Source organism: Enterobacter sp. E14S, assembly GCF_055666685.1.
The window spans coordinates 113,713-170,815 of the sequence record NZ_JBVODQ010000007.1; the positions used below are offsets into that span (position 1 = coordinate 113,713).

The 57,103-nt window shown below is 58.2% G+C and carries 47 protein-coding genes and 4 pseudogenes (2 of these 51 running past the window's edge); 21 read left to right on the forward strand and 30 right to left on the reverse strand.

Going from position 1 to position 57,103, the window contains the following annotated elements:
- Together luxS and ACZ6J2_RS15370 are read left to right on the forward strand one after the other, a co-directional pair.
- Positions 1-241, forward strand: the 3' end of a protein-coding gene (gene luxS / locus ACZ6J2_RS15365; RefSeq protein WP_008499539.1) for an S-ribosylhomocysteine lyase. Its footprint begins 275 nt before the window's first position; only the last 241 of its 516 coding nucleotides appear in the window; its start codon lies off the left edge, out of view; the stop codon is at positions 239-241.
- 54 nt (positions 242-295) lie between these two features.
- Complete coding sequence (locus tag ACZ6J2_RS15370; RefSeq protein ID WP_471726103.1) at positions 296-1,060, forward strand: AraC family transcriptional regulator; 765 nt, start codon at positions 296-298, stop codon at positions 1,058-1,060.
- On the opposite strand, the gene leuA is transcribed toward ACZ6J2_RS15370, so the two are convergent.
- From leuA to ACZ6J2_RS15435, 13 genes are all read right to left on the reverse strand, one after another.
- Positions 1,047-2,702 (reverse strand): 2-isopropylmalate synthase, encoded by a 1,656-nt coding sequence (gene leuA, locus ACZ6J2_RS15375; RefSeq protein WP_471726104.1) that lies wholly within the window; start codon positions 2,700-2,702, stop codon positions 1,047-1,049. The two genes, ACZ6J2_RS15370 and leuA, sit on opposite strands and share 14 nt — an antisense overlap.
- A 182-nt stretch (positions 2,703-2,884) precedes the next feature.
- Complete coding sequence (emrB, locus tag ACZ6J2_RS15380; protein ID WP_023308935.1) at positions 2,885-4,432, reverse strand: multidrug efflux MFS transporter permease subunit EmrB; 1,548 nt, start codon at positions 4,430-4,432, stop codon at positions 2,885-2,887.
- 16 nt (positions 4,433-4,448) lie between these two features.
- Entirely contained in the window at positions 4,449-5,621 is a 1,173-nt protein-coding gene (gene emrA / locus ACZ6J2_RS15385; RefSeq protein ID WP_045909303.1) for a multidrug efflux MFS transporter periplasmic adaptor subunit EmrA, read from the reverse strand.
- 126 nt (positions 5,622-5,747) lie between these two features.
- Entirely contained in the window at positions 5,748-6,278 is a 531-nt protein-coding gene (gene mprA / locus ACZ6J2_RS15390) for a transcriptional repressor MprA (RefSeq protein ID WP_023333174.1), read from the reverse strand.
- 313 nt (positions 6,279-6,591) lie between these two features.
- Positions 6,592-7,776 carry an MFS transporter gene (locus ACZ6J2_RS15395; RefSeq protein ID WP_471726106.1) on the reverse strand — a complete coding sequence of 395 codons (1,185 nt, stop codon included), beginning with the start codon at positions 7,774-7,776 and terminating at the stop codon, positions 6,592-6,594.
- Positions 7,777-7,985: 209 nt separating this feature from the next.
- Positions 7,986-8,981: a glycine betaine/L-proline ABC transporter substrate-binding protein ProX gene (gene proX, locus ACZ6J2_RS15400; RefSeq protein ID WP_193805760.1), complete on the reverse strand. Its 996-nt coding sequence runs from the start codon at positions 8,979-8,981 to the stop codon at positions 7,986-7,988.
- Positions 8,982-8,990: 9 nt separating this feature from the next.
- Positions 8,991-10,061, reverse strand: a complete 1,071-nt coding sequence (proW, locus tag ACZ6J2_RS15405; RefSeq protein WP_471726107.1) for a glycine betaine/L-proline ABC transporter permease ProW — start codon at positions 10,059-10,061, stop codon at positions 8,991-8,993.
- Positions 10,045-11,256, reverse strand: coding sequence for a glycine betaine/L-proline ABC transporter ATP-binding protein ProV (gene proV, locus ACZ6J2_RS15410; protein ID WP_047743962.1), 1,212 nt, complete (start codon positions 11,254-11,256; stop codon positions 10,045-10,047). Before proV ends, proW begins: the two co-directional genes overlap by 17 nt.
- A gap of 331 nt (positions 11,257-11,587) precedes the next feature.
- A complete protein-coding gene (nrdF, locus tag ACZ6J2_RS15415; protein ID WP_109844704.1) occupies positions 11,588-12,547 on the reverse strand; it encodes a class 1b ribonucleoside-diphosphate reductase subunit beta in 960 nt (319 codons plus the stop codon).
- A 9-nt stretch (positions 12,548-12,556) separates the two neighbouring features.
- The gene (nrdE, locus tag ACZ6J2_RS15420) at positions 12,557-14,701 is read right to left on the reverse strand and encodes a class 1b ribonucleoside-diphosphate reductase subunit alpha (RefSeq protein WP_471726108.1); all 2,145 of its coding nucleotides are present in this window, start codon (positions 14,699-14,701) and stop codon (positions 12,557-12,559) included.
- Positions 14,674-15,084 (reverse strand): class Ib ribonucleoside-diphosphate reductase assembly flavoprotein NrdI, encoded by a 411-nt coding sequence (gene nrdI, locus ACZ6J2_RS15425; protein WP_023308926.1) that lies wholly within the window; start codon positions 15,082-15,084, stop codon positions 14,674-14,676. The genes nrdE and nrdI overlap by 28 nt, the downstream gene beginning before the upstream one ends.
- The gene (gene nrdH / locus ACZ6J2_RS15430) at positions 15,081-15,320 is read right to left on the reverse strand and encodes a glutaredoxin-like protein NrdH (RefSeq protein ID WP_023308925.1); all 240 of its coding nucleotides are present in this window, start codon (positions 15,318-15,320) and stop codon (positions 15,081-15,083) included. The genes nrdI and nrdH overlap by 4 nt, the downstream gene beginning before the upstream one ends.
- 243 nt (positions 15,321-15,563) lie before the next feature.
- Positions 15,564-15,890, reverse strand: a complete 327-nt coding sequence (locus tag ACZ6J2_RS15435) for an ElaB/YgaM/YqjD family protein (protein ID WP_023308924.1) — start codon at positions 15,888-15,890, stop codon at positions 15,564-15,566.
- A gap of 160 nt (positions 15,891-16,050) precedes the next feature.
- Here ACZ6J2_RS15435 and ACZ6J2_RS15440 point away from each other — a divergent pair.
- Positions 16,051-16,394 (forward strand): annotated as a pseudogene (locus ACZ6J2_RS15440) (DUF2002 family protein).
- Positions 16,395-16,426: 32 nt separating this feature from the next.
- Here the strand turns inward: ACZ6J2_RS15440 and alaE are convergent.
- Positions 16,427-16,876, reverse strand: a complete 450-nt coding sequence (alaE, locus tag ACZ6J2_RS15445; RefSeq protein WP_008502567.1) for an L-alanine exporter AlaE — start codon at positions 16,874-16,876, stop codon at positions 16,427-16,429.
- A gap of 496 nt (positions 16,877-17,372) precedes the next feature.
- On the opposite strand from alaE, the gene stpA reads away from it, so the two are divergent.
- On the forward strand, positions 17,373-17,777 hold the full coding sequence (stpA, locus tag ACZ6J2_RS15450) for a DNA-binding protein StpA (RefSeq protein WP_048979794.1): 405 nt from the start codon (positions 17,373-17,375) through the stop codon (positions 17,775-17,777).
- A 38-nt stretch (positions 17,778-17,815) separates the two neighbouring features.
- On the opposite strand, the gene ACZ6J2_RS15455 is transcribed toward stpA, so the two are convergent.
- The 4 genes from ACZ6J2_RS15455 to ACZ6J2_RS15470 all read right to left on the reverse strand — a co-directional run bounded on the left by ACZ6J2_RS15455 (position 17,816) and on the right by ACZ6J2_RS15470 (position 19,881).
- On the reverse strand, positions 17,816-17,995 hold the full coding sequence (locus ACZ6J2_RS15455; RefSeq protein WP_023308920.1) for a YodC family protein: 180 nt from the start codon (positions 17,993-17,995) through the stop codon (positions 17,816-17,818).
- A gap of 79 nt (positions 17,996-18,074) precedes the next feature.
- Complete coding sequence (locus ACZ6J2_RS15460) at positions 18,075-18,596, reverse strand: rhodanese family protein (protein WP_471726109.1); 522 nt, start codon at positions 18,594-18,596, stop codon at positions 18,075-18,077.
- 9 nt (positions 18,597-18,605) lie between these two features.
- Complete coding sequence (locus ACZ6J2_RS15465; protein WP_471726110.1) at positions 18,606-18,905, reverse strand: ArsR/SmtB family transcription factor; 300 nt, start codon at positions 18,903-18,905, stop codon at positions 18,606-18,608.
- Positions 18,906-18,942: 37 nt separating this feature from the next.
- The gene (locus ACZ6J2_RS15470) at positions 18,943-19,881 is read right to left on the reverse strand and encodes a LysR substrate-binding domain-containing protein (RefSeq protein WP_471726111.1); all 939 of its coding nucleotides are present in this window, start codon (positions 19,879-19,881) and stop codon (positions 18,943-18,945) included.
- A gap of 320 nt (positions 19,882-20,201) precedes the next feature.
- On the opposite strand from ACZ6J2_RS15470, the gene ACZ6J2_RS15475 reads away from it, so the two are divergent.
- From ACZ6J2_RS15475 to ACZ6J2_RS15505, 7 genes and pseudogenes are all read left to right on the forward strand, one after another.
- Positions 20,202-20,807: an ankyrin repeat domain-containing protein gene (locus ACZ6J2_RS15475; RefSeq protein ID WP_039263421.1), complete on the forward strand. Its 606-nt coding sequence runs from the start codon at positions 20,202-20,204 to the stop codon at positions 20,805-20,807.
- A gap of 107 nt (positions 20,808-20,914) precedes the next feature.
- Positions 20,915-22,456, forward strand: coding sequence for an acyl-CoA synthetase FdrA (gene fdrA, locus ACZ6J2_RS15480; RefSeq protein ID WP_471726112.1), 1,542 nt, complete (start codon positions 20,915-20,917; stop codon positions 22,454-22,456).
- Complete coding sequence (locus ACZ6J2_RS15485; RefSeq protein ID WP_471726113.1) at positions 22,456-23,871, forward strand: YlbE family protein; 1,416 nt, start codon at positions 22,456-22,458, stop codon at positions 23,869-23,871. The genes fdrA and ACZ6J2_RS15485 overlap by 1 nt, the downstream gene beginning before the upstream one ends.
- Before the next feature lie 11 nt (positions 23,872-23,882).
- On the forward strand, positions 23,883-25,463 hold the full coding sequence (locus ACZ6J2_RS15490) for a xanthine permease (RefSeq protein ID WP_471726114.1): 1,581 nt from the start codon (positions 23,883-23,885) through the stop codon (positions 25,461-25,463).
- Positions 25,460-26,416, forward strand: a complete 957-nt coding sequence (locus ACZ6J2_RS15495; protein ID WP_471726116.1) for a carbamate kinase family protein — start codon at positions 25,460-25,462, stop codon at positions 26,414-26,416. The genes ACZ6J2_RS15490 and ACZ6J2_RS15495 overlap by 4 nt, the downstream gene beginning before the upstream one ends.
- A gap of 1 nt (position 26,417) precedes the next feature.
- A pseudogene (locus ACZ6J2_RS15500) lies at positions 26,418-27,796 on the forward strand (amidohydrolase family protein).
- A 98-nt stretch (positions 27,797-27,894) separates the two neighbouring features.
- Positions 27,895-28,629 (forward strand): class I SAM-dependent methyltransferase, encoded by a 735-nt coding sequence (locus ACZ6J2_RS15505; RefSeq protein WP_471726118.1) that lies wholly within the window; start codon positions 27,895-27,897, stop codon positions 28,627-28,629.
- On the opposite strand, the gene ACZ6J2_RS15510 is transcribed toward ACZ6J2_RS15505, so the two are convergent.
- Positions 28,623-29,225 (reverse strand): short chain dehydrogenase, encoded by a 603-nt coding sequence (locus ACZ6J2_RS15510; RefSeq protein WP_023308908.1) that lies wholly within the window; start codon positions 29,223-29,225, stop codon positions 28,623-28,625. The two genes, ACZ6J2_RS15505 and ACZ6J2_RS15510, sit on opposite strands and share 7 nt — an antisense overlap.
- 97 nt (positions 29,226-29,322) lie before the next feature.
- Between ACZ6J2_RS15510 and ACZ6J2_RS15515 the strand changes: the two genes are divergently transcribed.
- The 3 genes from ACZ6J2_RS15515 to ACZ6J2_RS15525 all read left to right on the forward strand — a co-directional run bounded on the left by ACZ6J2_RS15515 (position 29,323) and on the right by ACZ6J2_RS15525 (position 32,016).
- The gene (locus ACZ6J2_RS15515) at positions 29,323-30,210 is read left to right on the forward strand and encodes a LysR substrate-binding domain-containing protein (protein ID WP_471726121.1); all 888 of its coding nucleotides are present in this window, start codon (positions 29,323-29,325) and stop codon (positions 30,208-30,210) included.
- Between the two features lie 20 nt (positions 30,211-30,230).
- Complete coding sequence (locus tag ACZ6J2_RS15520; protein ID WP_471726122.1) at positions 30,231-31,412, forward strand: aminotransferase-like domain-containing protein; 1,182 nt, start codon at positions 30,231-30,233, stop codon at positions 31,410-31,412.
- An 85-nt stretch (positions 31,413-31,497) separates the two neighbouring features.
- On the forward strand, positions 31,498-32,016 hold the full coding sequence (locus ACZ6J2_RS15525; RefSeq protein WP_471726123.1) for a DUF6622 family protein: 519 nt from the start codon (positions 31,498-31,500) through the stop codon (positions 32,014-32,016).
- Between the two features lie 2 nt (positions 32,017-32,018).
- On the opposite strand, the gene ACZ6J2_RS15530 is transcribed toward ACZ6J2_RS15525, so the two are convergent.
- Positions 32,019-32,438, reverse strand: a complete 420-nt coding sequence (locus tag ACZ6J2_RS15530) for a nuclear transport factor 2 family protein (protein ID WP_471726124.1) — start codon at positions 32,436-32,438, stop codon at positions 32,019-32,021.
- A gap of 96 nt (positions 32,439-32,534) precedes the next feature.
- Between ACZ6J2_RS15530 and ACZ6J2_RS15535 the strand changes: the two genes are divergently transcribed.
- Entirely contained in the window at positions 32,535-33,266 is a 732-nt protein-coding gene (locus ACZ6J2_RS15535; RefSeq protein ID WP_471726126.1) for a helix-turn-helix domain-containing protein, read from the forward strand.
- Here ACZ6J2_RS15535 and nudI read toward each other — a convergent pair.
- The 7 genes from nudI to ACZ6J2_RS15570 all read right to left on the reverse strand — a co-directional run bounded on the left by nudI (position 33,238) and on the right by ACZ6J2_RS15570 (position 49,523).
- The gene (gene nudI / locus ACZ6J2_RS15540; RefSeq protein WP_471726128.1) at positions 33,238-33,663 is read right to left on the reverse strand and encodes a nucleoside triphosphatase NudI; all 426 of its coding nucleotides are present in this window, start codon (positions 33,661-33,663) and stop codon (positions 33,238-33,240) included. The genes ACZ6J2_RS15535 and nudI overlap by 29 nt on opposite strands.
- A 44-nt stretch (positions 33,664-33,707) precedes the next feature.
- A complete protein-coding gene (locus ACZ6J2_RS15545) occupies positions 33,708-34,055 on the reverse strand; it encodes a HigA family addiction module antitoxin (RefSeq protein WP_033146339.1) in 348 nt (115 codons plus the stop codon).
- 10 nt (positions 34,056-34,065) lie between these two features.
- A complete protein-coding gene (locus ACZ6J2_RS15550; RefSeq protein WP_033146338.1) occupies positions 34,066-34,365 on the reverse strand; it encodes a type II toxin-antitoxin system RelE/ParE family toxin in 300 nt (99 codons plus the stop codon).
- A 251-nt stretch (positions 34,366-34,616) separates the two neighbouring features.
- Positions 34,617-35,786 (reverse strand): beta-barrel domain-containing protein, encoded by a 1,170-nt coding sequence (locus ACZ6J2_RS15555; protein WP_086374946.1) that lies wholly within the window; start codon positions 35,784-35,786, stop codon positions 34,617-34,619.
- Between the two features lie 10 nt (positions 35,787-35,796).
- Complete coding sequence (locus tag ACZ6J2_RS15560) at positions 35,797-37,995, reverse strand: type I secretion system permease/ATPase (protein WP_471726129.1); 2,199 nt, start codon at positions 37,993-37,995, stop codon at positions 35,797-35,799.
- Positions 37,992-39,395 (reverse strand): TolC family outer membrane protein, encoded by a 1,404-nt coding sequence (locus ACZ6J2_RS15565; protein ID WP_471726130.1) that lies wholly within the window; start codon positions 39,393-39,395, stop codon positions 37,992-37,994. The genes ACZ6J2_RS15560 and ACZ6J2_RS15565 overlap by 4 nt, the downstream gene beginning before the upstream one ends.
- 81 nt (positions 39,396-39,476) lie before the next feature.
- Complete coding sequence (locus ACZ6J2_RS15570) at positions 39,477-49,523, reverse strand: BapA/Bap/LapF family large adhesin (RefSeq protein ID WP_471726132.1); 10,047 nt, start codon at positions 49,521-49,523, stop codon at positions 39,477-39,479.
- Between the two features lie 761 nt (positions 49,524-50,284).
- Between ACZ6J2_RS15570 and ACZ6J2_RS15575 the strand changes: the two genes are divergently transcribed.
- The 3 genes from ACZ6J2_RS15575 to ACZ6J2_RS15585 are packed head-to-tail and all read left to right on the forward strand — an operon-like array spanning position 50,285 to position 52,138.
- Positions 50,285-50,812: a tetratricopeptide repeat protein gene (locus ACZ6J2_RS15575; protein WP_471726134.1), complete on the forward strand. Its 528-nt coding sequence runs from the start codon at positions 50,285-50,287 to the stop codon at positions 50,810-50,812.
- 7 nt (positions 50,813-50,819) lie between these two features.
- The gene (locus tag ACZ6J2_RS15580) at positions 50,820-51,350 is read left to right on the forward strand and encodes a sigma-70 family RNA polymerase sigma factor (RefSeq protein WP_471726135.1); all 531 of its coding nucleotides are present in this window, start codon (positions 50,820-50,822) and stop codon (positions 51,348-51,350) included.
- Entirely contained in the window at positions 51,347-52,138 is a 792-nt protein-coding gene (locus ACZ6J2_RS15585) for an anti-sigma factor family protein (protein WP_471726136.1), read from the forward strand. Before ACZ6J2_RS15580 ends, ACZ6J2_RS15585 begins: the two co-directional genes overlap by 4 nt.
- Here ACZ6J2_RS15585 and ACZ6J2_RS15590 read toward each other — a convergent pair.
- Positions 52,130-52,687: a YceI family protein gene (locus ACZ6J2_RS15590; protein ID WP_409245464.1), complete on the reverse strand. Its 558-nt coding sequence runs from the start codon at positions 52,685-52,687 to the stop codon at positions 52,130-52,132. The two genes, ACZ6J2_RS15585 and ACZ6J2_RS15590, sit on opposite strands and share 9 nt — an antisense overlap.
- Positions 52,688-52,861: 174 nt before the next feature.
- Positions 52,862-53,217: pseudogene (locus ACZ6J2_RS15595) on the reverse strand (hypothetical protein).
- A 466-nt stretch (positions 53,218-53,683) separates the two neighbouring features.
- On the opposite strand from ACZ6J2_RS15595, the gene ACZ6J2_RS15600 reads away from it, so the two are divergent.
- The 3 genes and pseudogenes from ACZ6J2_RS15600 (at position 53,684) to ACZ6J2_RS15610 (ending at position 56,414) form a co-directional block, all read left to right on the forward strand.
- Positions 53,684-54,481 (forward strand): nucleotidyltransferase domain-containing protein, encoded by a 798-nt coding sequence (locus ACZ6J2_RS15600; RefSeq protein WP_471726139.1) that lies wholly within the window; start codon positions 53,684-53,686, stop codon positions 54,479-54,481.
- 126 nt (positions 54,482-54,607) lie between these two features.
- Positions 54,608-55,384: pseudogene (locus ACZ6J2_RS15605) on the forward strand (isocitrate lyase/PEP mutase family protein).
- Complete coding sequence (locus tag ACZ6J2_RS15610; RefSeq protein WP_471726140.1) at positions 55,368-56,414, forward strand: bifunctional transcriptional activator/DNA repair enzyme AdaA; 1,047 nt, start codon at positions 55,368-55,370, stop codon at positions 56,412-56,414. Before ACZ6J2_RS15605 ends, ACZ6J2_RS15610 begins: the two are co-directional and overlap by 17 nt.
- A gap of 267 nt (positions 56,415-56,681) precedes the next feature.
- On the opposite strand, the gene ACZ6J2_RS15615 is transcribed toward ACZ6J2_RS15610, so the two are convergent.
- On the reverse strand, positions 56,682-57,103 hold the 3' end of the coding sequence (locus ACZ6J2_RS15615) for a hypothetical protein (protein WP_471726141.1). The gene runs 652 nt beyond the window's last position; the window shows 422 of its 1,074 coding nt (coding positions 653-1,074); the start codon falls outside the window, past its right edge — the gene reads right to left on this strand; the stop codon is at positions 56,682-56,684.

A 57,103-nucleotide genomic window follows, 5' to 3' on the forward strand; every position in this document is an offset into this window, starting at 1 on the left:
TGGCCAGCCGGAAGAGAAACGCGTCGCTGATGCGTGGAAAGCGGCGATGGAAGATGTGCTGAAGGTGAAAGAGCAGAACCAGATCCCTGAGCTGAACGTTTACCAGTGCGGTACTTACCAGATGCACTCTCTGGAAGAAGCGCAGGAAATCGCGCGTCACATCATTGAGCGTGATGTTCGCGTGAACAGCAACGAAGAGCTGGCCCTGCCAAAAGAAAAACTGCAGGAACTGCACATCTAGTGCACCTTTTCCCTCTCCCTCCGGGAGAGGGTAGGGTGAGGGTGGTTCAACCCCATGACCACAACCGCAACCTTCTCCTTTACCCATCGTCCCCTCGTTCCGTTCGCCCATGATTACGTTCATGGTGACAGCGAGCCGTGGCATGAGCACGACTGCGCACAGCTGTTGCACACCCTGAGCGGCGTGGTACGGGTCGATACCGCATCGGGCTGCTGGGTTGTTCCTCCCGGTCGCGGCGTCTGGCTACCGGCGGGGACTCGCCACTCGCTTCGCATCACCGGCAACGTGGCGGCGCGAACGCTTTTCATCGATCCGCTGGCGCGGGCCGATCTCCCGGCCACCTGCCAGATCGTGCAGATCGCGCCGCTGCTGCGCGAGCTGATCCTCGTCTCTCTTGCTTTACCTGAATCGTACTCGCCCGGCAGCCGGGATGAGCGCGTCTATGAACTCATTCTCGATGAAATCCGCACTATGCCGGTGCTGCCGTTTCATCTGCCGGAGCCGGAAAGTGAGGCATTACGTCACCTGTGTCTGCAAATCCGGCAAAACGCGGGGGAAAGCTGGAGCGGCGCGCAGGCCGCGAGCCTGATGAACATGAGCGAGCGCACCCTGAACCGCCATTTTCAGCAGCAGACGGGATTAAGCTACGGCGAGTGGTTGAGAAGGGCGCGCCTGCTGGAAGCCTTAGTGCGGCTGGCGCAGGGCCAGCCGGTACTGCGCGTGGCGCTGGATCTGGGTTACGGCAGCCACAGCGCCTTTACGGCAATGTTTCGCCGGGTGATGGGCGTCTCTCCCAGCGATTACTTTAAGAACGACTGACGGCGTTTAAAAGCGCCTGAAGCGACGCGCGCGCCACGTCGCTGTCGATGCCCACGCCCCAGCGGCTGCTCCCGTCCTGGAACAGACAGCGGATGTAGGCCACCGAGCGGCTGTCGCTGCGTTCGCCTAACGTATGTTCGTGATAATCCTTAATCACGAACGGAGCGTTAACCCAGCGGCTTAAGCCGTGAGCGGCGGCGGAGAGCAGACCGTTACCCTGACCTTCCAGCTGACGCGTTCCCCCCTGCGTAGCGATGCTTGCCGTCAAACGCAGCTGGCCATCCTGCTGGCTGTCGCTGCGGTAGGATTGCAGCGCAAACTGCGGCGTGGCTACCAGTCCGTAGCGGGTGCGGAACAGCTGCCACAGCGCGTTTTGCGTCATCTCTTTTCCGTGGCGATCGGTTTCCTGCTGCACGTGCTGGCTGAAATCCTGCTGCAGGGCGCGAGGTAATTTCAGACCATGATTCTGTTCGATGAGCCACGCGCTGCCGCTTTTCCCTGACTGGCTATTGACGCGGATCACCGCTTCGTAGGTGCAGCCGATGTCCTGCGGATCGACGGGCAGATACGGCATCTCCCAGCGATCGCCAGGCCAGCGGGCATCAAAGCCTTTTTTGATCGCATCCTGGTGCGAGCCGGAGAAGGCGGTATAGGCCAGCCGGCCTGCCCACGGGTGGCGCGGATGCACCGGCAGCTGGTTGCAGGCTTCCACCACTTCCACGACCCGGTTCATATCGCTAAAGTCGAGATTCGGGCTGACGCCCTGGCTGTAGAGGTTCATCGCCAGCGTCACCAGGCAGACGTTGCCCGTGCGCTCGCCGTTACCAAACAGACAGCCCTCCACGCGATCAGCCCCCGCCATCACGGCCAGCTCGGCGCTGGCGACGCCGGTACCGCGGTCGTTATGCGGATGCACGCTGATGCAGACGTCGCGGCGGCGGCTGAAGTGGCGACAGAAATACTCGATCTGGTCGGCATAGACGTTCGGCGTGCTCACTTCGACGGTTGCGGGTAAGTTGATCACCATGGGCCGTTCGTCGCTCGGCTGCCAGATCTCCGCCACGGCTTCACAAATCTCCAGCGCAAACTCCGGCTCGGTAAAGCAGAAGGTCTCCGGGGAATACTCATACTGCCAGCGGGAGTCCGGGTTCTCTTCACACAGCTGACGAATAAGCCGCGTGGATCGCGTCGCCAGCTCGACGATTTGCGCTTTTTCCATGCCGAATACCAGGCGGCGGAACAGCGGGGCGGTGGCGTTATACAGATGGACGGTGGCCTGTTTCGCGCCGCGCAGGGATTCGAAAGTGCGATGGATGAGATCTTCCCGCGCCTGGGTTAATACCTGAATCGTGACGTCATTCGGGATGCGGTTCTCTTCAATCAGCTGGCGAACAAAGTTGAAGTCGGTCTGCGAGGCGGATGGGAAAGCCACCTCAATTTCTTTAAATCCGCAGCCCAGCAGCAGATCCCAGAACTGCAGCTTGCGGGTGCTGTCCATCGGCTCGGCAAGGGCCTGGTTGCCGTCGCGCAGGTCGGTTGAGAGCCAGCGCGGCGCGCGGGTAATGCGTTGCTCCGGCCAGCGGCGGTCGGGCAGGGAAAGGGGCGGATAGGGTTGGTACTTGTCGGCGGGTGTGTTCAGCATGATGCGCTCCTGTTGTCTTTTCACTATCGTGAGTTGATTTCAGGAGCGCTGCTTTATCGGAACTGACAATCGCTGTCGCGTTCTGGACAGGGTGCGGTTTTTTGCCGGATGGCGGCTACGCCTTATCCGGCCTACGTTCGTAGGCCCGGTAAGCGAAGCGCCACCGGGCAACTGTCACAGGACTAGTGCGCCCCGCCGCCGCCGCTACCGGCGCCAAACGGTGGTTTAGCAAACCACACCAGTCCCAGCAGGACGATAAAGATCCCCGCCGATATCCAGAAAATCTCGTTGGCCGAGATAATCAGACCCTGGTTGGTGATCTGCTGGGCGATCCAGCCGGACGCCTGCTGTTCCGTCATACCCATTCCCTGAAGCTGGTTGTACATCTCCCGGGAGTTCGGGTTGAACGGGTTCACCGCTTCGGTCAGCTGGGCATGGTGCATCGATTCACGGTTCGTCCACAGGGTGGTGGTGATCGACGTACCAATCGAGCCCGCCAGCGTTCGCGTAAAGTTCGACAGGCTCGATGCCGCCGCCATGCGCTCAGGCGGTAAACCGGAAAGCGTGATGGTGGTCAATGGCATAAAGAAGCACGCCACGGCAAAGCCCTGAATAAACTGCGGCCACGCGGACGCGCCAAAGTCCATTCCCGGTTCGAACGTATACGCGCGCCAGTAGAAGCACACGGCGTACATGATAAAGCTGAACGTCACCAGCCGGCGCATGTCGAGCTTGTGGGCGAAGCGGCCAATAATCGGCGACAGCAGAACCGGAATCAATCCAACCGGCGCCGAGGCTAAACCTGCCCAGGTTGCGGTGTATCCGTATACCTCCTGCAACAGCTGCGGCAGCAGTACAATCGCGCCGAAGTAGAGCATGTAGGCGAGGCTGATACACAGACAGCCTATGGTGAAGTTTCGCGACTTAAACAGCGACAGGTCAACTATCGGGTTATCGTCCGTCAGCTCCCAGACAATCAGGAAGCTCAGCGACACCACCGCGACAATCGTCAGGATGATGATCTCCCTGGAGTTGAACCAGTCCAGCTCTTTGCCCTGGTCGAGCATGACCTGCAGGCTACCGATGCCGACAACCAGCAGTGCCAGACCAATGGCGTCGATACGCCGCTGTTCCGTCCGGGTTTCTCTGCCGCGCAGCGACTGGAGCGTCAGCATTACCACGAGGGCGCCAATCGGTACGTTGATGAAGAAGATCCAGCCCCAGTGATAGTTGTCGCTGATATAGCCGCCTAAGATAGGCCCGCAAATCGGCGCGACAATCACGGTCATTGACCACAGCGCCAGCGCGATTGAGCGTTTGGCTGGCGGGTAGTTGTTCAGCAGTAAGCTCTGCGACAGCGGGATCAGCGGCCCGGCAACAATCCCCTGAATGACGCGGAAGAAAATCAGCATCGTCAGGCTGCTGGACATGCCGCACGCCCAGGAGGCAAGAACGAACAATACCGTCGACCAGAGGAACAGCTTCACTTCACCGACGCGCTTTGCCAGCCAGCCGGTAATCGGAATGGAGATGGCGTTTGCCACCCCAAACGAGGTAATGACCCAGGTCCCCTGGCTCAGCGACGAGCCAAGGTTACCGGCGATGGTCGGGATCGCCACGTTTGCGATGGTGGAGTCCAGCACCTGCATGAATGTCGCCAGCGACAGCGCGATGGTCATAATGACCAGCTGCGCGCCTTCCAGCGGTTTTTGCGGCTTTTGCTGTTGCATAACGCTCACCTTCGGATTAACCGGCGTTTGCCTTCACGATGTCATCGATCAGTTTGTTGACCGGATCGAGGCTAATTTCACGGGCGTTACTTTCATAAGCCGGGCTGCTGCGCACCTGGCTTGCCAGGATCTGACCGTCGCGGTTGGCGGTGTCGACCGTCACCAGCGTTGAGAGGCCGATACGCAGCGGGTGATCCGCCAGCTGTTTGGCATCCAGCTCAATACGCACGGGCAGACGCTGAACCACTTTGATCCAGTTACCGGTGGCGTTTTGCGCAGGCAACAGGGAGAAAGCGCTGCCGGTCCCCATGTCCAGACCAACCACTTTACCGGTGTACTTCACGTCATCGCCGTAGATGTCGCTGACAACCGTCGCGGTCTGGCCGATACGCATATGGGCAAGCTGCGTCTCTTTAAAGTTGGCGTCTACCCACAGGTTGTCTGCCGGCACGACCGCCATCAGCGGCGTGGTTGGGCTAATCTGCGCCCCTGGCTGGACGGAACGACGGGAGACATAGCCGGTCATCGGGCTGACGATTTTGGTACGCTGCAGGGCAAGCCACGCGTTGCGCACTTCGGTCGCCGCCTGCTGTACGGCAGGCTGGTTTTCCAGACTGGTCCCCAGCACCATCGCCTGATTGGCGTTGTACTGTTGAATGGCTACATCCAGCTGTGCCTGAGCGCTGGCAACGGCATCGCGGGCGTGCTGCAGCTCTTCACGGCCAATCAGGTTGGCGGTGCCGAGCGGAACGCGGCGGTTCAGATCGCTCTGCGCCTGCGCCAGCGCCGTTTTCTGCACGTCGATGTTGGCCTGCAGCTGTTTGCTGTTGATCATCAGCTGGCGGGTCTGACGGACGCTGGAGGCCAGCGCGGTCTGTGCTTTTTCAAACGCCTGCTGGGCGTCGGTTGGATCGAGGGTCACCAACACATCGCCTTTTTGCACAAAGTCGGTATTGTCAGCCCAGACTTTCGTCACGCTGCCCGACACCTGCGCCATAATTTGTACCTGGTTCCCTGCCACGTACGCGTCGTCAGTCTCTTCAGCATGACGCAGTACTAAAAACCAATAGATCCCATATGCCACGGCAATAATGATAAAGAGCAAGGTCAACAGAAGAAGGGCGCTCTTACGTTTGCCTTTCTTGTTGGCCGGTTGCTGCGGGGTAGTGCTCTCCGCATTTGCGCTCATTGTTGTTCTCCACGATCTTCTTATTTTCACATCGGCTGAGCCGACCTGTTGTCAGAAAGGCCAGCACTGTGACGTGCTGGCCTGTCGGTTTTCTTATGAATCTGGAATGGTGAGCGTGTCGTCGCGTTAGCGCAGCGCCTCAAGAACGGCGCCGTCTTCATCCATCTGGTCCAGACGGGTGAGCAGCTTGCGAGTGATGTGCTCAAGCTGGTCGCGCTCGGCGGTGCTGAGGACAGACCAGAGTTTGTGCAGGCAATTGTGCTGAGGTGGCAGCACCTCGCGCAGGAACTGGTGACCTTTATCGGTCAGTTGCAGATGCAGGCAGCGGCGATCGTTGTCGCTTTCACGGCGCTCAATCCAGCCGCGCTTTTCGAGTTCATCGGCAATTCGGGTCGCATTGGTACGGGAGGAGCCCAGCGCGCAGCTCAGCTCGGAAGGCTGAATGCTGTGATTTTCCTGAGACTCCAGCGTAATCAACGCCATAAACAACGTCTCGTTAATCCCTTGAGCTTTCAGCATTTTATTACGGTTTTCCAGTAGCTTACCCTGCATGTGCATGCACAGGCGAGTCAGCAGGATTTCCTGATATGGGAAGTCCTCATGGCGACTGGCGCGGAATTTAAGCATTTGTTCAATGGGCGTAAACGAACTATCCATTTGGGCATAACCTCATTAATTACAGCCGATATAGTAACGATAGTGACAAATAATGTAAATGAATTATTTGTGCGGTTATATCCGCCAAACTTATGTCACCATCAGAAAGCGCCGGGTAAGTCCGTGACCCGGTGAGCACAGAAAGCGTTGGGTGTGAACCCGCTGAAGAGAGGATGTGAGGACGGGGGTCTGAACTATTCATGCCGATTGTAAATATGTCACCCACATTAAAATTTCTGGGATAAATGATTACGTTTACATTAACAGAGTGAAGGGCCTCTTAACACCCTAAGAGGCCAACTCAATGTAAATGTTAGTTAATTGCATCCTGACGGTGATAACCGAGCCACCATACTAGCAGGTTGAGGGTAGCAACGATGGCCCCGATCGCGCATACCCCCGACCAGCCCGCATGCTGCCACGCCGACGCTGAAATGAGTGAACCCGCCGCGCCGCCGATGAAGTAGCTGGTCATGTATCCGGCCGTCAGGCGGTTACGCGCCTCTGGCTTCACGCGATAGATGACGGTCTGATTGGTGATGTGAACGCCCTGAACGGTGAGATCGAGCACCAGGATACCGACGATCAGCGCCAGCACCGAGATGTGTCCGTACCAGATCGCCGCCCAGGAGAGCAGAAGTAAAACCAGCCCTGCGGAGGTGGTCAGGTGGGATTTGCCCTTGTCGGCCAGCCCGCCAGCGGGGCGTGCGCCCAGCGCGCCTGCGGCACCGGCCAGGCCGAACAGGCCAATCACCCCTTCGGAATAATTGAACGGCGGCGCGGCCAGCAGAAACGCCATTGACGTCCAGAGAATGCTGAAGTTAGCGAAGGTGAAACAGCCCAGCAGGGCGCGGGTGCGCAGAAGCTTGTCCTGCGTAAACAGGCTGAAAACGGAGGCCAGCAGCTGAGGATAGTTCAGGTGGTTTTCCTGCTTCACTTTTGGCAGCCCGCGCCACAGCGCCAGCGCCATGACGACCATCAGCACGCTCGCCACCCAGTATACGGTGCGCCAGCCGCCGAGGCTTGCCAGCAGCCCGGCAACGGTACGCGCCAGCAAAATCCCCAGCAGCAGGCCGCTCATGATGGTGCCCACCACCTTGCCGCGTTTTTCCGGAGAGGCGAGGGTCGCGGCGAGCGGGACCAGGATTTGCGCCACCACGGAGAACAGCCCGGTAAGCGCGGTTCCGACGATCATCATCGTCAGCGACTGGCTGCTGGCGGTGATCAGCATCCCACCGGCGGCCAGCAGGGTCATGGAGACGATCAGCATTCGGCGTTCAAACATATCGCCGAGCGGCACCAGGAACAGCAGCCCGGCGGCATAGCCCAGCTGTGCTGCGGTAACGATAAAGCCTGCGGAGCTGGCGGAGAGATTGAACGCGCGGGCGATGGTGTCGAGAAGGGGTTGTGCGTAATAGTTGCTGGCGACCGCCAGACCCGTTGCCACGGACATTAAAAGGATGAGTGCGGGGCTAAGCCCTTGAGTTGTTTTTGTCATTAGTTTCAGGAATCGTTAGTTGAGTGATTATTTTTCCGGAAACCATAATAGCTAATGATTGTGAAAGTTGGGGGATTGTTGGGTGATGTATTGTGCGGTTTAGGTGAATGGTGCGGTCTTGTGGCCTCACCCTCACCCTCACCCTCACCCTAACCCTCTCCCACAGGGAGAGGGAACGCTAACAGAGGGCCGGGGTGAGGGAAAATGTTTTACTTCTGCGCCGCAAGCGCCTCTTTCACCCAGCCGTCAAACTGCTGCTGGTGGGCTTTGATCCAGCCGTCCACGTGGCCTTTCACATCCGCTTCAGACGACTTGCCCGCATGCATCATCGCGTTCTGGGCATTGATGTCCGCCAGCGGCAGCTTCATTACCGAGAACAGCTTCGCCGCCGCCGGGTTTTTCTCTGCCCACGCTTTGTTGGCCACGATATGCATGGTGTTCACCGGGAAGCCGTAGTTCATGCCGTTCGGCAGCTTGGTGTCGATATCCTTCTGCTCGCCCGGAAGGGAGGAGAACGGCACCTGCAGCCACACCACGTCTTTGCCCGGCTTCAGCACGTCGCTCACCCAGTACGGCGTCCAGGTGTAGTAGATCACCGGTTTACCCTCTTTGAAGCGGGCAATGGTGTCGGCCATCATCGCTGAATAGTTGCCGTGGCTCACGTCGACCGTTTTCGCCAGATCGAAAGCTTTGTTCTGGTGGTTAATCACCGCTTCACAGCCCCAGCCCGGCGAGCAGCCCATCATGTCGGCCTTGCCGTCACCGTTGGTGTCGAACAGTTTGGCGATCTTCGGATCTTTCAGCTGTTCAATGTTGGTGATGTGGTACTTATCGGCGGTTTTCTTGTCGATCAGATACCCCTGCGCCGCACCCGTCACGAAGGTGCCTTCGCGGTAGAACTTCTTGTCGCCACCGGCGGCGGCATACATGTCGTCGTGCAGCGGCTGCCAGTTCACCGCGGTAAAGGTGGCGTCACCGGAGGCAATCGACGTGTAGCCTACGTTGTAGTCCACTTCGCTCGGCGTGTTAACCGTGTAGCCCAGCTTCTCCAGCGCGCGGCTGACGATCAGGGTCTGGAAGCTCTCTTCCGAAATGGTGCTCTGCACCGGCTGTACGGTAATGCCTTTGCCAGGCAGGTCAGCCGCAAACGCGCTGGTGGAGACAAGGGTGGCAAACGCTGTGGCAAAAAGTACGTTATGTCGCATCGTTGTTCCTTATTTTGATTTCGTGAAAGGGCGGGTGAGTAACCCGACAGGGCCGGTGGTATACCAGCGACGGTTGCCGCGACTGCGTGAATCACGACCGACAGCCTGAGTCAGGCGGTCAAGGATAATAGCGAGGATCACAATGCCGACGCCGCCGACGGTGGCCAGCCCCATATCGAGACGGCCAATGCCGCGCAGCACCATCTGGCCCAGACCGCCAACGGCGATCATCGAGGCAATGACCACCATCGACAGGGCCAGCATCAGCGTCTGGTTAACGCCCGCCATGATGGTCGGCATCGCCAGAGGAAGCTGAACCTTAAACAGCATCTGGCGCGGGCTGGCGCCGAACGAGCGTGACGCTTCGATCAGGTCCGCAGGCACCTGGTTGATCCCCAGAATGGTCAGACGAATAATCGGCGGCAGGGCGAAGATAATGGTCACCACCACGCCCGGCACGTTGCCGATGCCGAACAGCATCACGATAGGTACCAGATAGACGAACGCCGGGGTGGTCTGCATCGCATCCAGCAGCGGACGAATAATCTTCGCCGCTCGCGGGCTGCGCGCCAGCCAGATCCCCATCGGCAGGCCGATGACAATGCAGAAGAGCAGGGCGGTCAGCACCAGCGCCAGGGTGATCATCGCCTGCGACCACGCGCCAATTGCGCCAATGGCAATCAGCGAGATCAGCGTGGCGATCCCCATCCCCGCGCTACCGAACTGCCAGGCAATCAGGGAGAACAGGATAATCGCCACCGGCGCCGGCATGCCCAGCATCAGCTGCTGGAAGCCGTTCAGGATGTAATCCACCGGGACGCGGATCCCCTGGAAGACCGGACGGAAGTGGGTGACCACCCAGTCGATCCCTTCCGTGACCCAGCTGTCCAGCGGGATCAGCGTTTTATGGAACGGATCCATGATGTTGAAATGTTCTGGCGCAGGCGCGGGTGCGCTGTTCAGCCAGTCTACCGCGCCGCCGCCATCGGCAGGAGCGGGCGTGGAACCCCACGCGTCGGCGGATTGCGCAGCGCTGTCCGCTGCCTCAGTGGCGCCCCACGGGTTAGATTGATCGGTCATTGTTTGCCCCCTCGCGATCTAAAGCCTGCAGCAGCATCCGTTTGGAGATGATGCCGACGTACTGTTGTTCCTCACCCACGACCGGCACGGCGCAAGGCGCCTGGCCCACGTGAGAGAGCAACTCGCTGAGCGGCGTTTCGGCGTCCACGGCAAGCGGAGCGTCAATTAACGCCGCATCGATTCCCTGGTTCTCAGCGAGAGCCGTTTTCAGGGAGTCGATGGAGACAATGCCAACAAATTTATTGCCGCGTTCAACCAGGTATCCGTATTCACGGTCTTCGTCCTGCAGCAGCTTAAGCGCCGAGCGCGGGCCGAAGCCTGGCGTTTTACGGATAATGCCGTTTGGCGTTCGACGGGCAATATCTTTGGCGCTAAAGACCTGGCTAATATCCACGCCGCGGAAGAAGGTGCGGACATAATCGTTCGCCGGATTATTGAGAATTTCATCCGGCGTGCCGACCTGCACCACTTCACCGTTTTGCATAATGGCAATACGGTCGCCAATACGCATGGCTTCATCCAGATCGTGGGAAATAAAGACAATAGTGCGCTGATGTTTAGCCTGTAATTTTACCAGCTCATCCTGCATCTCGGTGCGAATTAACGGATCGAGGGCGGAGAAGGCTTCATCCATTAATAATATGTCTGGATTAATGGCTAATGCACGGGCTAATCCCACGCGTTGACGCATACCGCCGGAAAGTTCATCCGGGTACGCATGCGCATAATTTTCCAGCCCGACCTGACGCAGCGCATCAAGGGCTTTTTCCTGACGTTCCTGAGCCGGCGTGCCGGCTAATTCCATGCCGAAAGCAGTATTATCCAGCACCGTCATGTGCGGCATCAGCGCGAATGACTGGAACACCATTGCGATCTTCTTTCTGCGCACCTCGCGAAGCTCTGCGTCTGATATTCTGGCGATATCCACGCCGTCAATCAGCACCTGCCCGCGGGTGGGTTCAATCAGGCGATTGAGAAGGCGAACCATAGTGGATTTACCCGAACCGGATAATCCCATGATGACAAAAATCTCGCCTTCTTCAATGGCCAGACTGGCGTCTTTAACGCCAAGCGATAGCCCGGTTTTTTCCAGAATTTGCTCTTTCGTAAGGCCTTTCTCAATATATTTGAATGCGCGCTGCGGGTGCTCGCCAAATACTTTATAAAGATTTTTCACTTCTAATTTAATTGCCATGCAATAGAGAGTGTCCTGTTATTTGTTTATGCCGATATGATTACCATGGTAAATTGTTAACGGGCATAACCCTAACATACTGAGAATCTGAGACAACCCTGAGTCGGGCTAAGGGCGGAATTTTGACGTAAGCGAAACGGCTGAATTTCCCATGAATAAAGGGCTGAGGGCGGTTTGAATTTTTCTCAATTTTTTGCTGCTGCATCGGGAAATTTCGCCTGAACCGGAATGATTCAGGCGAATATGACGTGGAAATTACAGTGTAGTTGTTTTGTAAATATTAGAGAGGGAATTGTTGGGTTTATATTAAATTAACGAACGTTAGCGTTCATTAAAAATCCCAGTCTTCATCCTCGGTTTCCACCGCTTTGCCCATCACATACGATGAGCCCGATCCCGAGAAGAAATCGTGGTTTTCGTCGGCATTGGGCGACAGCGCGGCCAGAATCGCCGGGTTCACCTCCGCCATCTCCGGCGGGAACAGCGCGTCGTAGCCCAGGTTCATCAGCGCCTTGTTGGCGTTGTAGCAGAGGAAGGCCTTCACGTCGTCCTCCCAGCCGGTGCCGGCGTAGAGTTCCTCCGTATAGCTCAGCTCGTTGTCGTACAGATCCATCAGCAAATCGAGCGCAAAGCCTTTAAGCTCCTCGCGCTTCGCCTCGCTGACTTTCTCCAGCCCTTTCTGATACTTATAGCCAATGTAATACCCGTGCACCGCTTCATCGCGAATGATGAGCCGAATCAAATCGGCGGTGTTGGTGAGTTTGCCCCGGCTCGACCAGTACATGGGCAGCCAGAAGCCGGAATAGAAGAGGAAAGATTCCAGGAACACGCTGGCGATCTTCTTCTTCAGCGGCTCGTCGGCGCGGTAATATTCCAGAACCAGCTTCGCCTTTCTCTGTAGTGACTCGCTCTCTTCACTCCAGGCGTAGGCTGCGTCCACGTCTTTGGTCTGGCACAGGGTCGAGAAAATCGAGCTGTAAGAGCGGGCATGCACCGCCTCCATAAAGCTGATATTCGACATCACCGCCTCTTCGTGCGGCGTCAGCGCGTCGCTCATCAAAGCCGGTGCACCAACGGTATTCTGAATGGTGTCCAGCAGCGTCAGGCCGGTAAAGACGCGGATCGTCAGCTGCTGTTCGGCGTGGCCGAGCGTTTGCCAGGCTGGAATATCGTTGGAGAGCGGAACCTTTTCCGGCAGCCAGAAGTTGCTGGTCAGACGGTTCCATACCTCCAGGTCTTTATCGTCCTGGATTTTGTTCCAGTTAACGGCACTCACGCGTGACAGTTTCATCCTTTCTCCTTACAGCGCGCAGGACACGCAGCCTTCGATTTCGGTGCCTTCAAGCGCAAGCTGGCGCAGGCGAATGTAGTAGAGCGTTTTGATGCCTTTCTTCCAGGCGTAGATTTGCGCTCTGTTGATATCCCGCGTGGTGGCGGTGTCCGGGAAGAACAGCGTCAGCGACAGCCCCTGATCCACATGTTTTGTCGCCTCCGCGTAGGTATCGATGATTTTTTCCGGGCCGATCTCATACGCGTCCTGATACAGCGCCAGGTTCTCATTGGTCATAAACGGGGCAGGGTAGTAAACGCGCCCGGTTTTGCCTTCCTTACGAATTTCAATTTTCGAGACGATCGGGTGAATGCTCGACGTGGCGTGGTTGATGTAGGAAATCGATCCGGTTGGCGGGATGGCCTGCAGGTTCTGGTTATAAATGCCGTGGCGCATCACGTCGTCACGCAGCTGCTGCCACATTTCGCGCGTCGGCAGAGTAATCCCCGCGCGGGCAAACAGTTCGCGCACTTTTTCGGTTTTCGGCTGCCACTCGCCTTCAAGGTACTGGCTGAAATATTCCCCGCTGGCGTAGCGGGAGTGCTCAAAGCCCGCGAACCGCTGGCTGCGCTCGCGCGCCAGCATCATCGAGGTGTGCAGCGCGTGCCAGGTAATGGTGTAAAAATAGAGGTTGGTGAAATCCAGCCCTTCCGGACTGCCGTAGGCGATGCCTTCCCGCGCCAGATAGCCGTGCAGGTTCATCTGCCCCAGACCGATGGCGTGCGACGCGGCGTTGCCCGCTTCAATAGACGGCACGCTGCGGATGTGGCTCATGTCCGACACCGCCGTCAGCCCGCGGATGGCGGTATCCACCGTGCGGCCAAAGTCGGGGGAATCCATGGTGTGGGCAATATTCAGCGACCCGAGGTTGCAGGAGATATCCTTGCCGATGTCCGCGTAGTCCAGGTTCTCGTCGTAGGTAGACGCGCTGTTGACCTGCAAAATCTCCGAGCACAGGTTGCTCATGTTGATGCGCCCGGCAATCGGGTTCGCGCGGTTCACCGTATCCTCAAACATGATATACGGATAGCCGGACTCAAACTGGATCTCCGCCAGCCGCTGGAAGAAATCGCGGGCGTTGATGGTTTTTTTGCGAATGCGATCGTCGGCCACCAGTTCGTCATAAAGTTCGCTGATGGCTACGTCGCCAAACGCTTTGCCGTAAATACGCTCGATGTCGTACGGCGAGAAGAGCGCCATCTCGGCATTCTCCTTAGCCAGTTTAAAGGTGATATCCGGGATCACCACGCCGAGCGACAGGGTTTTTATGCGGATTTTTTCGTCGGCGTTTTCGCGCTTGGTATCGAGAAAACGCAGGATGTCCGGATGATGCGCGTGCAGATAAACCGCGCCCGCGCCCTGACGCGCGCCAAGCTGGTTGGCATAGGAGAAGGCATCTTCCAGCATCTTCATCACCGGGATCACGCCGGAGGACTGGTTTTCGATGCGCTTGATCGGCGCGCCCGCTTCACGCAGGTTAGAGAGCAGAAACGCCACGCCGCCGCCGCGTTTGGAAAGCTGCAGCGCCGAGTTTACCGCGCGGCCAATCGACTCCATATTGTCTTCGATACGCAGCAGGAAGCAGGAGACCAGCTCGCCGCGCTGGGCTTTGCCGCAGTTGAGGAAGGTCGGCGTGGCGGGCTGGAAGCGGCCGGAGAGGATCTCCTCCATCAAGCGTTCAGCCTGCGCTTCATCCCCTTGCGCCAGGGATAACGCCACCATCACGGTGCGATCTTCAAAGCTCTCTAAGTAGCGTTTGCCGTCAAAGGTCTTCAGGGTATAGCTGGTGTAGTACTTCCACGCGCCAAGAAACGTCTGGAAACGAAAGCCGCTGGCATGCGCGCGTTCAAAGAGCTTCACCACAAAGGCGCGGTCGTAGCGGGTGAGCGTGCGCGCGTCGTAGTAGCCCTTGTTAACCAGATAGTCGAGACGTTCATTCTGGCTCGCAAACGTCACGCTGTTGGGCCACACGTGGGCGGCAAAAAAGGCGTCCACGGCCTCACGATCTTTATCGAACTGAATGCGCCCCTCCCGATCGTAGAGGTTAAGCATGGCGTTTAATGCGTGGTAATCCGGCGTCGCCTGAATCACCCGTTCTGCGGTTGTCGTTGCCAAAATTCGTTCACTCCTTTACGCACGTTTTCGACGTCCTGCTGTGTCCCCATCAGCTCAAAACGATAGAGATACGGCACGCCGCATTTTTGAGAAATGACATCCCCGGCGCGGCCGAAGGCATCGCCGAAATTGCGATTCCCCGCCGCGATCACTCCGCGAATCAGCCCGCGGTTGTGAGGATCGTTCAGAAAGCGGATCACCTGGCGAGGCACGGCTCCTGCCGTGCCGCCTCCGCCATAGCTGGGCACCACCAGAATGTACGGTTCATCTACCCGGATCCGCTCCCGCTCGTTCAGCGGAATGCGCACCGCAGGCAGCCCGACGCGCTCAATAAAGCGGAGCGTGTTTTCCGAGCTGCTGGAGAAGTAGACCAGCCCGCTCATGCACGCGTGGCCTGAGCGCTCAGGCGGTTAATCATGTCCGGGCGGAAGCCAGACCAGCTTGTCTCCCCGGCGACCACCACCGGAAGCTGACGAAAACCCTGTTTGCGCAGGGTATCTGCGGCCTCGGGGACCTGGTCAACATTCACCATTTCAAACGCCACGCCACGGCTTTCCATTGCCCGTTTGGTCGCGTGGCACTGAACACAATCGTTACGAGTGTAAATAATAATGCTCATGATTCGTATTTCCATTTAAAATGAGGGTGCGGCGCGAATCATCGCGTCGGGTTGTGTGTATCTTGCTAAAAGGAATACTAGATGTAGTTGTCTTAAGTTTCAACCATACAAGATATGGGAAATTTAGATTGATGTCGCCCCAGTGATGAGCACAGCGGGGCAGGGCAGGCTGTACGGGTTTTTCAGGCTAACGGGCATAAAAAAGCCCCGGCGCCTGAGGCTACCGGGGCAGAATACGCGGGATTATTTACGCAGGCTGAGCAGGGCACCGACGAAGATGCCGACCGCCGCGACGGTTCCCAGAGTACATAGCGGTTTTTCACGCACGAAGGTCGTAGCACAGCTTGCCATATCGCAGGCAGCCTGCGTGGCGCGTGAACGTCCGTTCATACGGGCGCGGGTTTCACGGAGCAGAGACTGAGCCTTACGCTTTGCGGCATCCGCTTCGTCCTTCGCGTCACTTCCCCAGGACTTCAGCACCTCTTCCAGCGTGTCCGCTAATTGGCTGACATCATTACGAATATCCTGAGCGTCGTCGTTAATATCGTTTCGGTTCGGTCTGTTAAACATACGATCCTCCGTAATTTTGTGTTCCCGTTCAGTTTAGTTCAGAAATTTAATATCTGAAGCGCATCACGCGTTATCCGGCAGTTTATGGACTATTCTGAAAGCCCTGCTATTGCTGAATACTGTAAGGTTGCCGGGCAGGAAAAGATAACGAGGAAAAGATATGTATTTACGACCTGACGAGGTGGCACGCGTTCTTGAAAAAGAGGGATTCACCATGGATGAGGTGACGCCAAAAGCGTATGGATATCGCGCGGCGAGAATTATGTTTATGTTAATCGCGAAGCAAGAATGGGACGTACCGCTCTCATTATTCACCCGACGCTGAAAGACAGAAGTCTGTCATTTGCTGAGCCTGCCTCGGATATTAAAACCTGCGATCATTATCAGCAATTTCCGCTCTATTTAGGCGGTGAACGGCATGAGCATTATGGTATTCCGCACGGTTTCAGTTCGCGTATGGCGCTGGAGCGATTTTTGAAGGGACTGTTTGGCGACGTACAGTAAATCCGCGACTGGCGTGCGCCAGTCGCTTCACATCACGCTTTTGCCTGGCTGTACTGGCTGACCTTAAACAGGCGGCGGCAGTAGTCGAGGAAATAGCCGTAAACGGCTCCCATCAACATCGAAATGACAATATTCGAACTCACCGCCGCAGCGATCTGGTGCCAGTCTGCACCGACAGTCAGGAGAATGGCCACGTAAACCGGCGACTGGAACGTCACATACGCCAGAACGTCCGCCAGGTTTTTCACCCAGCCTGCGGGGCTGATACGACGCGCGAAGCGCATTACCGCATCGCGGTATAAACCGTAAGGCCATGCAATAATAATATTGACCGGGATCGCCACCAGACGAGAAGAAAGCGACTGCTCGAAGGACATTCCGGAGAGGAATATTTCGATCAGCATGTTCACGACGGAACAGTAAACAACCATCGCGAAAGTATCCGCCACCGCGTGGCGCAGGCGAGATTGCGGCGAGAACATGTCTGAACTCCTTGAGAAGAACACAAAAGAAACGATTTTCCTTCAGCGGTTAGTGCTTTAGGTTGGTTTGTTTGGTGTGTATAGAGTATATCTCTCTGTTTTAACTAACAACTAGTGATTAATTTTTATTTAATTGCCTTTTGTCCACAAAATTCTCTAAAGTTGTTCGTTTTTTGTTCCGATCGTTATAATCTGTCTTGTTTGATTGTTTTTGCATTAAAATCAATAAGTTGATTTTTTTAGTGGCGAAAATCAGGAATCCTCCACCTGAAGCGGCGCAGTATGCTGTAATTTGGATTAAAGTTGGCCATTTATATTAATGGAGTGATTGGATTCATCGGTGTCCTGTCAGCACCTTGCGCTATTATTAACAGTGAGTTCTAAATATATTTACACTGATGCCCGTACGGACCCTTGGGTAGATATTTCAACTCAAATGAATTATTCTGTCGGCGATTTATCTATTTACCCCCCAAAGAAAAGGTTTCCAAATAATATGTCTTTGACGTTACAGAATCTTAATAATATCCGAACCCTGCGCGCCATGGCGCGTGAATTATCCCTGGACGTTCTTGAGGAAATGCTGGAAAAGGTCAGGGTCGTTACTGAAGAGAAACGCAGCGAGCTGACGGAATTAGAGCAGCAGCGTGCTGAGCAGCAGGAAAAAATTAATGCCCTGCTGGAGCGGATGAAAGCTGATGGTATTTCACCGACTGACCTGCTGGGTTCTGAACTGGCGCAGACGGGTAAGCCAGCGAAAAAGCGTAAGCCGCGTGAAGCAAAATATCGCTTTATTGACCAGAACGGCGAAGAGAAAACGTGGACCGGCCAGGGCCGCACGCCGAAGCCTATCGCCAGCGCGCTGGCAGACGGTAAATCACTGGATGATTTTCTGATCTAACGAATGAGCCGGGCGGAACACGCCGCCCGGCTGACTGTTCAGCAGACGCCGAAATCGCCTTCTTCGGTATAAGGCGCTACATCGGCGGCTTTCAGCGTATATTTCTCGCCTTGCTCATTGCTGGCCTGAACCGCCACAATGCTGTCACCGTTCACTTCGAGCACTTTCAGTTTCGGGCCGCCTTTACGCGGTTGCACATAATCACCGACAGAAAACATATTACCTCCTCATCGTTTTAGCGATCTTCACCTTAGCCCACGCATGACGCCGGGTACAGCGTATTTCACCGATTACTGCTTATGAGGTACGCCGGTTCCAGGGCATCACCTTGAGCAGTCGCGCCATGCCGCAAAAGCCCGTCATACCGGCGAACAGCAGCCCGGCTCCGACAAAACCGCTGAGCAGGAAAAAGCCGCTGGAGATGCTATAGCCCAGCACCACGCCGCAGAGTATCAACAGCCCGGCGGCAATTTGCACCTGACGCATCAGCGGCAGCGGCTGGGATTTGTCTTCAACGGTCGGCAGTCCGGCCTGTTTCCAGCCCTGAATGCCCCCCTCGACCACAAATGCCTCTGCGGGCGCGGCGGCCTGAGCAAGGCGGTCGGCATTCCCCGACGTCCGGGCGCCGGACTGGCAGTGAAAAATCACCGTATCGCCCGCCTGCGCGTTAAGTGCACCGGGTAAGGTATCCAGCGGCACGGACCGAGCGGCGGAAATATGCTCGCGGGCGTACTCATCGGCATCACGTATATCAATCAGTTTTGCGCCTTCAGCGACGCGGGCATTGGCCTGGCGCGGTGAAAGAAGAGGAAGTGACATGGCGACTCCTTACGGGCAATAAAGGGTTTTCAGGGTGCTGATAAGCTGATGTACCGCATCGTTTTTAATGAAATAGAGAATGCGCTGCGCGTTGCGAGTGCTGTCGATAAGCCCTTCCTCACGCATGCGCGCCAGATGCTGCGACGTGGCGGAAGGACTTAGCCCCGTGGCTCGCGCCAGATCTCCCGCGCTGGTGCCGGGCGCTCCGCACAGGGTGCAGAGGATCAGCAGCCGACGCGGGTTGCTCATCGCTTTTAAAAGTGTGGCGGCCTGTCCGGCGCTGGCCTGAAGCTGTTCGAGTTCGGTCATAATAGTTTAGCATTTTCTTAATTAAGTAAATGCTAAACTATTTTGTGGCCTCGCGCCAGAGGAGATCGCTATAGATGTGGGTCAGCACCCCCGCCGGACCAAACTGCTGCTTGATCCACCGCGTGACCTGGCCGGTTGCGGCATGCTGCGTGGCGAGCAGCATGCGCGAATCCTGACGCGGGTTATTAATCCGTCGGGTGACCAGCAGCCCCGCTTCTACCGCCTCGCGGGTCATATATTCCGGTAAAAAACCTATCCCTTCGCCAAGGATCTGACACTGACATTTGGTGTTAAAGTCCGGGACCAGAATCGCCTCCTGCCCGTGCAGCAGCCAGCCAACCTTTTTGTTAATGGTGTGCGCGGTATCTTCCACCATGATGTTGGGATACAGGCGCAGCTGGCTTTCCGCTATTGGCTCCGGGGTGAATGCCAGCGGGTGTTCTGGCGCGATGGCAAACACCCAGCGAATGGCGCCGATCTCGTTGTAATCAATCCCGCCGCCGTCCAGCAGCGTGTCCGGCGCGCCAATCGCGATGTTGGCCTGGTTGTTGATGATGGAGTCCCAGACGCCGTTGTAGACCTCGGTGGTCACGGTGATCTGACAGGTGGGAAACTGCTTTTTCAGCACCTGCAGCAGCCGCGCCGTGTGGCGTGGGGTATACAAAAGCTGGTTGATACAGATGCGCACCCGCGCCTCAATGCCCTGCGAAATGGTATCAATCCCGCGCTTGATGGCGTGAAAGTCGTTCAGCAGGTCGGTGGCCTTACGGTAAAAGTAAAAACCGGATTCGGTCAGCTCGATGCTGCGCGTGCTGCGGACGAACAGCACCACGTCCAGCCCGGTCTCCATGCGCTTAATGGTGTAACTGATGGCAGATGTCGTCACGCCCAGTTCGGCGGCGGCTTTGCTGAAGCTGCCGAAGCGTGCGGCGGTAGTAAAGGCCAGCAGGTTTTCCTCGGTAAAGATGGAATTCATATCTCACTCCCTTCAGCCATCAGTTTTGAACATATTTTAACAGCGTCGTTACAACGCATTTGAAGCCGATCACAGTTCTGACTCTTTGTCGAAAGCCACACGCAGTAAGGCTTCGTCAGGCATAAGCATAATGCAGCCAGAAGCGCTAAAAAGCGGAGAAACATAAGAAAAAGGTTGCACAGACGCACGTTTTAACCAGTTTATTGAATTTACCTCAACAATGAATTGACTGTCGATGAATCATTTTTAAGCGGATTCTTTTATGACCAGGCTGTTGCTATTCTCAGGTCAACAGAAATAAAAACATCGGGAGTCTGAATATGTCTGCGAACGAACTCGTTACTGAATTTCTGCTGGCGGCAGAAGAGGGCAATAGCGATGCGCTAAAAGCCTGTCTGGAGAAAGGCGTGGATATTAACGCCACCAATCGACAGAAAAGAACCGCCGTTATTATTGCCAGCCTGAAAAAACATTATGACTGCGTGGCGTTATTAATTGCCGCCGGGGCGGATATTGATAAACAGGATCAGACCTGCTTTAACCCTTTCCTGATTAGCTGCCTGACCAACGATATCACCCTGCTGCGCCTTGTCCTTCCGGCAAATCCGGATCTCGACCGCCTGACGCGCTTTGGCGGCGTGGGCATTACCCCTGCCAGTGAAAAGGGGCACGTGGAGATCGTGCGCGAGCTGCTGGAAAAAACGGATATCAACGTCAACCACACCAACTTTGTTGGCTGGACGCCGCTGCTGGAAGCGATCGTGCTCAACGACGGCGGCGCGAAGCAGCAGGAGATCGTGAAGCTGCTGCTGGATCACGGCGCGAACCCGCACATGACCGATAAATACGGTAAAACCCCGCTCGAGCTGGCGCGGGAAAAAGGCTTCGATGCGATAGCTGACCTGCTGCTGGCGGCGGGCGCATAACGCATTCGGTCAGCCGCGTCCGGCTGGCCTTTAATTTAAAACGCATTTTTACCGACGTGCATTTTGCACGACGGCGGCCCCCTTTTATCCGCTTTCAGGAGAAAATAATGCCCACAAAAATCGTCATAAAAAAGAACACATATTTTGACTCCGTCTCATTAATGTCCGTTTCCACCAAAGCCAATAAATTACCGGGCGTCGAGCAGGCGTTTGTCGCGATGGCGACGGAAATGAACAAAGGCGTATTAAAAAACCTCGGGCTATTAACGCCGGAATTAGCGGAAGCCAAAAACGGCGACCTGATGATCGTAATTAAAGGCGGCGCGGCGAATGATGAAACCCTGGCGGCCATCGAAGCGCTGTTCATGCGTAAAGAGAGCGGAGGCACCCATGAAGCGCGCTACGCTACGATTGCCAGCGCCAAAACCCATCGCCCGGAGAGCAACCTCGCGGTGATTTCCGTCAACGGCACCTTCGCCGCCCGCGAAGCGCGCCAGGCTCTGGAAAACGATCTCAACGTGATGCTGTTTTCCGATAACGTGTCGCTCGACGACGAGCTGGCGCTGAAGCAGCTGGCGCATAAGAAAGGGCTGCTGATGATGGGGCCGGACTGCGGCACCGCCATTATCAACGGCGCGGGACTGTGCTTTGCCAACGCGGTGCGCCGCGGACCGATTGGCATCGTCGGCGCATCCGGCACCGGCAGCCAGGAGCTGAGCGTGCGCATTCACGAATTCGGCGGCGGCGTGTCGCAGCTGATTGGCACCGGCGGACGCGATCTCAGCGAGAAAATCGGCGGCCTGATGATGCTCGACGCCATCGACATGCTGGAAGCGGACGACGCGACCCAGGTGATTGCGCTGATCTCCAAGCCGCCGGCCCCTGCGGTGGCGGAGAAAGTGCTGGCCCGCGCGCGCGCCTGCCGCAAGCCGGTGGTTGTCTGCTTCCTCGGCCGCAGCGAACCGCCCGCCGATGAAGACGGCCTGCAGTTTGCGCGCGGCACCAAAGAGGCGGCCCTGAAGGCGGTCCTGCTCACCGGCATCAAAAAAGAGTCCCTCGATCTGCATCCGCTCAACTTGCCGTTGATTGAGGAAGTGCGCGCCCGCCTGACCCCGCAGCAGAAGTACATTCGCGGCCTGTTCTGCGGCGGCACCCTGTGCGACGAGGCGATGTTCGCGGCGCTGGAGAAATTCGACGACGTCTACAGCAACATCCAGCCGGATCCGGCTAAGCGCCTGAGCGACATCAGCGTCAGTAAAGCCCACACCTTCCTCGACTTTGGCGACGATGACTTCACCAACGGCAAGCCGCACCCGATGATCGACCCGACCAACCGCATCAGCCGCCTGCTGCAGGAGGCGCGCGATCCTGAGGTGGGCGTCATCGTGATGGACTTCGTGCTGGGCTTCGGCGCGCACGAGGATCCGGTCGGCGTGATGATCGACGCTATCAAAGAGGCGCAGGCGATCGCGAAGGCCGATAACCGTCCGCTTGAGATCCTCGGCTACGTGCTCGGCACCGACCAGGATCCGCAGTCGCTGGCGCAGCAGTGCCAGCTGCTGACCGACGCAGGCGTCATCTGGGCCAGCAGCAGCACCAACACCGGATTACTGGCACGCGAATTTGTCTGCAAAGGGGAGAAAGCATAATGACGACCTTATTCAACCAGCCGCTGAACGTGATTAACGTCGGCATTGCGATGTTCAGCGACGATCTCAAAAAACAGCACGTTCCCGTCACCCAGCTCGACTGGACGCCGCCGGGGCGGGGCAATATGCAGGTCGTTGAAGCGCTCGATCGGCTGGCGGAAAAACCGCTGGCGGAGAAAATCGCCGCCGCTAACCGCATCGCCCTTGAGCGCATTATTCAGTCTCATCCGGTGCTGGTGGGCTATGACCAGGCCATTAACGTTGTGCCGGGCATGACCCGCACCACCATTCTGCACGCCGGTCCGCCTGTCGCCTGGGAGAACATGTGCGGGGCGATGAAGGGCGCGGTCACCGGGGCGCTGGTGTTTGAAGGGCTGGCGAAAGATCTGGACGATGCGGCAAGGCTCGCCGCCTCCGGAGAAATTACCTTCTCGCCGTGCCACGAGCACGACTGCGTGGGCTCGATGGCGGGCGTCACCTCCGCGTCGATGTTTATGCACATCGTGGAGAACAAAACCTACGGCAACCGCGCGTTCACCAACCTCAGCGAGCAGATGGCGAAGATCCTGCGCATGGGGGCCAACGACCAGAGCGTGATCGACCGCCTGAACTGGATGCGCGACGTGCTCGGCCCGATGCTGCGCGACGCGATGAAGATCGTCGGCGAAATCGACCTGCGCCTGATGCTGGCCCAGGCGCTGCACATGGGCGACGAGTGCCACAACCGCAACAACGCGGGCACCACGCTGCTGATCCAGGCGCTGACGCCGGGGCTGATTCAGGCGGGCTACCCGGTGGAGCAGCAGCGCGAGGTGTTCGAGTTTGTCGCCAGCAGCGACTACTTCTCCGGCCCGACGTGGATGGCGATGTGTAAAGCCGCGCTGGACGCCGCTCACGGCATTGAGTACAGCACCGTCGTCACCACCATGGCGCGTAACGGATACGAGTTCGGCCTGCGCATTTCCGGCCTGCCGGGGCAGTGGTTCACCGGCCCGGCGCAGCAGGTGATTGGCCCGATGTTCGCGGGCTATAAGCCGGAAGACTCCGGGCTGGACATCGGCGACAGCGCCATCACCGAAACCTACGGCATCGGCGGCTTTGCGATGGCGACGGCCCCGGCAATCGTTGCGCTGGTGGGCGGCACGGTGGAGGAAGCCATCGACTTCTCCCGTCAGATGCGCGAAATCACCCTCGGCGAAAACCCGAACGTCACCATTCCGCTGCTCTCGTTTATGGGCATTCCGACCGCTATCGACATCACCAAAGTCGCGGGCAGCGGCATTCTGCCGGTGATTAACACCGCCATTGCCCATAAAGACGCGGGCATCGGCATGATTGGGGCGGGCATCGTTCACCCGCCGTTTAGCTGTTTTGAAAAGGCGCTGTTGACCTTCCGCGATCGCTACTTTTTATAAGGCATGCATCCATGAAAAACATGAAGCTGGAGTGGAAAAGAGGTGACTGGGCGGCGTATTTCGGGTTGATGACCAACAACCTGACCAATTTGCTGACCATGATGGGGCTGCTCATTTTTGTCGTCGGCATCCCGAAGGAGATTGTTTATGGACGCATCGCGCCGGCCTTCGGGCTGGCGGTGCTGGTCGCGAGTATTTGCTACGCCTGGTTCGGCATGCAGATGGCGCGCGCCACCGGGCGTACGGATGTGACCGCGCTGCCGTCCGGCCCGAGCGCGCCGTCGATTTTTACAGTGACTTTCCTGGTGCTGATGCCGGTTTATCAGAAGACCGGCGATGCGGACTTCGCGATCCAGATTGGCCTGGTGTGGTGCTTCGTGGAGGCGATGATCCTCGCGGGCGGTTCGTTCCTGGGGGAAACCATCCGCAAGATGATCCCGCGTACCGTGCTGCTGTCGTGCCTCTCCGGTTTGGGCCTGCTGCTGCTGGCGATGAACCCAATGCTGCAGGCGTTCGAAGCGCCGACCGTGTCGTTCATCGTGTTGCTGCTGATCTTCATCAACTGGTTCGGTAAAAAGCCGATTTTCGCCCGTATCCCGACCGGCCTGCTGCTGCTGATTGCCGGTACGGCACTGGCGTGGATCTCCGGTCTGCAAAGCCCGGAAGCGATTAAAGCGTCCATGTCATCCTTCGGCTTTAACCCGCCGGAAGTGCACGTGGACAGCTTCATGCAGGGCCTGCCGCACGCGCTGCCGTATCTGGCCTCTGCCGTGCCGCTGGGGCTGGCGAACTACATCTTTGACCTGGAGAACATCGAAAGCGCCCACGCGGCGGGAGATGCGTACCCGACGCGTAAGGTGATGCTGGCGAACGGTCTGGCGTCGATGCTCGGCTGCCTGATGGGGAACCCGTTCCCGGTGACGGTCTACGTTGGTCACCCTGGCTGGAAAGCGATGGGCGCGAGCATCGGCTATACGCTGGCCTCCGGCGTGACCATGTTCATCGTGCCGCTGTTCGGGCTGGGGGCGTTTATGCTCGCCATCATTCCGATGACCGCCATCGTGCCGATTCTGGTGTTTATCGGCGTCGTCACCGCCAACCAGGTGGTAAGGGAAACGCCCAAAGTGGAGGTGCCGGTGATCTTCATCTGCCTGTTCCCGTGGATCGCCAACTGGGCGCTGACCATGATGAACAGCGTGATGGGGGCGGCGGGCACCAGCGCGGCGAAGATCGGCACCGACGTGCTGCACAGCAAAGGAATTTACTACGAAGGCCTGGTGCATCTCGGCAACGGCGCGCCGCTCGCCAGCATGCTGTGGGGCTGTATCGCCATTTTCGCCATCATCAACAAGCCGCTGCGCGGAGCCGTTGCGGCCGCCGTTGGGGCGCTGCTGGCGCTGTTTGGCGTGATCCATGCCCCGGTGGTGGGCTTTGCCGAGGGCAGTTCGCTGATGTTCGTCACCGCGTATCTGATGATGGGCGGCATGTTTGTGGCGAAGCATGTGCTGGATATCTCTGTTACTCCCCCTCTCCCTGTGGGAGAGGGCCGGGGTGAGGGCACCAGAACGCACCTTCTAAAGGACACAAAATGAAAGAGCTTATGGTCGTCGCCATCGGCGGCAACAGCATTATCAAAGACAACGCCAGCCAGTCGATTGAACACCAGGCGCAGGCGGTGAAAGCGGTGGCAGAGTCGGTGCTGGAAATGCTGGCCTCCGACTATGACATCGTGCTCACGCACGGCAACGGCCCCCAGGTGGGGCTGGATCTGCGCCGCGCCGAAATCGCCCACGAGCGGGAAGGGCTGCCGCTAACCCCGCTGGCAAACTGCGTGGCGGACACCCAGGGCGGGATTGGCTACCTGATCCAGCAGGCGCTCAACAATCGCCTGGCCGCGCGCGGGGAGCAAAAAGCGGTCACGGTCGTTACGCAGGTGGAGGTGGATAAAAACGATCCGGGCTTTACTCACCCTACCAAACCTATCGGTGCGTTCTTCACCGAGGCGCAGCGCGACGAGCTCCAACAGGCGCACCCGGACTGGCATTTTGTCGAGGATTCAGGCCGTGGCTACCGTCGCGTGGTGGCTTCACCGCAGCCGCTGCGCATCGTTGAGGCCGACGCCATCAAAACGCTGACGCAAAAAGGCTTTGTGGTGATCGGCGCGGGCGGCGGCGGAATACCCGTGATTCGCAGCGAGCAGGGCGACTACCAGAGCGTCGATGCGGTGATTGATAAAGATCTCTCCACCGCGCTGCTGGCGCGGGAGATCGGCGCTGACGTGCTGGCGATCACCACCGGCGTGGAGAAGGTGTGCATCAACTTTGGCAAGCGGAACCAGCAGGCGCTGGACACCGTCAGCGTGGCGCAGATGGCGCGCTACAGGGAAGAGGGCCACTTCCCGGCGGGCAGCATGCTGCCCAAAATCGTCGCCTCGCTGGAATTTTTACACCACGGCGGCAGGCGCGTGATTATCACCTCGCCGGACTGCCTGCCCGCGGCGCTGCGCGGGGAAACCGGCACCCATATCGTTAATGAAGGAAGATAAGATGAGTGAAAACAAAAGCCGCCGCGAATTTATCAGCCAGAGCGGCAAAATGGTTACCGCCTGCGCGCTATTTGGCGCCACCGGATCCGTCGCGTATGCTGCTGACTCCGCGAAGCCAACCTGCGAGACGGGCAAACCGATGAGCATCACCGCGAAACATTACTATCTGGACAACGTGCTGCTGGAGGCCGGGTTCAACGTCGACGGCGGCGTGGCGACGAGCACCCGCACCGAGCTGAAAACGCTGGAGATTAATGACGGGAAGATCGTCGCCCTGCGCGATAACAAGCGCCACGCCGACGCCACGCTGCCGCACTATGACGCAGGCGGCAAGCTGATGCTCCCGGCGATGCGCGACATGCACATTCACCTGGATAAAACCTTTTACGGCGGTCCGTGGCGCTCCCTGAACCGCCCCGCGGGCACGACGATTCAGGACATGATCCACCTCGAGCAGAAGCTGCTGCCGGAGCTACAGCCCTACACCCAGGAGCGCGCGGAAAAGCTGATCGACCTGATCCAGTCGAAAGGCTCCACCATCGCCCGCAGCCACTGCAATATCGAGCCGACCTCCGGCCTGAAGAATCTGGAAAACCTGCAGGCGGTTTTATCGCGCCGTAAGCCCGGCTTTGACTGCGAAATCGTCGCTTTCCCGCAGCACGGCCTGTTGCTGTCGAACTCCGAAAAGCTGATGCGCGAGGCGATGCAGGCCGGGGCGCACTACGTGGGCGGCTGGATCCAACCAACGTCGACGGCGCGATGGAGAAATCCCTCGACACCATGTTCCAGATTGCGCTGGACTTCGACAAAGGGGTGGATATCCACCTGCACGAAACCAGCCCGGCGGGCGTGGCGGCGGTGAACTATATGGTGGAGACGGTGGAGAAAACGCCGGAGCTGAAGGGCAAGCTGACCATCAGCCACGCCTTCGCGCTGGCGACGCTCAACGAGCGGCAGGTGGATGAGATCGCCACCCGCATGGCGGCGCAGCAGGTGACCATCGCTTCCACCGTGCCGATTGGCACCCTGCATATGCCGCTGAAGCAGCTGCGCGAGAAGGGCGTGTTCGTGATGACGGGGACCGACAGCGTGATCGATCACTGGTCGCCATACGGTCTGGGGGACATGCTGGAGAAGGCGAATCTTTACGCTCAGCTCTACATCCGCCCGAACGAGCAGACGCTCTCCCGCGCGCTCGGTATTGCCACCGGCGACGTGCTGCCGCTGAACGACAAAGGCGAGCGCGTGTGGCCGAAAGCGCAGGATGACGCCAGCTTTGTGCTGGTGGATGCTTCCTGCTCCGCCGAGGCCGTGGCGCGCATTTCACCTCGCACTGCGACGTTCCATAAGGGCAACCTTGTCTGGGGCTCGGTGGGTTGACGTGCATTTCTCCCTCTCCCTGTGGGAGAGGGGATGAAGGCATCAGGCCGCAGGCAATGCCGTATACTGGGAGACACATTCTTAAAGAGGGATCTGCCATGGCACAAAATATCTACGACAATCCGGCGTTTTTTGAAGGCTATGCCCGGCTTCCACGCTCGGTGCAGGGTCTGGACGGCGCGCCGGAGTGGCCTGCGCTTAAGGCCATGCTGCCGGATTTAACCGGCAAATCGGTTGTCGATCTCGGCTGCGGCTACGGCTGGTTCTGCCGCGCAGCCCGCGAGCTGGGCGCTGCTGACGTCACGGGGGTCGATATCTCAGAAAAGATGCTCGCCCGCGCAGCGGAGCTTACCGCTGACCCACAGATTCACTATCAGCGTAGCGATCTGGAATCTCTCAAGCTCAACGAGAACAGCCTCGATCTGGTCTACAGCTCGCTGGCGCTGCACTACCTGCCGGAACTGGATACGCTATTCGCCAGGGTTCAGCGCGCGCTCAAGCCCGGCGGCAGCCTGGTGTTCTCAATGGAGCACCCGATCTACACCTGCGCCACCCGTCAGGGCTGGCTGACCGACGATAGCGGCGAGCGGTTCTGGGGCGTTAATCGTTATCAGGATGAAGGCAAACGCGTCAGCAACTGGCTGGCGGACGGGGTGGTGAAATACCACCGCACGCTCGGCACCACGCTTAACGCGCTGATCGGGGCCGGATTAACGATAAGCGACGTCAACGAGTGGGGGCCAGAACAGGCGCAGATTGACGCCTGGCCCGCGCTGGCCGAAGAGGCGGAGCGCCCGATGCTGGTGCTGATCGCCGCCCGTAAGGCTCAGTAACCCACCTTATACACCCGCCCGCTTTGCACGCCTTCCACGCTGCGGCGATAGGCCTGCGCCACGGTCGCGGCGGGAACGCTCTCAAATCCCGGGAAGAAGCCGTCGTAGGTTTCGACGGATTCGGTGAGTACCGTCGGGCTAATCAGGTTGATGCGGATCCCGCGCGGCAGCTCGCAGGCTGCGGCGCGTACAAATCCTTCCAGCGCCGCATTTACCGTGGTGGCATTTACGCCCTGGGCAATTGGCTCGTGCGCCACGATGCCGCTTATCAGCGTAATAGAGCCGCCCTCGTTCAAATAATGCTGGCCGGTCAGCGCCAGGCGCACCTGCCCGAGCAGCTTGTCCTGCAGGCCCTGGTTGAAGTCGCTGTCCTTCATGGTCGCGAGCGGGCCAAAGTAAAGGCCACCGCTGGCGGAGACAATCGCGTCCACCGGGCCGATTTTCTCAAACAGCGCCTGGACGCTCGCCTGCGAGGTGATATCCACCTGCTCGTCGCCCTGCGTACGGCCGACGCGGATGACCTCGTGGCGACGACTCAGCTCTTCCGTTACCGCACGACCGACCGTACCGCTGGCACCAATAATGACGATTTTCATAGCCGACTCCTTATGTTGTGAGCCTTCATTCTTTAATAAATAAAAATGGAGATAAACTAGGCTAAAGTTAGAAGATTGCTAACCAGAGGTTTGGAATATGGATAAGCTTCGCAGCATGGAGACCTTTATTGCCGTGGTTGAAAGCGGCAGCTTTACCGGCGCGGCGTCACGGCTGGAGATGTCGGCGGTAATGGTGGGGAAATACGTTGCGCTGCTGGAATCACAGCTCGGCACCCGCCTGCTGGAGCGTAACACGCGGCGCCAGAGCCTGACCGACGCCGGGCGGGTCTATTTCGACGAGGCGAAGCGGGTGCTGGAGCAGGTCGCGATCGCCGAAAGCGCCGTGGAACGCCTGCGCGCCGCGCCGTCCGGCACCCTGCGCGTGACCGCACCCACCTCGTTTGGCGGCAGCGCGATCGCGCCGCTTACGGCCTCTTTTTTACAACGCTACCCGGAGGTGCGCATTGAGCTGGATCTCACCAACCGGATGGTGGATCTGGTGGAGGAGGGTATCGATCTGGCCATTCGCATTGGCGACATTCACAACGACGATCTGGTGGCGAAATACCTCTGCCCTTACCGGATGGTGATCTGCGCCGCGCCGGACTATCTTTCGCGCTACGGTATGCCGCAAACCCCTGCCGATCTGGTGGATCATCTCTGCCTGTCCCACAGCGTGTGGACCGCACGCAACGAGTGGCGGCTGCCGGGCGTCGAAGGCGAGGTGCGCTGGAAGCGGGATGCGGTCTTAAGATGCAACGACGGCTACGGGCTGCGGATGGCCGCGAGAGCCGGGGCGGGACTGCTGCTGCAGCCGGAGGTTCTGGTGGCGGAAGATCTGGAAAGCGGCAGGCTGGTGCGGGTGCTGGAGGCGTATATTCCGGCGCCGAGACCCGTGCATTTGCTGTGGCGTCAGGATTTACGACCTCTCCCTAAGCTAACGGAATTTATCGCCCATATTCTGCTAAGATTGGGCACACTATAAAAAAAGAAGGTATGCAAAGAATGTCTGTGAATAAACTCGCCAGCAGCGCGCAGGGCCTGCAATCATCTGCCATCCGTGAATTATTAAAACATAGCAAAATGGCCGGCGTCATTTCGCTGGGTGGGGGTATTCCTAACCCGGCCTTGTTCGATCACGAAGGGCTGAAAATTGCCGCTGATGCCGTATTATCACAGCATTTTGGTGAGGCCTTTCAGTACGGTCTGACCGAAGGCGTACCGGGGCTGCGGGAAGAAATTCAGCGCATCTGCGAAGGGCGCGGGATCCGCTGCAAGGCGGATGATGTGGTCGTGACCTCCGGTTCACAGCAGTCCCTCGACGTGCTGGCACGTGCATTAATTAACCCGGGCGATACCGTTGTGGTTGAGCGTCCAACCTATCTTGCTGCGCTGCAGGTCTTCGGCCTGGCGCAGGCGAATTTTGAATCCGTTGGCACCGACGGCGACGGTATGAAGGTCGACGAACTTGAGGCCCTTGCGGCAAAGAAAGCTATCAAAGCGGTCTATATCGTTCCAACCTTTGGTAACCCCGGCGGCGTGACGCTGTCTGAAGCGCGCCGTAAACAGCTGGTGGAATTATCGAAGCGCTATGACTTCGTCATTATTGAAGACGATCCGTACAGCGAAATTAATTATACCGATGAAGTTTTCCGCCCGTTAATTGCCCATGCCAAAGATATCGGCAACGAAGAGAACGTGGTGTATACCTCAACCTTCTCCAAAATTCTTGCTCCAGGAACCCGCGTGGGCTGGGTGCTGGTGCCGGAATGGCTGAAGCGCGCAGTAGTAAACCTTAAGCAAACCACCGACCTGCACACCAGCACGCTGTCGCAGCTGATGACGTATGAATACCTGAAAACCGGTCGTCTGGCCGATCAGATTAAAACGATCCGCGAAGCCTATCGCCAGAAATACCAGACGTTCGCAACCGAGCTGGAATCCGAGCTGGGTGATGTGATGTCGTTCCACAAGCCGAAGGGCGGCATGTTCCTGTGGGCGAATATGAAAAATGGTAGTAATACCACCCGCTGGCTGGAAAAAACGTTAAGTAACGGCGTAGTATTTGTGCCGGGCGAATTTTTCTACTGCAATGAGCCAGACCATTCAACGCTGCGTATGTCGTTTGTCACGCCAACGGATGAAGAGCTGAAGGAAGCGGTTCAACGCCTGAAAAAATCGCTGTAAAAGACCTGCGCATAATGGCTTTCCTGCCGTTATGCGCAATACGCGTTCAGGGCGGCACGGGCCGCGATCGTCCATGGAGATCTCCATGTTTGAATTTCTGTTCGGTGTCGTTACGCACACGCCCGCCTGGGTGTGGGTGCTGTTTATCTTCCTTATCTCTCGCGGCATTAAAGCACGCAGGCCTGCCACCGTTACGCTGGAGAGGCTTGCCATCATTCCGGCAATATTTCTAATCTGGGATATCTACGATCTGGTGGTCTACCGCACGCTGACGCCCGGAACTGTCGCATTGTGGACGGCGGGGATCTTCGCCGGAGCCGCGCTGGGGTATTTCCTGATTAAGCAGGCGGTTATCACTCGGGCAGATGCGCCGCGCAGCCTTTACCGTCAGGCAGACTACTCCGCGCTGCCGTTTATGATGCTGGCGTTCGGCGTCAAGTATGTGCTGGGCGTGATGAGCGCGGTCTCTCCCCAGACGATGCAGCAGCCCGCCATGAGCGCGCTGGCGATCGTCTCCGGCGGCGTGTTTGCCGGCGTGTTTCTCGGGAAATTTGCGCGTTACGTTGGGGTGTATAACAGTGCCGCACCGCGCCCGGCGGAGTAAGGTTATTCTGTCGCGTGTGCCAGCGTGCGATCTGCAGCATCGCCGCTGAGTGCTCGCGTGACTTCATGGATCCGCCAGATTTTCCCTTCACGCAGCGCGGCAAACAGGTAAACCTCGATCTCTGCCTGACGACCATTGGGATACGTGACCGTCACGATATGCCGGTCAGCCAGAAGTTCGTCATGACAGGCTATCTCCACCACGGTAAAGGCGATTGCGCGGATCTGTGAGCTGACGTGGCTCAGATGCTGGACAAAACCCCGGTAGTCAAGCGCGTGACCGTCCGTAAACTGCTGGTAATCGGGCGTAAATACCTCTGCCGGATCGATATCGCCGTTGAATAAGCGGGTTAACAGGCAGGCCATCTTTTCGCGCTGCGCGGCGTTGTCGGTGTGGGCTATCAGGGACGTGATAATGCTCATGTGGGCTCCTTATGTGGTGAATCACCATTATCCTTGACAGCCGAAGTCGCAGTTTCTCTAATACGCCGAAGAATAACGATTTTCGGTCAAAATGATATGGTCAGTGTTGAAACGCTCCTTCATCCCGGCGGGTACCGAACGCCCTGGCACAGTCATCGCACCGGCCAGCTGTGGCGCATTGCAACGGGGCTGCTGGTCATTGAGACGCAGCAGGCGCGAGCGGTCGTACCGGCAAAACACATCGGCTGGATCCCTCCGGATCGGCAGCACGCCGCTTTTTCCGAAAGTGCGGTAGAAGGCTGCGCTATCTTTCTTGACCCCGCCGGGTGCGCAATGCTTCCCGATGCGCCCGCGCTGTTCGAGCCCGACGATCTCACCCATGCACTGTTTTCCCGTTTATGCGATGCAGAGAGCGAGTACGATCCGCGAAAGCTGACCTTGCTGCTGGATGAGCTTGCCCTGACGCCCCAGGCTCGCTTTTCTCTGCCCGTGCCGACGGATCCGCGTCTGAAGAACGTGGTCAGCCATTTGCTGCAGTTTGTCGATGATAACCAGACGGTAGAGAGCCATGCTATTCATGCTGGGATGAGCGTGCGTACGTTCAACCGTCGGTTTAGCGCCCAGACCGGAATGAACTTTGTTAACTGGCGGCAGCTGGCTCGCGTCATGCGGGCAATGGAGTGGCTGGCGGCCGGGAAGCCGGTAGGGTGGATTGCGCTGTCCTGCGGCTACAGCAGCGTCAGCGCATTTATTGAGGTTTTCAGAGCATGGACCGGTAAAACGCCGGGGCAGTGGGTGATTAAAGAAGGCCCTTTTGGGCGAAGGTAATACGCGTGGCTGCGTTGAGATCCAGCTCTTTTAACGATTCCGGATTAACCCACGCGATCTCCTGAAACTCTTCATTAAACGTGACTTCCCGGTTGGCGCTGATGCAGTCGAAGATCAGATAGATCATGTAAATCTCCTCTGTGGTGCCATCGGCGTAGGTTTTCACCCTGATGTCATCGCGAAAGGCCCATGGCGTAACCGAGACAATCTCCAGCGCTTCGCCCAGCTCTTCGCGGATCTCACGGCGCAGCGCCTGTTCCATGGTTTCGCCCGGCTCCATTCCACCGCCGGAGAGAGCCCACTGGCCGGGGAACACGCCGCGATCGTTGGCCATTTTACACAGGAGGTAGGCACCGTCGTTCTGGATGATGGGGCAGACAATGGTTCGTTGGCGCATGATTTCTTCCTGAAAAAGTATTGATAGGTGAAGTGTTTACCGAATCAGGCTACATCCGGCTGGCCAGATTTTCGCTTAGCCATGACGTCCGCAACGGTCTTAATACGGCTTAGCTCCTCCTGCGTCCTGGGGTTGGATTGCGCTTCCCAGATATCGACGTTCAGCTGTAAGTTAAGCCAAAATTCAATCGTGGTATCAAAGGCTTTTGCCAGTTTGATCGCCATATCGGCAGTAAGCTTGCGATTGTTATTGACCAGCGCGCTGATGGTGTTGCGGTGAACATTGAGCATCTCCGCCAGATCGCTGATTTTCAGATTGAGCGGTTCAAGATACTCATACTGCAACACGTCGCCCGGCGTGGTGGGTTTGCGGAGTGCCTGTTGAAGTGTCATAGGTGATGCCTCACTTGTGTTGCGTGTACTTGTGTGGAGAGAGGTAGAGATCTTCTGCTTTACCCTCTGTCCAGCGAAATACGAGCCTGTATTGCCTGTTTACCCGGATTGAGGAATATCCCTTCAGCGGAGGATTCAATGCTTCATACATATTGCCCGGTGGCGATCGCAAATCCCTGTGCGAGGTTGCTGCCCTGATGATATCGAGCTTTCTCGCAAGCGCTGTTTCCAGATTTGCAGGAATAACATTGCTCGATCTGCCGTAAAGAAAAAAATCCTCAAGCCATTGATCCCGAAAATAACTAATCATAATGGTGCTGAGCTCCAGTCCTTGAAGCTGATTGAATAGTAATGCACTCCCGCACTGTGCGCAAGTGCGTTTTTGTCTGCGGTTAATATTACCTGGGCGATGGCTGAAGGGAAGTGGGATGCATGGCTAAAGATTAATACTCCGAGGTAGGTTCCAGTTCTGACGTGCGGTTAAATACCCGGCGGCGCTGCGCTTGCAAGGGCCTCCGGGTATGTAGGCCGGGTAAGGCGGAGCCGCCACCCGGCGATTGACTAGCGCTCCCTCAGCGCCTCTTTCGCCCGGTTAAACGGCTTGATCAGATAATCCAGCACCGTTTTCTCGCCGGTCTTAATGTCCACCGTCGCAATCATCCCCGGCACAATCGAGAAGTGCCTGCCCGCCTTATTCACCAGGTAATCCTGGCTGGTGCGGATAAACACCCGGTAATAGAACACTTCCGGCTTGGCCTCGTCCTGGATGGTGTCCGGAGAGATCGTTTCTACGACCCCGTGCAGGCCGCCGTAAATGGCGTAATCGTAGGCGGTGATTTTAACCAGCGCCTCCTGGTTCGGGTGGATAAAGGCGATATCGCGCGGTGACAGGCGGGTTTCAATCAGCAGGTGATCGTCCACCGGCACAATCTCCATCAGCTCGCCGTTAGGCGGGATCACGCCGCCGATGGTGGTGACCTTAATATTTTTCACGATCCCGCGCACCGGGGATTTTACCGTCAGACGGGTGACGGAATCCTGGCGGCCTTTGAGGATCGCTGAAACCATATCCACCTCCGCGTTGGCCTTGGATAACGCCTCGCGCGCCTGAACGTAATACTGCGAGCGTACGTCGGTGAGCTTCAGCTCCAGATCGCTTTTCTGCCGCTGCAGGCGCAGCACCTCCACGTGGCTGGCGGCGCCGGTTTTGACCAGCCGCTGGGTGATGGCCAGCTCCTTATTGGCGAGATCTAACGCGGCGCGCAGCTCCCGCTGGGTATCTTCCAGCTGCGCGCGGCGGGAGTTGTAGAGGCGCGTTTCGTCAGCAATCAGATCCGGCCACTTTGCCAGCGAAGGGGGAAACTTCAGCGGGAGATCGTTCACCTCGGCGTACAGGCGGGCGCTGGAGGCCAGTGAAGCCCGATAGCGCGCCGCGCTTTCGCCGACGTTCGATTCGGAACGCGTCGGATCGAGCCGCGCCAGCACCTGTCCGGCCTGCACCTGATCGCCCTCGTGGACGTTCAGCTCGGTGAGGATCCCGCCGTCGAGAGACTGTAAGACCTGCTCGCGCGAGCTGGGGATCACTTTACCCGAGCCGGTTGACACCTCATCCAGCACGCCAAACCACGCCCAGACGCCCAGCACCACAAACATCAGCAGCGAGAAGATCACGATCCGACGCGCGCCGGTGTAGCCGCTTTCGGAGTCGAGGGCGTTATCCAGATCGTCCATTGCCGCCACGTCACGCTGACTGATTTTCATTTTTCCACTCCCGTCCGGTTGCTGCCTGCTGCTGTTGCTGCTGCATACGGCTGTTGTTCAGCGCCTGGGCCTTTGGCGCGTCCATCACCAGCATCCCCTCTTTCAACACCACGACGCGATCCACCAGTTCCAGCACCGGTACGCGATGTGTGGCGACAATCAGGGTGCGATGCCCGAGCCAGTCGCCCAGACGCTGGATGAATTCCCGCTCGGTGTGCTCGTCCAGCGACGCGGTGGGTTCATCCATCAGCACAATATTCGGATCGCGCAGCAGCATCCGCGCCAGCAGAATCGACTGGCGTTGCCCGCCGGATAATCCCACGCCGTTTTCCATGATCGGGTAGTCCAGCCCCTTGGGCAGCTTCTGCACAAAGCCTGCCGCACCGGTCAGCTCCAGCGCCTCGAAAATCTCTTCGTCGGTGGCGCGCGGCATGCCGAGGGTGATGTTTTCGCGCAGGGTGCCGTAAAACAGCCGGGCGTTCTGGGTCATAAAGCCGACGTTGCGCCGGACGTCGGCGACGTCGAGGTGCGGCAGGCTGAAGTTATCAAGCCGCAGCTCGCCGGCCGCCAGATCCATCCCGCCCGCCATGGCCTGCAGCAGGGTCGATTTGCCCGCGCCGTTGCGTCCGAGGATCGCCACTTTTTCTCCCGGCCTGATCTCCAGCCGGTTAATGCGCAGCGCCATGCGCGGATCGTCCGGCTGATAGCGGAACTGCGCCTGCTCGAAGAGGTAATGACCGCGCAGCACGTCCTGGCGGATCGGCGTCTCCTCGCGCTGATTTTCGGTGGGAAGCTGCATGATGCTGTCCAGCCCCTCTTTTACCGCTTTGACCTGCTGCCAGCGCGCCAGCACACCGCACAGCGTCGCCATCGGGGCGATCATGCGGGAGGCCAGCATCGACGCGGCGACCACCGAACCGGTGGTCAGGGTGCCGTCGATCACCATCGGGGCGCCGACCACAATCACCCCGGCGTAGACCAGGCTCTGAATGGTCATCCCCCAGCTGATCAGGTTCTGCGTCAGCTCGCGGGTGCGCAGGCCGGATTCCGCGGTGATCTGGATATAGCTGTTCCACTGCTGCAAAAAGCGGTTTTCCGCCTGCATCAGCTTGATGTCCTCCAGCCCCTGCACGCTCTCCACCAGCACCGCGTTGCGCAGGGTCGATTCATGGGCCGACTGCTTTGCCAGCTCCGCCAGCTTCTTCTGCAGCAGCAGGCCGGGCAGGACCATGATCACCGCCGCGACCGGGGCGATCCACGCCAGCTGCGGGGCGATGATTGCCAGCACCACCACGAACAGGAGAAAAAAGGGCAGATCAACAATCGTCGAGATGGTGGACGAGGTCACCATCTCGCGGATCTGCTCCAGCTCGCGCAGCTGAGAGATAAAGCTGCCCGTGGAGCGGGGGATTGCGCTGTTGCGCAGCCGCAGCGCGTGGCCGAAGACGCGATCCGAAACGCGCATGTCCGAGCGCTTGCCGAGCAGATCCATAATGTGCCCGCGCGCCACGCGCAGCACAAAACCAAACAGGGTGGCAATCAGCACCCCGATGGTCAGGACGTAAAGCGTCGGGTAGGACTGCGCGGGGATCACCCGGTCGTACACCTGCATGGAAAAGACGATCCCGGAGAGCGACAGCACGTTGATAAAGAGGGCGGCCAGCATGACCCAGCTATAGGGACGCAGGTCGCGCATCACCAGCCGGTAGAGCCAGTCCGGGCGGTATTTTGAGATATAGGCATCCACGCGGCTGTCCTTCAGTGCGGCGAGTGGACGCAGGGCAATGACGTGGCGGATAGCGGGCAGCATCGCCGTCATCGACAGCCGGTTGGTGTAGGTCTCATCGTCGAAAAAGCTGACCTCCAGCGTATCGTCCCCGTCGAAATGCTCGATCACGCCGATCCTGCCGTCATGCATCGCCACCACCACCGGCAGACGCCAGCTGTTGATCGCCTGCCGATCGTCGGTAAGGAGCTGAAACGACAGCCCCGCTTCGCGGGCCAGCTGGGTGAGGGCGGGCACCATCGGTTTGCCTTTCAGCCACGGCGCGCCTGCGATCAGCGCGCCGGGCGAGCAGGCGACGCGGTAGCGCGTGGCGACAAAACCGAAGGCCTGCGCCCACTGCGCCAGCGCCTCATCCGTCATGTTTTCACCTTGCGGGATATCACGCTGTTTCATGGCTGGATCTCCACGGTCTGGATGGTGCGGTTATCAAGATCGAACGCATGACGCAGCTGCCCGGTGTTATACAGGCAGTTGAGCTGCAGCTGGTGCAGCTGACCGAGGGTCTGCTGCTGGGTGAAGCGTGCCTGGTAGACCTCCTGCTCGGCGTTGAGCACGTCGAGCAGGGGGCGCGAGCCGAGATCGAGATACTGCTGCTGGTACAGTTCGCGGGTGCGGGCGCTGAGGGCTTCCTGGCGACCCTGGATTTGCAGCGTGCTTTGCAGGCTCATCACCTGGCTGCGGGCTTCCAGCAGCTTCTGGCGGACGTCAAGGCGCGTACGCTGAACGGTGGACTGCGCCGCCTCCACCGCGTGTCCGGCAGCGTTACGCCGGGCGGTGAGGCCGCCGCCCTGATAGAGAGGCATCTGCACTTTCACCCATGCGGAATACTGGGTGCGATCCCGGGTTTCGCTCCCCGCGTAGCGATCGTTCATGTAGTGACGCACCTCCGGCTCCAGCGAGACGGTTGGCGTCATCTGCGCGTCGGCGTAATCGAGGTTCGCCTGGGCGACGTTAGCCTGCGCCCAGGCGGCAAGTACCGCGGGCACCAGACGGTCATCCGGCTCGGCAATGTCGCAGCTCCGGCCCAGCTTTTGCGGAAAGTCATTGCTGATTGCGTTCAGGCTGTTCCAGCCGAGAAAGCTCATCAGCGTGGCGCGGGCGCTGTCCAGGCTGGCCTGGTACTGCATCAGCTGGGCGCGCGCGCCTTCGATACGGGCATCGGTTTGCACCACGTCAGAAAGCGACGTGGCCCCTTCGTCGTTACGCTGGCGGGTCAGCGTGCCAATGGAGGAGAGGGCGTCGAGCTGCTCTTTAGCGGTCTCGACCATCTGCTGCCAGGTTTGCACCTGCACCATGGCGATGGCGGTATCGTGGGCGATGGTGTCGATACTCACCAGCACGTTGGCCTGCTGCTGGGCAACGCCCGCGCTCTCGGCCCGCACCTGGCTGTCCACTTTGCCAAAGTCGTAGAGCATCTGTGAGAGAGAGAGCACCAGCGACGGGGTAAAGCCGTTCTGATCGCCGTCATGGGAAAAACCGTTGTCCACGCCGGCATTAATCTGCGGATAGTATTTTGATTTAGCGACGTCCACCTCTTCGCTCTGCTGGTAGAGTTTTCCCACGGCTTCGCTGATGGCCGGGTGCCAGGTGACGGCGCGGTTGACGGCATCGCCAAGCTGCAGCGAACCGGGGGCGGCTTTGCCAGCCGCAGGTGCGACGCGGCCATTGAGCGAGGGGAGTTCCTGCGTTTCGCGAAGCTGCCCGGTATTGATGATTGCCGCCGGGTTCGCGCAGAGAGCGGGCACAGATATCAGGCAGCACGAGAGCCACCAATGAGGCATCTTCATTCCCATGTCATGTCCCTATTAAAAAGAGTACGGCTTTATTATTTATGCCCGGGCGCTGTGCGCCCGGGTTAGGTACTACAGGTGCTATCAGGTAATGATGTGTTGCTGGTTAACAAGCTCGTCGTAGGTGGTCTGAACGCCATCAAGCGTAACGAGCGTGGTATTAGTGTAGGTGCCTCCCGCACCGTCACGGTCGATGGAGATCACGGTATTGCCATTACTATTAGTGACATGGAGATAATTCCCCAGCGTCGCGGCGCTACCGTTCCAGCCCACCAGCAGATCGCCGATGTCGATTTTGTCCCCCTGCGCCAGCGAGAAGCCGGTCCAGTGATCGCCCGCGGTGCTGCTGACGTTACCCGCCGTAGCATTCCCCACCGTACTGTTCAGCACCTGGTAAATCAGCGTATCGCCGTAGGCCGTACCGGTGATGGCGTCGTTATGTTCCGAACTGATGAACTGCGGCGCCATATTGATGGTCAGCGTGGCGCTGTCCGTTCTCCCGGTAGAGTCGGTCAGTGTGTAGTTGAAGGTCTCCTTCGACGTCATGGATGAGAGCGATACCCCGCTGTTGAGGGTATAGGTGTAATGGCCGTCAGCGCCGATCGCCAGGACGCCGTAATGGCCGGTGATGTTCACCGTTGCGCTGCCGGTATACGGATCCAGCGTGGTGGTCACGCCGTTGTACCCGGTCACGCTCAGACGGGTATCCACCGAGTGGAGCTGATCCAGCACGCCGCCAGAATCGGTGCCGTCAAAGATATTGCCGTTGACGGTGTGGCTGCCGGTGACGTCGAAATCACTCAGCGAGTAGGTGGTGCCGTTCACGCTTGGTGTGATGGTGATGTTCCCCACGCTCAGCCCCGGTACGCTACCGGTAAAGTTCAGCGTATAGGTCCCGGCGTTCAGATCCAGCCCGGTGAGCGGGATGTCGATATTGCCGCCCAGCAGTGAGCCGCCGCTGAAGGAGCCGCTGCGTATCACGCCCGAGCCGTCGCTGATGGACCAGTTTACCGTCAGCCCGCCCAGCGCCAGCAGCGAGGCCACGTTAAAGTGGAGCGACACGTTGTGCAGCGCGGTGTTCGCGTCGACCACGAAGGTTCCGCTGCCGGAGCCCTGGGTTGACGAGAGCAGGGCCGTCGTCCAGCTGGCGGTGCCCACTGTCGTATCCGAGTATGCCGACGTGTGGTGCACCGAGGTGAGGTCCATCGTGGCGCTGACATCGTTCACCGCATCCATCGCCCGGGGGGTTGGGGTGATGTTGAGCGATGCCGTATCCTTCGAGCCGTCAGGCGCGGTAACGGTGTAGACGAAGGTATCCGGCGTGCTGATATGGTCCGCCCCCACTCCGCTTCTCAGGGTGTAGGTGTACTGTCCGGACGAATTGATGGTCAGCGTGCCGTATTCCCCCTGAATGGTGGTGGTTCCACTGCTGTTGACCGCCACGCCGTTCACTTCGGTGACCAACGTGCCCGGAGGAACTGGGTCATTCGCCAGCACGTCGCCCGTGGTGGTTTCGCTGATACTCGCCACGCTGTAGACATGATCCTGCAGGACGCTCAGCGTGTAGCCCGTCAGGACGGCGATCCCCGATGCGGTATTGAGTAAGAACAGGTACTCCCCGGCCGGCAGATTCAGCGTCAGCTGGGATGACGTGCCACCCAGCAGCGGGGCGCGCAGCCAGCCCGACTCGACGCGAACCTGCTCGAAGGTCTGGGTGGCGTTGTTGAACTTATAGACGTACAGATCGAATACCGACGCCAGCGCCACGCCGCCCACGGAGGCCTGGATGGTCATGGTGCGGGTCGTGCCTTCCTCCACGTTGTAGATAATCGGGTTGGTCATGTCGTCCAGCAGGTTAAGCCCCAGCGTGCTGCCGAGATTAATGCCCACCAGGGTAAAACCGTTCTGAGACGAGGCGCCGTTATTAATCTCGCTCACGGTGGTGTCAAAGGTCAGCGAGGCCGTATCGTCCACCGCCACAATGCCGTTGATTACCGTACCTGCACCCAGAGACAACACCAGCTGCGCCGACGCGCTGACGCCGTTATGGGTGATGGTGTAGGTGAAGTTCTCCGTCCGGCCAACGACCGCGGCGCTGGTGTCGGTCAGGTTGTAGGTGTAGCTGCCGTCGCGGTTGATGGTCAGCGTACCGTATTTGCCCTGAATCACCGTGCCGTCGGCGTTCACGCTGGTGGTGACGCCCTGGGCGTTAGTGACCGCGGAGATAGTGGTTCCGGCCGGCGCGTTGTCGCTGCCGGCGGTCGGGTCCGTATCGAGGATCACGTTGCCGTTGAGGCTGGTTTCGCCCGTGACCGTACCCGGACCGGTCTCTTTCACCGCCACGTCGAGGCTGGTGTAGGAGCCGGTTGCCAGCAGGTTGGTGTTGTAGCTGAGCACGCGATAGTTGCCGTCGGCCAGCCCGGTCAGGTTCAGCGAGACGCCGGTTGCGCCGAGGGTCAGGAGATCGGCAAACTGCGGTTGGCCGGTGTCCACCACGGTGGTCCAGGCGCCGTTGACGTAATGCTGAACCACCAGTTCAAGGGTGTTGAGCAGAGAGAGCACCGCTCCCGTGGCGTTGGCGTTCACCACGATATCCGCGCTGCCGCCGCTGCCCACCGTGAAGTTGACCTGGGCCGTATCATTGCCCAGCAGCGTCAGGACGTTGCCGACGGCGCCGACCAGCAGGAAGCCGTAATCGCTGTACTGGCTGTTGGTCACGGTTGCCGTGGTGCTGAGGTTCAGCTCTTCGACGTTATTGCTGGCGGAGAGCGGCACCACCGGCGCAAGGGCGGAGCCCGGCAGCGAGGTGTTGCCCGCGGCGTCGGTGGCGGTGATCTGCAGCGTCTGGCCTTCGGTCTGTTTGTTAATGAAGGTGTAGGTGTAGGTGCCGTTGCTGCCCGCAATGGCGGTGACCGTCGAGCCGTCCGCAAGGCGGATCGCGACGGTGCTGCCTGCTTCCGCAGTCCCGGTCAGGACGCTACCGTCGGCGTTGAAGGTCCCGGTCGGCGCCGTTGGAGCGGTCGTATCGACGATAATCGTCGTCACGGCTGACGCCACGCTGGTGTTGCCCGCCGCATCGGTGGCCGTGGCGGTGAAGTTATGCGTGCCTTGCGCCAGCGTGGTGGTTTGCGGCAGGGTCCAGTTGCCGCTGCCGTCGGCGGTCACCGTACCCACCAGAGTAATGCCATCGTAGATCCGCACCGTGGCATTCGCTTCGGCGGTTCCGCTCAGCGTTGGGCGCGTGTCGTTGGTCGGATTCGTACCGGTCACCGGGCCGGTAACGCTGCCGACGTCATCAATCACTGAAATGATGGCCGGTGCGCCCGGCGCGAGGGTATCGACGTTAATCACGTACCCGGCGGTCGGCGCGCTGGCGTTACCCACCGCATCGGTGGCGGTAAAGGTCAAATTGTGCGGACCGTTGCCCAGCGCCGGGGATGGCGTAAAGCTCCACGCCCCGCCGGTCGCCGTCACGCTGCCGATTTGTACGCCGTTATCAAAGATTTTTACCGTTGACCCGGCTTCCGCCGTACCGCTGAGGGTTGGCTGCGTGTCGTTGGTGAACCCGCCGTTCGCCACCGGCGTCGCCGCATTGCCCACGTCATCCAGAATGCTGGTCAGCACCGGCAGCGCAGGTGGCGTGGTGTCGACGGTGAGGTTAAAGCTGGTGGACGACACGCTGGTGTTGCCTGCCGCATCCGTCGCCTGCGCGGTGAAGCTGTGCGCGCCAGCGGTCAGCGTGGTGTTGAGCAAGATACTCCAGCTTCCGTTGCCATCCGCGGTGCCCGTTCCGACAAGTGTAGTTCCCTCATAGATCTTCACGGTGGCAAACGGTTCGCTGGTTCCGACAAGGCGCGGTACCGTATCGTCGGTTGTTTGCCCGGACGTAAGCGGGCCGGTGATGGTGCCCACGTCGTCTATCGCCTGGCTGATAACCGGCGCGTTCGGTGCGGTGGTATCCACAATCAGGGTAAAGTCCGGCGAGCTCAGGCTGACGTTGCCCGCTGCATTGGTGACCGTGGCGGTCCAGGTATGGCTGCCGTTGGCCAGCGGCGTTGACGGCGTAAAGCTCCATGCGCCGGTACCGTCCGCCTGAACGGTGCCGACCGGCTGCCCGTTCTCATACACGGTGACCGTGGCGTTGGCGGTCGCGGTGCCGTTTAGCGTCGGCGTGGTGTCGTCGGTGCTCTGCCCGGAAGAGAGCGGAGTTTGAATGCTGCCCGCGTTGTCACCCGCGGTCGAAATGACCGGCGCCGACGGCACGCCCGTATCCACCGTCAGGTTAAACGGTGTCGTCGTGCTGCCGGTATTGCCAGCCACGTCGGTGGCGTTGAAGGTGATGGCGTGTAGACCTTCGCCCAGATCGGTACCCGGGGTGAAGGTCCAGCTGCCCTGGGCATTCACCACCGCAGTGCCAATTTCGTTGCCATCAACAATCACGTGCACGGTAGAACCCACCTCGCCCGTACCGTTGAAGGTTGGGCGCGCGTCGTTGGTGCTGTTACCCGACGTGAGCGCCCCGGTGACCGGGCCGACGTCGTCAATCACGCTGGTCACCACCGGTACGCCGGGGGCTGCGGTATCAATGGTAAAGGCGAAGACCGATGAGTTAGCCGAGGCGTTGCCTGCGGTATCCGTTGCATACGCGCGCAGGGAGTAGCTGCCGTCGCCCAGCGGCGCGGTCGGCGTAAAGGACCAGTTCCCGCTGCCGTCAACGATCGCCGTGCCAATCTGCGTGCCGTTATTCATGATGTGAATCGTGCTACCCGCCTGCCCGGTGCCGCTGATGGTCGGGGTGCTATCGTTGGTCACCTGGCCGCTGGTGAGGTTACCCTGGACGCCGCCAGGGACGTTGTCGTTAACATTATCCAGCGTCGGAACCGTCGGTGCCGTCAGGTCAACCACCACGCTCCAGGGAGCTGAGACCGCGCTGACGTTGCCCAGCGGATCGGTCGCCCGGACGGTGAAGCTGTGCGAGCCTTCGCCGAGCGCGGTGTCAGGAGTAAACGTCCACGCGCCGGTGCCGTCAGCCGTTACCACGGCAATCTGGGTACCGCCGTCGAAAATGGTCACCACGCTGTTTGCGTCCGCTGTCCCCGAAAGGGTTGGCGTGGCGTCGTTCGTCTCGGTGCCGCTGACCACCGTGGTGGCGGCGTTACCGACGTTATCCGTGACGTTGGTGATGACCGGCGTGGCGGAAACGGAGTCCACCACGACGGTGAAGCCCGCCGAAGGACCGCTCTGATTCCCCGCCGGATCGGTCTCGCGGATGGTCAGGATATGGTTGCCTTCAGTCAGGACGGGCGTGGTGTAGCTCCAGGTGCCCGTATTGCCGACCTCCGCGGTCCCCAGCAGCACGCCGTTGTTGTAGATGGAGATGGTATCGCCGACCGCGCCGGTGCCGGTGAGGGTCGGCTGGTTGTCGTTGGTGGTCTGGCCGCTGGTCAGCGGTCCGGTGCCCGGACCGACGTCGTCAATCACCGCGCCGATAGCTGGCGTGCCCGGTGCGGTGAGGTCGACGGTGACGCTGGCCGCCGGAGAGCGGCCGCTGGTCTGGCCGTTGAGGGTCGCCGTCACCTCAAAGGTGTGCAGCCCTTCGCCAAGTGCGGCTGGCGTATAGCTCCAGTTGCCGCTGCCGTCGGCGGTCACCGTCGTCAATGGCGTCGCGCTACCGTCCTGATAGATGGTAATCAGGCTGCCCGCTTCGGCCGTACCGGTAAGCGTTGGCGTGGTGTCATTAGTGGTTTTGCCTTTCACATCGCCAGTAATCGGGTCTGCATCATCGACGATCGCCGTGATGACGGGCACCTGCGGCAGCTCGAGCGACGAGTCGGTGACGACAAAAGGCACGCCCGCGCTGGCATTCCCTGCGGCATCCGTAGCGGTCACGGTCAGCGTGGTCGGATCCAGCTGCGCCGGGCTCAGCGCAATGGAGAAGTTGCCGTCGCTGCCGACAACGCCGGTACCAATGACCGTGGAACCGTTTGTCACGGTAATGATGCTTCCCACTTCACCGGTACCGGTCAGCGGTGTTCCTTCATCAGCCAGCAGCATGTTGCCCGGATCTGCCGGGGCGACGGTGTCTACCGTTACGCTCAGCGGCGCTGAACTGCCAGAGAGATTACCCGCGGGGTCGCGGGAAGAGACGGTGAAGGTATACGGGCCATCCAACAGCGTCGTGTCGGCAGTCCAGCTCCAGGTGCCGCCCGGCTGGACCGTCACCAGCACGGTAGATGGCGTGCCGTCTACGGAAACGATAACCGTGGTACCGGGTTCACCGGTCCCGGTAAGAGTTGGCGTGCCGTCCTTCGTGTAGAGCACGTTATTAGACAGCTGGCTGTCAGCTACGGCGCTAATGACGGGGATCTCAGGCGCAACGGTATCGAGGGTAACGGTAAAGACCGAACTCGGCGCGCTGACGTTACCCGCTGCGTCCACGCCCGCCACGGTAATGTTGAGCGGACCGTCCGTTTGCGTTGGAAGCGTCAGGTTCCATTCCCCGTTAGCCACCACGACACGGCCCACTTCGACGCCGTTGTTGTAGACGATCACCGTCTCACCGTTAACGCCGGTTCCGCCCACTGTCGGTGTGGTATCGGTGGTAAAGCCACCGTTAGGCTCACCGCCCACTGCACTAATCACCGGCGTAGCCGGCGCCAGGGTATCCACGACGATCGTAATCGCTGGCGACGGGTCAGAGACGTTGCCCGCTTCATCGGTGGCGGTGGCGGTCCAGGCGTGGCTGCCCTCGGCAATGTCGCTGCCAGGACGCCAGCTCCAGTTGCCGCTGCTGTCTACCGTGACGGTGCCCACGACGGTCGATATGCCGTTGACGGTGTCAGTGATGTTGATGACGTCGTTCGGCGTGCCGGTGCCGCTCAGGACCGGGCGCGGATCGTTGGTGGTTCCGCCATCGGGTACGGGGCCGGTGATCTGGGTGACGCTGTCGGTGACGGTCGGTACCGCAGGCGTAGCCGGCGCTTCGGTATCAATGGTGATGGTTACCGGCTGCGACGGGGCGCTTTCGTTGCCCGTGCCGTCCACGTTGGTGACGGTCAGGGTGATGTCATAGGTACCGCCGGGCAGTGGGGTTGATGGCGTCCACGACCAGCTGCCGGTATTGTCCACGACAGCGTCGCCGATTTTGGCGCCGTTGTTGTAGATCGTCACGGTATCGCCCGCCGTGCCGGTACCGCTCAGGGTTGGCGTGGTATCGCGGGTGGTTTCGCCCGGGTTCAGCGTTGTTGCTGTTCCGTCAGGATTGACGGTGATGGCCGGTACGTCCGGCGTGGCAGGCGCGACGGTATCCACCGTCAATACAAACGGGCTTGAGATGGTGGTATTGCCTGCGGCATCGGTGGCGTGAACCGTCAGCGAATGCGGGCCGTCGGTGAGCGGGGTAACGGGCGTAAAGCTCCAGCCTCCGCTGCCGTCGAGGGTGGCGGTGCCGAGCAGGGTGGCGCCGTCATAGACGGTGATCACCGCATCAGCCGGGGCGGTGCCCTGCAGCAGCGGTGTGGTGTCATCCGTGGTATCGCCGCTGCTGAGCGTGCCCTGAACGCCGCCGACGTCATCGGTCACGGTGACGATGGTTGCCGCCGCTGGCGGCGTGGTATCGACGGTCAGGGTGAAGCCGCCTGACGGCTGGCTGGTGTTACCCGCCGCATCGGTGGCAACAACGGTAAAGGTATGAGGCCCGCTGCCAAGAGGCGTGGTGAGGGTATAGGTCCACGTGCCATTGTCGTCGACCAGGACCGTGAAAAGATCGGTGCCATCCAGGCGGATGGTGACGCTTGAGCCAGGTTCAGCCGTACCGTTGAGCGTCGGCGTGGTGTCGTTGGTGCTGTCGTTGGGGTTGAGCGCGCCGAGGCGTTCCGGCACATCATCCAGCACCTGGGTAATGACCGGGGCGGCAGGCGCGACGCTGTCAATCGTCAGAGTCCAGGTGTTGGAGACGCCGCTGGTGTTACCTGCCGCATCGGTCGCGACGGCGGTCAGGGCGTGGGGGCCCTCGGCGATAGGCGAGGAAGGCGTAAAGATCCATACGCCAAGACCATTGGCGATGGTCGTACCAATAGCAACACCGTCCACGCGCACGGTGACCGTCGCGTTTGCTTCGGCGGTACCGCTGAGCGTCGGGGTGGCGTCGTTAGTGGTCTCATTAATGTCGAGCGAGCCGGTGCGACCGGGAACATCGTCCACGACTTGTGAAATCACCGGGGCGCCAGGTGCCGTGCCGTCGACGTTAATTGTCCACGGGTCTGATAACCCGCTCGGGTTACCGGCGGGATCCGTCGCCTTCGCGGTCAGCACCCAGGTGCCATCGGTCAGCGGTGCGGGCGGCGTAAAGCTCCAAAGGCCGGAGGAGGGAACAACCGTCGTACCGAGGACATCGCTGCCGTTATAAATCGTGATGGTCGAGCCCGCTTCGCCCGTCCCGTTCACGGTCGGGGCCCGGTCGTTGGTGAGGCCGTTCTGGCCCACGGGGCCGGTGGTGGCCTGCACGTCATCCATCACCGACACGATAATTGGCGTCTGCGGTGGGGTAATGTCCGGTGACGCCGCGGAGGTTGCGGGCCCCGTGTTGCCCGCCGTGTCGGTGGCGTCAGCGGTCAGGATTTCGCCGTTGAGCTTCGGCGGGGTCAGCGTCAGGCTAAAGTTCCCTTCGCTGTCGGCAACAACAGTGCCAAGGGTGACATTGCCTTCACGGATGGTCACCGTGCTGCCAGCTTCCGCGATGCCGCTGATGGTGCCGCCATCATTCGAAACCTCGAGATTACCCGGGGCAGACGGCGGCGTGGTGTCCACGGTGAAGATGACGGGCTCTGAGGTTGCGCTCAGGTTTCCTGCGGCATCGGTTTCAGTGACGGTTATGGAGTGTGTCCCGTCCGGGAGCGGGCCGTTCGGCGTGACGCTCCAGGTGCCGTTGGGCAACACCGTCGTTGTGCCAACCACCACGCCGTTATCGTAGATGGTGATTGTTCCGCCGGGCTCGCCGGTTCCCGCGAGGATCGGCAGTGAAGCATCGGTAGGCGCGACCGACGTGATGGTTCCCTTGATAAGGCCCGTATCGTCGGTCAGCACAATCGCGCTCGGCGCGTCCGGCGGAGTAAGATCCACCGTAAGGGTAAACACCGGCGAGGCTGGCCCGGTGTTGCCGGCGGCGTCGGTTGCCCGCACGGTAATCTGGTGAGTACTTTCGCTCAGGTCAACCGACGGGGTAAAGGTCCAGGTGCCGTTGCTGGCGACGACCGCTGTACCAATGGCGACTCCGCCGTCATAGATCGTCACGGTCGAGCCCGCTTCGCCGGTGCCGGTAAGCTGCGGGCGCTGATCGTTGGTGCTGCCGCCGTTGCTGACTGCCCCCGTCTGCGGGGCGATATCATCCGTGACGCTGGTGATTGCTGGCGCATCGGGCGCGGTGGTGTCCGGCGCGTTGAGCGTTGTGCCCGGGCTGGTATTCCCGGCGTTATCCGTCGCGGTGGCGGTCACCTGCTCGCCGTTGGTCAACGGTGTGCCGAGAGAGACGGTAAAGCTGCCGTCGCTGCCCGTTGTTCCTGTGCCAATGACGTTGCCGTTCGCGTCTTTCAGCGTGATGGTACTGCCGGGTTCAGCGGTACCGGTGACGGTTTTGCCATCTGAAGAGAACTTAAGGCCGGAAGGCGCGTTCGGTGCTGTCGTATCCGCATCGGCCGAATTGTTACTGCCGCCACCACCACCGCTTGCCGCCGCCGCGATGCCGCCCGCGGCGGCAATGCCGCCCAGTGCCCATGGCCAGATGGCGGCACCACCGGCGTCGCTCCCGGAGGCTGCAAGCAGCACGTCCGTAGACGCGATGGATTCGTACGTGGCAGCTCCGGTCGGATCTTCAATCCACCATAATGCGCCGTTGCTGTCCTGCAGTACCAGCTGGCTCACGCCCTGCGCGTCCGTGACGTAGAAGTTTTTAAGGGTGATCACCTCGCCGGAGTGCAGCGTAACCAGCAGATCGTTACCGTTTCGCGCGAAGTGGGAGACGCTCGCTCGCTCGACATGAAGCTCAACGATAGAGGAATGGCTCAGGGTAACCTGTGTGCCTTCCGAGGTCGTTTCCACGCCAGTAAGTTTCGATATAACAGAGATTTGGCTCATTTAGGCATTACTCCAGCAGATGTATCATGAACGGCGAGCAAGACGAGCCATCTCTGCAGAAGGTAAAGGGCGCCCCCGGCGCAGTCGCTGTTATTACTCAGCACTGACCGTTGTTTTTAGCGCGCACGATGCCCGCCAGAATTCAGAGTGGCAACATCAGAGCGAATCTAATGACTTATAAAAGTGAACAATTTTTATGGGTGTTTTGTATCGTGTAAAACCCTGTAATTAATAGAGGAATTATTTTTTAGAATATAAAAATGATATAGACAGAAAACGAAGGTTGTGCAAATTAAGCTTTCGTAAATAAGTGCCAAAACAATGAAGAGGGCATTAATGTATTGGGGTGGCTAATAATTTAATTGGCTCAACCTTTTGTTTTATATGGTTTTAGTTTTAACCTGTGACGTTGATTCTGAATATGATTTACGCAGTATGATAATTGGTAGGGGATATTTTTAATATAATGTAAAACGTTATTGTTTAAGCGCGCTTAATATGCATTTAAGTTAAGGTAACGTTTTTGATATAAGATATATTATGTCACCCACACAATAAAATATATTCTTATGCAGGCTTAAAACTCTGCTATCACGCGAAAATAATAGCGTTAAGTAAAGGGTAAAATAACCTGATTTATTTCCACTGGGGCTACGACGTCAGCATGATTTTGCGACAGCAAAAAATTCACGGGGAGAATGAATAAAAATCGTCAGTCGGGCGTTTACTGACGTCACTTCCTTCTTACCCTGGAGCTTTATATGAACACGACCTCGTTTCGTTTGATCCCGGTGCTGATTTTTTCCCTGCTGTCCCCCCTGGCGCTGGCAATGGGCAATAATAGTACCGAGAGCAAAACGCCCGATTGTCCTTCCGGACAGGTGTATGACAGCGCCACCCAGAAATGCGTGCCGGACAAGAACAGCAGCCTCAGCGACCAGGACAAAACCAACTACGCGTACCATCTCGCGAAGAAAGGCGAGTATCAGGCGGCGCTGAACCTGCTTGATTCGCTGAAAAATGGCAATACGGCTGAAGCGTGGAACTATCGCGGGTTCGCCACGCGCAAGCTTGGCCGCACGGACGAAGGGATTGGTTACTACCAGCGCGCGCTGGCTATCGCACCGGATTATGCCAAAGCCCGGGAATACCTCGGTGAAGCGTGGATGGTAAAAGGACGTCCTGACCTCGCGAAAGAACAGCTGAAGGTGATTGCCGGTATTTGTGGCCAGTCCTGCGAGGAGTACCGTGACCTGCAGGCCGCCATCAACGGGCATCCGGAATCCTGATTTTCTCGTGGAGGGAAAACACATCGCTACCAGTGAGGTTCGTCAACAGTTAGCCGCACACCTGCCGCGTCTCTGGCGCTATGGGCTGGTGCTGTCGCGAAACAGGGATATCGCCGAAGAGCTGGTTCAGTCCACCTGCGTGCGTGCGCTTGAACGGAGCAGCCAGTATACGCCGGGCACGCGCATCGACAGGTGGCTGTTCGCGATACTGCACTCTATCTGGATCTCTGAGCTTCGGGCACGACACGTGCGTCAGGGGCAGGGATTTGTGGCCAGCGACGAGCTTCTGGCGCCGGACACCCGCGAACAGGATGAGACGCGTCTGCATTATCTGAAGGTGATGCAGCGCGTTAACGCGCTGCCTGAAGCCCAGCGCAACGCGGTATTTTTGGTTTATGTCGAAGGCTTTACCTACCAGGAGGCGGCGGACACTCTGGCGGTGCCTATCGGTACCGTGATGAGCCGGCTGGCGACGGCACGGGCTCGGCTTGCAAGGTCCGCTGACGCATTGCCTCCGGCAAAGGAGAAACGCTCTTGAACTCGCACCGTTTTGCACCGCCCTATAACGACGACGCTATCGTGGCATGGATAGATGGCGAGATGTGCCGCGCCGACGCGCAGCAATTTGAAGAACAGTTGAAAAGTGACGAACGCCTCTCCGGGCGAACCGCCGAACTGATGAAAAGCTGCCAGGATTTCGCCGGGGCGTTTGCCCCCCTGCTGGATGAGGCACCTCTGGAGAGAATGCAGGCGCGTCTGGCGGCACTTCCCGATCCACAATCCTCCACGCCTTCTGGCGTCAGCAGGCGGGCGCTGATCGCCGCGTCGGTCAGTTTTTTGATGGTCGGATCCGGGCTGGGCTACCTGCTGCGGCCCGCTTCCGCGCCAGCGGATGAGAACGCCCATATTCGCGACCTCGAAGCGCAATATATGTCCCTGTACAGCGTTGAGACGCTGCTGGATATGGACAGCGCAACGCCGGTCCTGCAGCGCGGGCTGGAACGAGCCGCGCAGGACATCGGCATCAAGCTGCACATGTCACAGCTTGTCCTGCAGGGGGCAGAGCTGAAAATGGTGCGAATGCTGCGCTATGAAACCACCTCGATCGCGCAGATTGCCTGGATCAACGCCGACTACGGCCCGATGGCGCTCTGTATCTCTCCTGTAGATGAGAATACGACTGCCTCTCTGCGCCAGGAACAGCGGCACGGCATGAACCTGGCGTGGTGGCAGGAGGCGGGCTACCAGTTTGTCCTGATTGGCCGCAACCCGCCGCCTCACCTGCGGGGAAACGCGGAGCAGCTACAGCGCCTCATCTCAGGATGACGGCACGTAGTTCGTCTGAATCGCAATAGCGATGGCAATACGATCGTCCACGACCAGCGCAAACTTATCCATCCCGTAGACCGCGCGCGAGATCGCCGTCGTGGCATCCAGCGTGAGGGCCTGCGCGTGCGGGTCTTTCACGACGGCCTCCAGGAGCACCGGACGGGCGATGTTCCGTACGGTTAGCGTGCCGAACACCCTGAACCGCCCGTCGCCCTGGGCAACCACGCGAGAGCTGATGAACTCGATAGTTGGGTAGCGCTCGGATTCAAAAAACATATCGCTTTTCAGCTGCCAGGTGAGCAGCTTGTTTGAGGCTACGAGAGTCGCTACGGGAATGGTGACGTGAATATGGTCGTCGACGTCATTTTCCGGGTTGAGCGTCACGGCGCCCGTCACGCCGCTGAACGTCGCCCAGGAGAGGATGCCGCCAAAGGCATGCCACGACAGCCGAATAGTGGTGTTATCGGTGTCAATTATGTAGCTCTTCGGGGCAGCCGTCGCCCACGGACAAATCAAAACAAGCACTATCACCAGGCGTCGAAGCATCTCAGGATCTCTTTTAGGGGGGCAGGGAGTAAACGCGTCACCCCCGGGATCTATTCGGCTTTGTTGACGTTATTTCAACCGGAGCGCGATAACCGGACCTGGTGACAAGTGTAGCCTTGAGAACGCAGAGCTGCGGGGAATAAAAAAGGCCGCTTGCGCGGCCTTTCGAAGGGATTACTCAGTGACTTTCTTTTCCAGCTCGCTGGCACCTTCTTTGGTTTTGTTCCAGCCTTTCTCAGCGCCTTCTTTGGTGGCATCCCACCCTTCTCGGTGCCTTGTTTGGTTTTATGCCAGGCTTTCTGGGAATCTTCGCTGACTTTGCTGCCCAGGCTCTCGCTTTTACCTTCCGCAGCATGCTTCTGTTTCAGCTTCAGCTCTTCACCTTTGTTCTGCTCTTCGTGCAGTTTTTGCTTCGCCTCGTTGGCGTTTGCGTTCGCCGCAGCGACGGTATCGTCAGTTGCATGTGTGGTCGCAGCAAATACTGGGGAAGCCAGCAGAACGGCAGATAATGCGATAATTGTTTTTTTCATAATATCCTCATTTAACGTTATCGGTTATGAGCGTGATTCAGCATGGCACAGGCGAAACGGGATGGCTTTAGGAAAAAACTGTAATGAGATCAATGTGCCCTGATGAGGGATATTTCGCCTGAGGATTATCCAAAGGATAAAAAGCCTATTTCAGCAAGGGCGGCGAGGGTCAGGAGAATGAAGATAATAACGGTTATGGGTCTGTACATGGTGGGGTTCCTTCCGGGTTGAGCGGCTATTCCGTAGCGCTGGGTGGTGTGTTTTTTATTCTCCATAGGGGGAGGAGTGGTGTCGTTGATATTGGTCAATGGTAGAGAGTACATCCCCAGGCGAGACGGTGAATGAGCCCTGTTAGGGCTAGACGTGGTGATTGTGGTGGCGCGAACACAGATTAATAATATCTAGCCTGCCTATACACTGCGCGATATTCTGTAATGCTTTGTCTTTTTTGTGAACAGGAAAAAGTATGCTTAGTACGTTACCCGCTTTACACAGAAGTTTTGCAGAGCAACTCAAGCTTAAATTTCAGGCTGACTCGCGGATTCACTCCCTTCTTGCTGGCGGCTCGTTTGTTCATGGCGGGTTCGATCAATACTCCGATCTCGATTTTGTCGTTGTGGTAGACCCTTTCTACTATGACGAAATCATGACTCAGCGTATTGTGATCGCTGGAACACTGGGTCACCTGCTCCATGCTTTCACCGGGGAACATGTCGGTGAGCCTCGTCTGCTTATATGTCTGTATGGCCCCGAACTCCTTCATGTCGATCTGAAATTTGTCACCCTGGAAATGCTCACTCAACGCGTTGAGGAGCCAGCGGTGTTATTTACCCGCGATAACCTGGCTCTGGAGCGACAACTGGCAAAATTTAGCGCTCACTGGCCCAACGTGACGCCAGAGTGGTTTGAGTCCCGAGCCTGGATTTGGCTTCATTATGCGGTGGTTAAACTGGAAAGGGGCGAACTCTTAGAGGCGATTGGTATGCTGGCATTCTTCCGGGAGCAAGTGCTGGGACCTATGCTGTACCGTCGAGCAAATCTCCCGCAACGTGGGGTTCGCCGCATTGAATTCCTCAGGATTGATCCCTACGGCCTGCTGACTTCCACGCAGGCAACGCACGATCGTGATTCCGTCAGCATGGCCATCAGAAAGGCTGTTGATGCTTATATCACTCTGCGGGCAGATGTGCTGCCTGAAAATATTGCAGACGATGCAGCGCGTTGGGCGATTATTGCCATGCTCGAAGCCAGAACCCGACCTTAAAAGGTTTTGGTCTGTTCTGCACCCGAGTTCAGACGACGTTTGCGCAAAAATGGTCGTCTGAATTTCGGTTGTGACGTTCTTACTGAATGCTTAGATTCATTTTCAATCTATCGAGAGGATATGAATATGAACTTTGCAGAACGCCACTACCAGCACGAACCTCTTCTTATCGCCAACGTCTGGGATGCCGCTAGTGCTGTCGCAGCACAAAAAGCAGGCTATCAGGTACTGGGAACGTCCAGCGCTGCAATCGCGTCCACACTGGGATATGAAGACGGGCAGGGAATGCCATTTGATGAGTTATTTTATATGGTTACCCGGATCAGGGTTGTCAGCAACCTGCCATTGAGCGTTGATATGGAATCAGGGTATGGTGATTCAACCGAAGAGATAGTAGCCAATCTTCGGCTCCTTGCTCAGACAGTCGTCGCAGGCGTTAACCTCGAAGACAGCCGAGTCATAAACGGGGTTCGCCAACTCGACGATGTCGCTGATTTTTCCCGTAACCTGAGAACGGTATGCGATACGCTGAGAAGCGAAAATTACAGCCTGTTTCTTAATATCCGTACTGACACTTACCTGCTCGGGCATGAAGACGCGTTGCAGTAGACGATATTGCGGGGGCAACGCTATAAAGCAGCAGGTGCTGACGGCCTATTTGTTCCCTGCCTGACGTCAGAGAGAGATATCAGCCTCATTGCAGAGGCGACCGGTCTGCCTTTGAATGTCATGTGTATGCCTAATCTTCCGTCATTCGACAGGCTTAAATTGGCCGGGACAAGCCGCATTTCAATGGGCAATTTTATTCATTCAGCCATGCAGTCAACGCTGAATGATGTCATGCATGCGATCCGATCTCGTCAGACGTTTGAAGGACTTTTTGGTGATGAAAATAACCGATAAGAATTTGTGTGATACCTGGTATCAGGCATTACTTGAACGTGCTCCAGAATATACTGGCGTGTTTTTTGTTGGCGTCAAAACCACTGGCGTATTCTGCATTTCGGTATGCCGGGCGCGAAAGCCCAAACGCGAAAATGTCGAATTTTATAAAGATGCCAAATCTGCCCTGGCGGACGGCTTTCGTCCCTGTAAGGTCTGCAGACCCGCTGAAAATGCGCACAGCGCGCCATTGTTCGTTGAGCAGGCGCTTGCGCTTGTCCGGCGCGATATCAAAACCCGTGTTGCAGACGCGGAGCTTCGTCAGCATGGAATCAGCCCGGAGCGGGTAAGACGCTGGTTCTTGCAACATCACGGCATCACTTTTCAGGCTTTCCAGCGGATGCAGCGGGTGAACGTTGCCCTGCATGAGTTGAAAAGCGGACGAACGGCGACTGACGTTGCGCTGGACAATGGCTATGAATCCCTGAGCGGATTTGGTTACACCTACAAGCGGCTTACTGGCGCAGCGCCGACTCAGGCAACCAAGGTGATAGTCATTCACCGGTTTACCACGACGCTTGGACCTATGTTTGTCTGCGCGACAGAGCGGGGAGTTTGTCTGCTGGAGTTTACCGATCGCCGGATGTTAGAAACAGAATTTCGCGATATCCAGCGTTTATTTAACGCCAGAATTGTCACCGGAGAAAACAGCCATACCCGGCAGACAGTAAAAGAGCTCAGCGAGTATTTTGCCGGAACGCGCCGACAGTTTAATCTCTCTTTAGATGCTCCGGGCAGTGATTTTCAACAATCCGTCTGGCATGAGTTGCGTGTTGTTCCCTACGGACAGACCTCACACTATCAGGCCATTTCTCTACGGATTAATAAGCCAAATGCTGTGCGCGCCGTCGCTGCTGCTAATGGTGCAAACCGGATTGCGATTGTGATCCCTTGTCACAGGGTAATTGGAAAAAATGGCGCGATGACAGGTTACGGTGGTGGCATTTCGCGCAAAGAATGGCTCATTGAGCATGAGAGAAACCACGGTTAATGGGGTAATGCTTAAGTGTAGCCGGAAAATTTTACAGACTTCGCAGGACATGTTGGAGGTACAAAAAATCCCGCAGGGCTTGTGCCGTGCGGGCTCTTAGGACTTCATCGGATGACTCTGGTAATCACCGATGGAGAATTTTGGTGCTGGTGGGAGTTGAACCCGCGTCCGAAATTTCTACATACTATTTTTCCTACAATAAAAACAATAATTTGCTTATAAAACAATATGTTGGCGTTTTGTGATGTTCAATGGTTTTATACACTTTTACTGTACTGTCGCCACATTGCCGCCACTCTTTGCACCATGCAGCTCCTTTGTCACATAAGCTAACCAGGATGGGGAATAAATAGAATCCTGAAGTTTTGCATTTGCAAATATATCAAAACTAGGTTCTGCGTCATAAATATAGCTTGTAATATTCTCAAAGTTAGGCGATTCGCTACCTTTAATTAAGAAATATACTTTCCTTGAAATATGATATGCTGCTTCTAAAACTTCTAGAAACATATATTCATTATCGGTGAATGTTTTCATCTCTTTATTTTCACTACGTACTTTGTAAGTGGCTAAAGATATGTTTTCAATGCATAGGTGTTCAAGTAATAATGCTGTGTGATACGACACTTCATTTAGTTTACTTAGCGAAAGCGGTTCTAGTAAAGTATTATTAAGCTCATTTCTTTCAA

What these genes read in the sequence shown, in the direction of transcription:
- mprA (WP_023333174.1), bottom strand. Translation starts at nt 6,278, where the DNA reads ATGGATAGTTCGTTTACGCCCATTGAACAAATGCTTAAATTCCGCGCC.
- ACZ6J2_RS15565 (WP_471726130.1), bottom strand. Translation starts at nt 39,395, where the DNA reads ATGGGAATGAAGATGCCTCATTGGTGGCTCTCGTGCTGCCTGATATCT.
- ACZ6J2_RS15495 (WP_471726116.1), top strand. Translation starts at nt 25,460, where the DNA reads ATGAAAGAGCTTATGGTCGTCGCCATCGGCGGCAACAGCATTATCAAA.
- proX (WP_193805760.1), bottom strand. Translation starts at nt 8,981, where the DNA reads ATGCGACATAACGTACTTTTTGCCACAGCGTTTGCCACCCTTGTCTCC.
- ACZ6J2_RS15490 (WP_471726114.1), top strand. Translation starts at nt 23,883, where the DNA reads ATGAAAAACATGAAGCTGGAGTGGAAAAGAGGTGACTGGGCGGCGTAT.
- ACZ6J2_RS15460 (WP_471726109.1), bottom strand. Translation starts at nt 18,596, where the DNA reads ATGTCACTTCCTCTTCTTTCACCGCGCCAGGCCAATGCCCGCGTCGCT.
- ACZ6J2_RS15370 (WP_471726103.1), top strand. Translation starts at nt 296, where the DNA reads ATGACCACAACCGCAACCTTCTCCTTTACCCATCGTCCCCTCGTTCCG.
- nudI (WP_471726128.1), bottom strand. Translation starts at nt 33,663, where the DNA reads ATGCGCCAACGAACCATTGTCTGCCCCATCATCCAGAACGACGGTGCC.
- leuA (WP_471726104.1), bottom strand. Translation starts at nt 2,702, where the DNA reads ATGCTGAACACACCCGCCGACAAGTACCAACCCTATCCGCCCCTTTCC.
- ACZ6J2_RS15570 (WP_471726132.1), bottom strand. Translation starts at nt 49,523, where the DNA reads ATGAGCCAAATCTCTGTTATATCGAAACTTACTGGCGTGGAAACGACC.
- ACZ6J2_RS15515 (WP_471726121.1), top strand. Translation starts at nt 29,323, where the DNA reads ATGGATAAGCTTCGCAGCATGGAGACCTTTATTGCCGTGGTTGAAAGC.
- ACZ6J2_RS15455 (WP_023308920.1), bottom strand. Translation starts at nt 17,995, where the DNA reads ATGTTTTCTGTCGGTGATTATGTGCAACCGCGTAAAGGCGGCCCGAAA.
- ACZ6J2_RS15535 (WP_471726126.1), top strand. Translation starts at nt 32,535, where the DNA reads ATGGTCAGTGTTGAAACGCTCCTTCATCCCGGCGGGTACCGAACGCCC.
- ACZ6J2_RS15505 (WP_471726118.1), top strand. Translation starts at nt 27,895, where the DNA reads ATGGCACAAAATATCTACGACAATCCGGCGTTTTTTGAAGGCTATGCC.
- stpA (WP_048979794.1), top strand. Translation starts at nt 17,373, where the DNA reads ATGTCTTTGACGTTACAGAATCTTAATAATATCCGAACCCTGCGCGCC.
- nrdI (WP_023308926.1), bottom strand. Translation starts at nt 15,084, where the DNA reads ATGAGCGGGCTGGTCTACTTCTCCAGCAGCTCGGAAAACACGCTCCGC.
- ACZ6J2_RS15545 (WP_033146339.1), bottom strand. Translation starts at nt 34,055, where the DNA reads ATGACACTTCAACAGGCACTCCGCAAACCCACCACGCCGGGCGACGTG.
- ACZ6J2_RS15575 (WP_471726134.1), top strand. Translation starts at nt 50,285, where the DNA reads ATGAACACGACCTCGTTTCGTTTGATCCCGGTGCTGATTTTTTCCCTG.
- ACZ6J2_RS15610 (WP_471726140.1), top strand. Translation starts at nt 55,368, where the DNA reads ATGAAAATAACCGATAAGAATTTGTGTGATACCTGGTATCAGGCATTA.
- ACZ6J2_RS15485 (WP_471726113.1), top strand. Translation starts at nt 22,456, where the DNA reads ATGACGACCTTATTCAACCAGCCGCTGAACGTGATTAACGTCGGCATT.
- ACZ6J2_RS15555 (WP_086374946.1), bottom strand. Translation starts at nt 35,786, where the DNA reads ATGGACGATCTGGATAACGCCCTCGACTCCGAAAGCGGCTACACCGGC.
- fdrA (WP_471726112.1), top strand. Translation starts at nt 20,915, where the DNA reads ATGCCCACAAAAATCGTCATAAAAAAGAACACATATTTTGACTCCGTC.
- ACZ6J2_RS15550 (WP_033146338.1), bottom strand. Translation starts at nt 34,365, where the DNA reads ATGATTAGTTATTTTCGGGATCAATGGCTTGAGGATTTTTTTCTTTAC.
- ACZ6J2_RS15395 (WP_471726106.1), bottom strand. Translation starts at nt 7,776, where the DNA reads ATGACAAAAACAACTCAAGGGCTTAGCCCCGCACTCATCCTTTTAATG.
- ACZ6J2_RS15520 (WP_471726122.1), top strand. Translation starts at nt 30,231, where the DNA reads ATGTCTGTGAATAAACTCGCCAGCAGCGCGCAGGGCCTGCAATCATCT.
- ACZ6J2_RS15510 (WP_023308908.1), bottom strand. Translation starts at nt 29,225, where the DNA reads ATGAAAATCGTCATTATTGGTGCCAGCGGTACGGTCGGTCGTGCGGTA.
- proW (WP_471726107.1), bottom strand. Translation starts at nt 10,061, where the DNA reads ATGACCGATCAATCTAACCCGTGGGGCGCCACTGAGGCAGCGGACAGC.
- ACZ6J2_RS15560 (WP_471726129.1), bottom strand. Translation starts at nt 37,995, where the DNA reads ATGAAACAGCGTGATATCCCGCAAGGTGAAAACATGACGGATGAGGCG.
- ACZ6J2_RS15600 (WP_471726139.1), top strand. Translation starts at nt 53,684, where the DNA reads ATGCTTAGTACGTTACCCGCTTTACACAGAAGTTTTGCAGAGCAACTC.
- emrA (WP_045909303.1), bottom strand. Translation starts at nt 5,621, where the DNA reads ATGAGCGCAAATGCGGAGAGCACTACCCCGCAGCAACCGGCCAACAAG.
- alaE (WP_008502567.1), bottom strand. Translation starts at nt 16,876, where the DNA reads ATGTTCTCGCCGCAATCTCGCCTGCGCCACGCGGTGGCGGATACTTTC.
- ACZ6J2_RS15475 (WP_039263421.1), top strand. Translation starts at nt 20,202, where the DNA reads ATGTCTGCGAACGAACTCGTTACTGAATTTCTGCTGGCGGCAGAAGAG.
- emrB (WP_023308935.1), bottom strand. Translation starts at nt 4,432, where the DNA reads ATGCAACAGCAAAAGCCGCAAAAACCGCTGGAAGGCGCGCAGCTGGTC.
- ACZ6J2_RS15530 (WP_471726124.1), bottom strand. Translation starts at nt 32,438, where the DNA reads ATGAGCATTATCACGTCCCTGATAGCCCACACCGACAACGCCGCGCAG.
- ACZ6J2_RS15435 (WP_023308924.1), bottom strand. Translation starts at nt 15,890, where the DNA reads ATGTTTAACAGACCGAACCGAAACGATATTAACGACGACGCTCAGGAT.
- proV (WP_047743962.1), bottom strand. Translation starts at nt 11,256, where the DNA reads ATGGCAATTAAATTAGAAGTGAAAAATCTTTATAAAGTATTTGGCGAG.
- nrdF (WP_109844704.1), bottom strand. Translation starts at nt 12,547, where the DNA reads ATGAAACTGTCACGCGTGAGTGCCGTTAACTGGAACAAAATCCAGGAC.
- ACZ6J2_RS15470 (WP_471726111.1), bottom strand. Translation starts at nt 19,881, where the DNA reads ATGAATTCCATCTTTACCGAGGAAAACCTGCTGGCCTTTACTACCGCC.
- ACZ6J2_RS15590 (WP_409245464.1), bottom strand. Translation starts at nt 52,687, where the DNA reads ATGCTTCGACGCCTGGTGATAGTGCTTGTTTTGATTTGTCCGTGGGCG.
- nrdH (WP_023308925.1), bottom strand. Translation starts at nt 15,320, where the DNA reads ATGAGCATTATTATTTACACTCGTAACGATTGTGTTCAGTGCCACGCG.
- ACZ6J2_RS15525 (WP_471726123.1), top strand. Translation starts at nt 31,498, where the DNA reads ATGTTTGAATTTCTGTTCGGTGTCGTTACGCACACGCCCGCCTGGGTG.
- ACZ6J2_RS15465 (WP_471726110.1), bottom strand. Translation starts at nt 18,905, where the DNA reads ATGACCGAACTCGAACAGCTTCAGGCCAGCGCCGGACAGGCCGCCACA.